General features: G+C 49.3%; 47 protein-coding genes and 3 tRNA genes (1 of these 50 running past the window's edge). 39 read left to right on the top strand and 11 right to left on the bottom strand.

Annotated elements, in window-relative coordinates; genetic code table 11:
- Nucleotides 1–692: 692 nt before the first annotated feature.
- The gene (locus BUB38_RS05925; protein WP_073158483.1) at nt 693–1034 is read right to left on the bottom strand and encodes a type II toxin-antitoxin system RelB/DinJ family antitoxin; all 342 of its coding nucleotides are present in this window, start codon (nt 1032–1034) and stop codon (nt 693–695) included.
- Nucleotides 1035–1725: 691 nt separating this feature from the next.
- Between BUB38_RS05925 and BUB38_RS05930 the strand changes: the two genes are divergently transcribed.
- Entirely contained in the window at nt 1726–8781 is a 7056-nt protein-coding gene (locus BUB38_RS05930; protein ID WP_073158486.1) for an RHS repeat-associated core domain-containing protein, read from the top strand.
- A gap of 182 nt (nt 8782–8963) precedes the next feature.
- Here BUB38_RS05930 and BUB38_RS05935 read toward each other — a convergent pair whose 3' ends face one another.
- Complete coding sequence (locus tag BUB38_RS05935; RefSeq protein WP_073158489.1) at nt 8964–9860, bottom strand: LysR family transcriptional regulator; 897 nt, start codon at nt 9858–9860, stop codon at nt 8964–8966.
- A 283-nt stretch (nt 9861–10143) separates the two neighbouring features.
- On the opposite strand from BUB38_RS05935, the gene BUB38_RS05940 reads away from it, so the two are divergent.
- From BUB38_RS05940 to BUB38_RS05975, 8 genes are all read left to right on the top strand, one after another.
- The gene (locus tag BUB38_RS05940; protein WP_073158492.1) at nt 10144–12225 is read left to right on the top strand and encodes a fibrobacter succinogenes major paralogous domain-containing protein; all 2082 of its coding nucleotides are present in this window, start codon (nt 10144–10146) and stop codon (nt 12223–12225) included.
- Nucleotides 12226–12479: 254 nt separating this feature from the next.
- Nucleotides 12480–12824 (top strand): fibrobacter succinogenes major paralogous domain-containing protein, encoded by a 345-nt coding sequence (locus tag BUB38_RS05945; RefSeq protein ID WP_073158495.1) that lies wholly within the window; start codon nt 12480–12482, stop codon nt 12822–12824.
- Between the two features lie 237 nt (nt 12825–13061).
- Nucleotides 13062–14012 (top strand): PD-(D/E)XK nuclease family transposase, encoded by a 951-nt coding sequence (locus BUB38_RS05950; protein ID WP_083541973.1) that lies wholly within the window; start codon nt 13062–13064, stop codon nt 14010–14012.
- A gap of 122 nt (nt 14013–14134) precedes the next feature.
- On the top strand, nt 14135–15412 hold the full coding sequence (gene purD / locus BUB38_RS05955; protein WP_073158498.1) for a phosphoribosylamine--glycine ligase: 1278 nt from the start codon (nt 14135–14137) through the stop codon (nt 15410–15412).
- Entirely contained in the window at nt 15406–15876 is a 471-nt protein-coding gene (purE, locus tag BUB38_RS05960; RefSeq protein ID WP_073158501.1) for a 5-(carboxyamino)imidazole ribonucleotide mutase, read from the top strand. Before purD ends, purE begins: the two co-directional genes overlap by 7 nt.
- A gap of 69 nt (nt 15877–15945) precedes the next feature.
- The gene (locus tag BUB38_RS05965) at nt 15946–16719 is read left to right on the top strand and encodes a DUF3108 domain-containing protein (protein ID WP_249269425.1); all 774 of its coding nucleotides are present in this window, start codon (nt 15946–15948) and stop codon (nt 16717–16719) included.
- Nucleotides 16720–16854: 135 nt separating this feature from the next.
- Nucleotides 16855–17874 carry an autotransporter outer membrane beta-barrel domain-containing protein gene (locus BUB38_RS05970; protein WP_073158504.1) on the top strand — a complete coding sequence of 340 codons (1020 nt, stop codon included), beginning with the start codon at nt 16855–16857 and terminating at the stop codon, nt 17872–17874.
- Nucleotides 17875–17989: 115 nt separating this feature from the next.
- Nucleotides 17990–18064, top strand: a tRNA-Arg gene (locus tag BUB38_RS05975).
- A gap of 252 nt (nt 18065–18316) precedes the next feature.
- Here the strand turns inward: BUB38_RS05975 and rimO are convergent.
- Nucleotides 18317–19633, bottom strand: a complete 1317-nt coding sequence (gene rimO, locus BUB38_RS05980) for a 30S ribosomal protein S12 methylthiotransferase RimO (RefSeq protein WP_073158507.1) — start codon at nt 19631–19633, stop codon at nt 18317–18319.
- Between the two features lie 87 nt (nt 19634–19720).
- On the opposite strand from rimO, the gene BUB38_RS05985 reads away from it, so the two are divergent.
- On the top strand, nt 19721–20161 hold the full coding sequence (locus tag BUB38_RS05985) for a hypothetical protein (protein WP_073158509.1): 441 nt from the start codon (nt 19721–19723) through the stop codon (nt 20159–20161).
- Nucleotides 20162–20235: 74 nt separating this feature from the next.
- Here the strand turns inward: BUB38_RS05985 and BUB38_RS15780 are convergent, their stop codons facing one another.
- Complete coding sequence (locus tag BUB38_RS15780; RefSeq protein ID WP_073158512.1) at nt 20236–21024, bottom strand: SPOR domain-containing protein; 789 nt, start codon at nt 21022–21024, stop codon at nt 20236–20238.
- A gap of 197 nt (nt 21025–21221) precedes the next feature.
- On the opposite strand from BUB38_RS15780, the gene rpsU reads away from it, so the two are divergent.
- From rpsU to BUB38_RS06005, 3 genes are all read left to right on the top strand, one after another.
- Nucleotides 21222–21431 (top strand): 30S ribosomal protein S21, encoded by a 210-nt coding sequence (gene rpsU / locus BUB38_RS05995; RefSeq protein ID WP_014546541.1) that lies wholly within the window; start codon nt 21222–21224, stop codon nt 21429–21431.
- Between the two features lie 159 nt (nt 21432–21590).
- Complete coding sequence (locus tag BUB38_RS06000; RefSeq protein WP_073158515.1) at nt 21591–22061, top strand: GatB/YqeY domain-containing protein; 471 nt, start codon at nt 21591–21593, stop codon at nt 22059–22061.
- A 74-nt stretch (nt 22062–22135) separates the two neighbouring features.
- Nucleotides 22136–23668, top strand: coding sequence for a sigma-54 interaction domain-containing protein (locus tag BUB38_RS06005; protein ID WP_073158517.1), 1533 nt, complete (start codon nt 22136–22138; stop codon nt 23666–23668).
- Nucleotides 23669–23715: 47 nt separating this feature from the next.
- Here BUB38_RS06005 and BUB38_RS06010 read toward each other — a convergent pair whose 3' ends face one another.
- Complete coding sequence (locus BUB38_RS06010) at nt 23716–24345, bottom strand: outer membrane beta-barrel protein (RefSeq protein WP_158535463.1); 630 nt, start codon at nt 24343–24345, stop codon at nt 23716–23718.
- Between the two features lie 260 nt (nt 24346–24605).
- Here BUB38_RS06010 and tyrS point away from each other — a divergent pair, with 260 nt between their 5' ends.
- The 20 genes from tyrS to BUB38_RS06110 all read left to right on the top strand — a co-directional run bounded on the left by tyrS (nt 24606) and on the right by BUB38_RS06110 (nt 48100).
- Nucleotides 24606–25823: a tyrosine--tRNA ligase gene (gene tyrS / locus BUB38_RS06015; RefSeq protein ID WP_073158523.1), complete on the top strand. Its 1218-nt coding sequence runs from the start codon at nt 24606–24608 to the stop codon at nt 25821–25823.
- A 21-nt stretch (nt 25824–25844) separates the two neighbouring features.
- Entirely contained in the window at nt 25845–26801 is a 957-nt protein-coding gene (locus BUB38_RS06020; protein ID WP_073158526.1) for a 1-phosphofructokinase family hexose kinase, read from the top strand.
- Nucleotides 26802–26803: 2 nt separating this feature from the next.
- Nucleotides 26804–27487 (top strand): phosphorylase family protein, encoded by a 684-nt coding sequence (locus BUB38_RS06025; RefSeq protein WP_073158528.1) that lies wholly within the window; start codon nt 26804–26806, stop codon nt 27485–27487.
- Between the two features lie 108 nt (nt 27488–27595).
- Nucleotides 27596–28390, top strand: a complete 795-nt coding sequence (locus BUB38_RS06030) for a 1,4-dihydroxy-6-naphthoate synthase (protein ID WP_073158921.1) — start codon at nt 27596–27598, stop codon at nt 28388–28390.
- Nucleotides 28391–28514: 124 nt separating this feature from the next.
- Nucleotides 28515–28715, top strand: coding sequence for a hypothetical protein (locus BUB38_RS06035; RefSeq protein WP_073158531.1), 201 nt, complete (start codon nt 28515–28517; stop codon nt 28713–28715).
- A gap of 187 nt (nt 28716–28902) precedes the next feature.
- The gene (locus tag BUB38_RS06040) at nt 28903–30420 is read left to right on the top strand and encodes an OmpA family protein (protein WP_249269423.1); all 1518 of its coding nucleotides are present in this window, start codon (nt 28903–28905) and stop codon (nt 30418–30420) included.
- Between the two features lie 11 nt (nt 30421–30431).
- Nucleotides 30432–32672, top strand: a complete 2241-nt coding sequence (locus tag BUB38_RS06045; RefSeq protein ID WP_249269422.1) for a tetratricopeptide repeat protein — start codon at nt 30432–30434, stop codon at nt 32670–32672.
- 50 nt (nt 32673–32722) lie between these two features.
- Nucleotides 32723–36544: a tetratricopeptide repeat protein gene (locus BUB38_RS06050; protein ID WP_249269421.1), complete on the top strand. Its 3822-nt coding sequence runs from the start codon at nt 32723–32725 to the stop codon at nt 36542–36544.
- A gap of 185 nt (nt 36545–36729) precedes the next feature.
- Entirely contained in the window at nt 36730–37350 is a 621-nt protein-coding gene (locus tag BUB38_RS06055) for a MotA/TolQ/ExbB proton channel family protein (RefSeq protein WP_073158584.1), read from the top strand.
- A 35-nt stretch (nt 37351–37385) separates the two neighbouring features.
- Entirely contained in the window at nt 37386–38282 is an 897-nt protein-coding gene (locus tag BUB38_RS06060) for an ExbD/TolR family protein (RefSeq protein ID WP_073158587.1), read from the top strand.
- Between the two features lie 2 nt (nt 38283–38284).
- Nucleotides 38285–38779, top strand: coding sequence for an ExbD/TolR family protein (locus BUB38_RS06065; RefSeq protein WP_073158597.1), 495 nt, complete (start codon nt 38285–38287; stop codon nt 38777–38779).
- Nucleotides 38780–38782: 3 nt separating this feature from the next.
- Nucleotides 38783–39727: an AgmX/PglI C-terminal domain-containing protein gene (locus tag BUB38_RS06070; protein ID WP_073158600.1), complete on the top strand. Its 945-nt coding sequence runs from the start codon at nt 38783–38785 to the stop codon at nt 39725–39727.
- A gap of 191 nt (nt 39728–39918) precedes the next feature.
- On the top strand, nt 39919–41214 hold the full coding sequence (locus tag BUB38_RS06075) for a S1 domain-containing protein (RefSeq protein WP_073158603.1): 1296 nt from the start codon (nt 39919–39921) through the stop codon (nt 41212–41214).
- A 160-nt stretch (nt 41215–41374) separates the two neighbouring features.
- Nucleotides 41375–41749 carry a hypothetical protein gene (locus tag BUB38_RS06080; protein WP_073158605.1) on the top strand — a complete coding sequence of 125 codons (375 nt, stop codon included), beginning with the start codon at nt 41375–41377 and terminating at the stop codon, nt 41747–41749.
- Nucleotides 41750–41818: 69 nt separating this feature from the next.
- Nucleotides 41819–42841, top strand: a complete 1023-nt coding sequence (locus BUB38_RS06085) for a rod shape-determining protein (RefSeq protein ID WP_073158607.1) — start codon at nt 41819–41821, stop codon at nt 42839–42841.
- Nucleotides 42842–42858: 17 nt separating this feature from the next.
- On the top strand, nt 42859–43692 hold the full coding sequence (gene mreC, locus BUB38_RS06090) for a rod shape-determining protein MreC (RefSeq protein WP_073158609.1): 834 nt from the start codon (nt 42859–42861) through the stop codon (nt 43690–43692).
- Nucleotides 43679–44167: a rod shape-determining protein MreD gene (gene mreD / locus BUB38_RS06095; RefSeq protein ID WP_073158611.1), complete on the top strand. Its 489-nt coding sequence runs from the start codon at nt 43679–43681 to the stop codon at nt 44165–44167. The genes mreC and mreD overlap by 14 nt, the downstream gene beginning before the upstream one ends.
- Nucleotides 44160–46028, top strand: a complete 1869-nt coding sequence (gene mrdA, locus BUB38_RS06100; protein ID WP_073158614.1) for a penicillin-binding protein 2 — start codon at nt 44160–44162, stop codon at nt 46026–46028. The genes mreD and mrdA overlap by 8 nt, the downstream gene beginning before the upstream one ends.
- A complete protein-coding gene (rodA, locus tag BUB38_RS06105) occupies nt 46025–47278 on the top strand; it encodes a rod shape-determining protein RodA (RefSeq protein WP_073158617.1) in 1254 nt (417 codons plus the stop codon). Before mrdA ends, rodA begins: the two co-directional genes overlap by 4 nt.
- A gap of 105 nt (nt 47279–47383) precedes the next feature.
- The gene (locus tag BUB38_RS06110) at nt 47384–48100 is read left to right on the top strand and encodes a phosphoribosyltransferase family protein (RefSeq protein ID WP_073158923.1); all 717 of its coding nucleotides are present in this window, start codon (nt 47384–47386) and stop codon (nt 48098–48100) included.
- A 67-nt stretch (nt 48101–48167) separates the two neighbouring features.
- On the opposite strand, the gene BUB38_RS06115 is transcribed toward BUB38_RS06110, so the two are convergent.
- Nucleotides 48168–48248: transfer RNA gene (locus BUB38_RS06115), tRNA-Ser, on the bottom strand.
- Nucleotides 48249–48335: 87 nt separating this feature from the next.
- Here BUB38_RS06115 and BUB38_RS06120 point away from each other — a divergent pair.
- Complete coding sequence (locus BUB38_RS06120; protein ID WP_073158620.1) at nt 48336–49493, top strand: HD domain-containing phosphohydrolase; 1158 nt, start codon at nt 48336–48338, stop codon at nt 49491–49493.
- Nucleotides 49494–49624: 131 nt separating this feature from the next.
- On the opposite strand, the gene BUB38_RS06125 is transcribed toward BUB38_RS06120, so the two are convergent.
- Nucleotides 49625–49697, bottom strand: a tRNA-Phe gene (locus tag BUB38_RS06125).
- A gap of 234 nt (nt 49698–49931) precedes the next feature.
- On the opposite strand from BUB38_RS06125, the gene BUB38_RS06130 reads away from it, so the two are divergent.
- From BUB38_RS06130 to BUB38_RS06150, 5 genes are all read left to right on the top strand, one after another.
- A complete protein-coding gene (locus BUB38_RS06130) occupies nt 49932–52361 on the top strand; it encodes a CotH kinase family protein (RefSeq protein WP_073158622.1) in 2430 nt (809 codons plus the stop codon).
- 90 nt (nt 52362–52451) lie between these two features.
- The gene (locus BUB38_RS06135) at nt 52452–53177 is read left to right on the top strand and encodes a ubiquinone/menaquinone biosynthesis methyltransferase (protein WP_073158627.1); all 726 of its coding nucleotides are present in this window, start codon (nt 52452–52454) and stop codon (nt 53175–53177) included.
- Nucleotides 53174–53734 (top strand): UbiX family flavin prenyltransferase, encoded by a 561-nt coding sequence (locus tag BUB38_RS06140; protein WP_073158629.1) that lies wholly within the window; start codon nt 53174–53176, stop codon nt 53732–53734. Before BUB38_RS06135 ends, BUB38_RS06140 begins: the two co-directional genes overlap by 4 nt.
- The gene (locus tag BUB38_RS06145) at nt 53724–54617 is read left to right on the top strand and encodes a UbiA-like polyprenyltransferase (RefSeq protein ID WP_073158631.1); all 894 of its coding nucleotides are present in this window, start codon (nt 53724–53726) and stop codon (nt 54615–54617) included. The genes BUB38_RS06140 and BUB38_RS06145 overlap by 11 nt, the downstream gene beginning before the upstream one ends.
- Nucleotides 54604–54837 (top strand): hypothetical protein, encoded by a 234-nt coding sequence (locus BUB38_RS06150; RefSeq protein WP_073158633.1) that lies wholly within the window; start codon nt 54604–54606, stop codon nt 54835–54837. The genes BUB38_RS06145 and BUB38_RS06150 overlap by 14 nt, the downstream gene beginning before the upstream one ends.
- 1 nt (nt 54838) lies before the next feature.
- Here the strand turns inward: BUB38_RS06150 and BUB38_RS06155 are convergent, their stop codons facing one another.
- From BUB38_RS06155 to BUB38_RS06170, 4 genes are all read right to left on the bottom strand, one after another.
- Nucleotides 54839–55618 carry a biotin--[acetyl-CoA-carboxylase] ligase gene (locus tag BUB38_RS06155; RefSeq protein WP_254794885.1) on the bottom strand — a complete coding sequence of 260 codons (780 nt, stop codon included), beginning with the start codon at nt 55616–55618 and terminating at the stop codon, nt 54839–54841.
- A gap of 101 nt (nt 55619–55719) precedes the next feature.
- Complete coding sequence (locus BUB38_RS06160; protein ID WP_254793659.1) at nt 55720–56199, bottom strand: hypothetical protein; 480 nt, start codon at nt 56197–56199, stop codon at nt 55720–55722.
- A gap of 144 nt (nt 56200–56343) precedes the next feature.
- The gene (gene tsaD, locus BUB38_RS06165; protein WP_073158652.1) at nt 56344–57351 is read right to left on the bottom strand and encodes a tRNA (adenosine(37)-N6)-threonylcarbamoyltransferase complex transferase subunit TsaD; all 1008 of its coding nucleotides are present in this window, start codon (nt 57349–57351) and stop codon (nt 56344–56346) included.
- Nucleotides 57348–57671, bottom strand: partial view of a CdaR family protein gene (locus tag BUB38_RS06170; protein WP_073158655.1) — the end only. 693 nt of this gene lie beyond the right edge of the window; 324 of the gene's 1017 nt are visible here — the last part of the coding sequence; its start codon lies off the right edge, out of view; it ends in the stop codon at nt 57348–57350. The genes tsaD and BUB38_RS06170 overlap by 4 nt, the downstream gene beginning before the upstream one ends.

Here is a 57671-nt window from a genome sequence, read left to right on the forward strand (position 1 = left end):
TGATACCGAGGGAAAGGTGTAAACCATATCAGTGAAACTGTCAACTCGGTCAGTAAAAACACCCCAAAAGTGTCAACCTTTTTTAGGGAAGGTCACTATGAAATAGATCATAAAGAATTTCGAACAATAAATAAGAACAAACTGTATCATCTGTATTAAAAAATGCACATTTTTGCTGTTTTTAGAGTGAAATCGCCTAAGTTAAAAGACGGTCAAAACCTGGCCTACAATAAAAAATCCAGGTAGTTGTCGAATTTTTGGATTATAATCCAAAAATTCTATAGAAAATTATGCATTACGTGGGGGTTATAGCAATAAAGTGTGCTAAAATGTAATTTTTCGGGCTTGATAATGTGCTAAAAGAGGTGAGTGTTTTTTTTCTCCGGGTTCAAAAAGAGCAATGGATTGAGAAAAAGAAGAAATCTACTTTTTTAGTATTTCCAAAAAATTTCGTGGAGTGACGACAATAGGTGCCGAAGGGAAATGCCTTATATTTCCTGTAACAAGATGTGTCTCGGTTGTCTTCCCGTGAGCTAAAGCAACGGAATAAAAGACGACATCCTTTGGGTCGGGTATGGTTTCTACGATTTCTACCAAATCCTTTTCAGCGACACCTAGAATTTCTATCTGATTCAATGTTGCTTCAAGCACATCTTTGGAAAATGAAATTTCTCTCGATTTAGTACAGCGTACTAAACACCGTTCCTTGCGGCGTCGATTTCGGCATTGATTTCATCAAGACTCATATCTGCAACACCGGCCTCTTGTGCTTCTGCAGAAAGAGCTTGCATAATTCGAAGCATCTGGCTGGCGGAACGCTTTGGAGTGACGTTGTATGATCCTCGTACATCGGCAGCCATCATAGGCGCCGTTTTGTGAGATGAAACCTCGAAGGGAATGCGCCCTTCGCGAACCACTGTGCGGGCGAATATGTTAATGGCAGTAGCCATAGACATACCGAATTCTTCGCAAAGAGAATCGAACTCCTGCTTCAGATCACTATCCATTCTAACGCTAAAGGCTACTTGCGACATATTTAGCTCCTATTTTGTGTTAAATATACAAAAATGTAACCAAAATGGTATCATAATGGTGAGGTTTTGACGAAATTTACGCTAGTCTCCTTAATCAAGGATTTGCGCCAAAGAACTGCGGCTTCTTCAAGTTTTCCCTGTGTTCAAAAAGAGCCCCTATAAGATGACAACAAACTTACAAGCAATACCCTGCCACATATTCTTCATAATAACCCTGTACTCCTAGATTATATAGGAAAATTACAAAAAGAGGGGAGATTTCAAGGAAAGGTGGGGTGAAAATGGGGCGAAAAGAGGAAATTTTCAAGACAAAAAGAAGAAAATTTCATCCATTAACACGGAAGACCGCCAACATTATGCAAATATTAAAAATTATTGTTGTCTGGGGAAAATCTCAAAAACGTTTGGATAGTGGTTAGGGGCTAGGGGAAAGTGTGGTGGCTGCATCGCTATTCTTTAACCTCAAAGCGAGCAACACAAACGACCTCATACCTATTATGGCTGTATTTTTACCGGACACTAAAAATTAAAAATATTTGTCATCATAATTTTATTTATGTTATTTCTTTCATTTCATGATGTCAAGTCAATTTATTTTTACATATAAAATAAAACTTTTCATATACATCCCCCAAAACCAATATTATCATTATTTCCATATCATTCTTAAACAACAAAGAAAGGAACCATCATGGCAAAAAAAGCAATGAAATCCAAGGATTTATTGGCAATTACAGCAAAAAAGAAGAAAGAAAGCGTAAAATCCGTAAAGAAAGAATTGAAAATCGCACAAGCCAAGGCAACAACCTCAAAAAAATTTGAAAAAGTCGCAACCGTCACGAAAACTATTTTGGAGGAAATTTACGAACGTCCATCCCTAAAACACGTCGCTTTTGAAGATATATCCCTAAAAACATCGAACAGCCGTTTTTTCAAATTCAACAACGGAACGGGTCTCGCCCTTTTTTCAAACACATCTAAAGAAACGGAAAACGCCCTCCCTCAGGAAACCGGTAGTTTGATTGAAGTCAAGCGCCCAAACTTCCGCATAAAATTCAACAAACTTGAAAAAGAAACTGATGTATTGGAACTTGCAGCAACCAATTCAAAAATAAAGCTTGAATTCAAGGACTTGACGCCAAACAAGAAAAGACCTGTTCACCGACCTCTCTCCATCAAGGACAGCAACACCATCTTTTGGAAAAATGTAGATGAAAAAACAAACATCACATTTGATGTCCATCCCAATCGTCTCGTCCAAAACATCATCGTCACCAAAAAGGCTAACAAATATGAATACGCCTATCTTCTGAATACCGAGAATCTCTCACTAGTCCAAGGGGAAAAGAGGGATGCCATCCAATTGACTGATGGTGGTGCAGACCTTTTCACCCTCGCCGCTCCCGTCCTTAAGGATTTTTCCGGGAAGAAAATTGCACCGCAGTACTTTGACGTAAAGGAAACAAATCCGCACCAAGTACAAGTTTCCTTCACCTTCAATGCCGAGGAAGTCAACGCAAACAGTCGTTTCCCGATTGAAATATCTCCGGAAATCATTTCCGAAAAAGCGCCGATAGTTAAATACCAGCAATTCAGCAGAACGAGCGAAACCGAAAAGTGGAAAGCAGGGTTGACGGCATCCACAGCAAAATTCTCCGACAGGAAGGCTCTTGAAAAAAACGTCGTCACTATAAGCAAAGATCTTGTTGATTCCCTTCAAGGGAAGAAAATATCAAAGGTAAGCATCAAACTGCAATCGGATTCGCGCGAGGCCATTTTGGCAGGAGATCGTCCCGTTAGAATACCAGAAGGTGGCGGTTTTTTGGATATCACGAAGGAATTCTTGAATGCAAATGGGAAAGACATTGAGATAGACTTAAAACCCTTCCCAGTCCAAGACCGTCCCTCTCTTGGATACATTGACGAACACCTTGAAATTCCGTTTTTGCCAGCCAATCCACCAGACATCAACCATATAGAAATCCCCGGGGCATTCACTCCACTTCCAGGCTCAATATCCATTCCAGACGAAACTGATTCTTCTGACATTGTCGTCGAATACTTCATTGACGATGAAATGATGCCCGCAAGCGAAAGCTACACCTTCGCCGGTGGCGTCGAAGGCTGCGTTACTCTAGATAGCGGCGACATGACGGCATCCTTCAGCGATATTTCATTTATAAAGACCTCCTTGCCGCTCAAAATATCACACACCTACAAATGGAGTAGCGAAAATTTTGACTGCGGCAGGAACTGGCGATTAAACCTGCACCAATCCCTCGTCAAAGGAAGTGTCGAAAACAACGGTTCCGATTACATCTACACCGACGGAAACGGATTCAAGCACGGCTTTATTGAAACATACTATTACTTCAATGCCGCCGGAGAAAAAGTCCCTGTAGAAAAGGAGAACGTTAATTTTGACATAGTCACAGAAACCATGTGGACCGATGTTTCCGGAAAGAAGTGCGAAGTTTTCAAGGAACAGAGCACATCCAGTGGTATGAAACTTACCACAAGACTTGACGGATTCAACGGAATCAAATATTACGAACAACGTCAAAAAGAAGAAAAACAGCTAGAAGAAACATTGGCGACGTACAAGCGGAATCTTCGAGAATTCGTCATCGTCCAATCGAATTCCGGTACAGAAATTCAAAGTCTCTCGGCACTCTTTAAAGACGAGAAGCTTTCTGCAGGGCAATTTGACAGTTTCATGAATTCTGCAGCCGGGTACCTGGTCATGCAAAAGCAAGAAGCGATGCAGTTGAGCTCTCTTTATACTCAAAAGAATTATTATAACACACAACTAAAAAACAACGAAATTCAGCGCCGCCTTTACGATAAGGATTCAACCACATCATCCAAGCACAACCTGATGATGCAAAACCGGTCATTGAATTTACAATACAATAGCCTTACGACGCAACTTGATGATTTGCTAAATGTTTGGAAAGAAGATAAAAACGCCGATTTATCTTATAATGAAAGCAAAGGTCCTAGCGAAAGCTATATCATGTACAAGAAAATGACGGACCTTTATTGGCAATTCAAAAATCTGAACAAGGAAAGCCCCAATACATTCAAGATGCCGTATGTATTCAGTAGATTTTTCCTATCCAAGGACAAAAAACAGGTATTCTACTATTACGGCGACAAATACAACAATGAGCGTAGCCCCTTTGACTTCAGCACCGCCGCAAAATTAGCCGACAATTGCCTGCTTGACAAAGACCTTGTCTATCTCAATTTTAAGACAACCCCCTCTTTTGACTACAAGCAAATTTCTTTATTAAGCGAACAAGTCAAAAATATTAACCAACAAGAAGAAGATCAAGCCACACAAAAATCACTTATTGACGACAAACCCATCCAGGAGCAGCTGGATCAGATCATCAAGCAAATTGATTATCTTGTTGAAAAGAACAGCATCCGAATCGCTGAGCTACAAAGGATTTACAAGGAATACTTCAATTATGAAGCAGACCTTGTCAAATTGAAGAAAACTATGGCCGTAGCCTGCCTATCGAGTGAAGGGCAATCCCTTTGCTTCAACGAATACGGTCAATTATGCGCTCTGACTGATTCCTACGACAACAGCATCAATATTGAATACGACATCAACAACAGAATTTCGTGTCTTAGCGACGGCAAAAATTCCATCAATTTCAATTACGACTTTTATGGATTGCTGACATCCATCGTTGATTACAACGGAAACAGGGTAGAATACACCTATTCCGGCAACGGTACAGGTTCAACACTGCAAAGCGTCAAATTGGCAAACGGAGACACAGTTACCTTCAACTATACAAACAACAAACTTACCGCAATTTCTTCTGACCACGACAAGACAAAGACAAAATTAGAATATGGGGCGGCAACTTCCGAAAATGCAAGTGCTCCATTGCAAACCATTACAAACTATTCTCTCGTCAGTCAAATAAAAGACGATGATGTCGTGACCACATCTGATTCCGTAGCCTTCAAAAACAATGTATTCGCAAAAGTACTCTTTGAATACGGGATTCACGAATGCACCATCACCAACGACAATAAAAAGAAGCGTTACTTTATGGATGACCACGGATGCGCCATTGGCGGCTATGGTCAAAAGGAAGACGGATCCTTCGGAGCTTATTCCTACGCCTATGCCGACCGAGAAAACAACGAAATGTTTTCCATCCATGAAATTGACGATTCCATCATCGTATCTCAAAACGAGGCTCAATTCACCATACAGGCAAGCACACTTCCCTCACACCAGAAGGAATTCATGTTCACCGCCCTTATTAGCGCGAAAAAGGGGTTCCAGGCAAGCACGAATCTTGTGCAAGAAAACAATACAGTTGCAATTGAGGGATCCCTATGGCAGAAACCTCATTTAGTCGGCCATCTAGAAAACCACTTCACTGGTGAATTCAAATACAACAATTTAACAGGGAATACCATTTTCACAAGGTCAAAAACAGATGTGTTTATAGGGCTTAAGGCGACTGTCACCTACAAAGACAAGTCAACATGTTCCTTCCAAACGCCAATCATTGATCGTCAAAGCGGCGTTCAACTTTGCGCCGTCCCTGTTTCCCTAGATATCAGCAAGGACGTTTCAAAAATAGAACTGGCCATGGTCAACCCATCCACTACAATTTACCAGTGCCAGGAATTCCGATTCGCACCCGCAGAAATTGAATACAAAAAATTTGACGCCTTTAAAAAATTAGTTTCTTCAGAAACAGGCAATGAATTTGTTTGCACCATTCCTAACGGGAACCATTATAGGAAAACAGAAACGACCTACAAATATAACGAGTTGCACCTGCCCATAGAAAAAAGAGCCGTTTGCACCGATAACATGACCAACGGAGCAAGCCCCACTAAAGTCACTCTTGTTTCCAAGTACGCATATGACGGCAAGGGGGCACAGATTCGTGAAGAATCCTATATTGAAGGCAATCAAGCAACGCAAGGAAGCATGGTCGATGAAAACCTCTACGACGACAAGGGGCGTATCTTAAAGAACCAAGTGTACAATTCCCTAGAATCATCTAGCAGAAAGTTCGTAGAAAAAGGTTACCACGAAAAAGACAGTTCCGTTGAATACGAAATGGACGCACTTGGAGAAGTCAAAGTCACCTATGAATACGACCCAACAACAAACGAGGTTCTTTCGACAACCGCACCGAACGGCAGCAAGTTCACTTATTCCAGAGATTGCAATTCTCATGCAGTCACCGGAATTTCTCAAAGTACCGAAGAGGGCGAATCCAACTTTGTTGAAACCCATTACAACTGCGGGCTTGTAACAAAACTTACCAGCGGTACACATTCCATTACATACGAATACAACGCCAAACGAGAAAAAACCGCTGTTTTCTTTGACGGATTAAAGAAAGCTGACTATAAATATGACAAAACTTCAAAGCCGTTGAAAGCTCAAAAAATCAGAGACGTCAACTTTGAAGAAGTTTATACAGAAACAACTACAACAACACTTTGGGACAGTCAAAACAAAAAATCAACAACAGAGGCATTTACCGATTCCAAGAAAAATCTCATTCAAATAGCTCTTGACGGGAACATCCTCTTTAGGAATAGTTATTCCAAGACAAACGACCTTATTTGTAGTGCAGATTTCATCACAGGGACAATCACTTCCGCAGATTACGACAGCAACAACAACCGGTTAAATTCCATTGCGAAATCAAAAGCCGAGAAAGAGGAATTTGGTTATCTAAAATCCGTCCAGGAAACATACAAATACGACGACAATGGGAAAATGACTGAACACGCCGCACTTGTAAACGGAAAGGAAATTCAAAAGTATAAATTCGAATACAACACGAACGTCGCAAAAACGTTAAAAGCTATCAAGCTTCCTAACGGCCTCACTTACATACCACAAAAAGACCTTTTAGGCCGCGACATTGGAAAAACGCTACTCAATGCCAATGGCGAAAAAATCCTTGGCGAATACATCAGCTTCCGTAAAGTAGGGAACCACACATCAGACATGGTCTCTTCCGTCCGTTATGGCGAAATACATAATGGCACATTCGGTATCTCCGAAGGTATCCGTTACAAATATGACTCTTGCGGCAACATCACCGAAAAATGGGTAAACGGCAAGTTCGCCGCAGCATACGCCTACGACCACCTGAATAGAATAATCCGCGAAGACAACGCCACATTCAAGAAAACCTGGCTATTCTCCTACGACAATGGTGGCAACCGCACCTCAAAAATTGAGTTGCCTCTAACCCGCAAAAATACAGGGGAACTCATTGATTACACAGAAGCAAATGTGGAAAATTATTCGTATGATGGCGATAAGTTAATATCGTGCAACGACAACGCATTCGCTTACGATGGCTTCGGGGATCCGACCTTATTCAAGAACAAAAAACTCGTTTGGAAAGAAGGCAAACTGAAGCAATTCGGCAGTCTCACATACGATTACGATGGTTACGGCAAACGCATCCGGAAAGGTTCAACCTATTTCACATACGATACAAACAAGGACTTGCTCCAAATGGAAACAAAAGAAAAGGTCCTTGAATTCATCTATGACGACAAGGGCCTATCGGGATTAAAATACCAGGGGCTTCAATACGTATTGCGTCAAAACCCACAGGGCGACATAACACATATTTTTACCCTAAACGGGAAATTGGAAGCACGCTATGAATACGACGCGTGGGGCAACCATAAAATCCTTGACGAAGACGGCAACGAAATAACCGACCAGGACCATATAGGGAATGTCAACCCGTTCCGCTACCGCGGATACTTCTACGATATAGAAACAAATCTATACTATTTGATAAATCGCTACTACGATCCTGAAACGGGAAGATTTATCTCCCAAGACCAAATAAGTTATCTACAACCCGAAGTTATCAACGGTTTGAACTTGTTCGCTTATTGCGGGAACAATCCGGTCATGCGCATTGACGACGACGGACGTAGCTGGAAAAGTTTTTGGAATGGGGTCAAGAAATTCTTCAAAGGAGTCGGAAACTTTTTCAAAAAAGTCGGACTATACATTGCCGGACGCATTATTGCCGGTATAGGATTCTTGATCGTGGCGATAGCTGCCGTATTGTCTCTAGGTTGCACTCTCGGGCAATTGGCAGGCATCAATCTATTCTCAACCATTGGCAACTTATGTACAGGCGTTTTGTATCAAATCGGGATGACAATAGGAATGTATGGAGGCTTCATGATGGCATCAGCATTCTCGGACGACATCTTCAGCGACATGGAATCCATCAATTGGAACCCATTCAACACCGATGAAGAAAAGGCACTGGATTCTACGAAAGTATCCTTCTTCAAAGGCATACCCATCATCCGAAGCGATGCCGGACGATCCGGAAATGTCGGATTTATTCTGCTCAAGCATATGGACGCCAAGAACCCAGACGGTTCTACTTGGATAGATGGCCACGGTATGACGCGCAACGACGTTTTAAGGCATGAATTCGGGCATCACTTCCAATTGGCAATTCTCGGGCCGATAAATTACTTTATATCCGTCGGCATTCCTTCGGCAGGAAAATGGGGAAGCGGCAATTACTACGACAACCCTTGGGAAAACATGGCGAATGAAAAAGGCGGTGCTCAGTCTTATGACATAAACAACCTAAACAACCTCATTCCCATCAACCATAACGGCAACTCCAAACACCTGCTAATGGCAACATTCCTAGGTCCGTATTCGCTTATCTACAGCGCCATACTTTAATCTAGGACTAAGAATAGCGCGTATTCTCTCTTCATCACGTAGAGGGAGTCTTAGACACCCTCTACGTGAATTCAGTTCCGTTTTTGCATATTCAAAAGGGCCTTCAATTCACTAATATGTAAAGAAGTTTTTTAGAGACAAACATTCTTAATCGCTTAAATTATGAGCAACGAATAAAATAACTATCTCTTGTGCAACCGTCCACGTTTCGAGGCTTCCTTTTTCAGAACGTTTGTCAGGAACGCGAAGAACTTTTCGGCGCGGGAGTTGTCCTGCTTGTTGCGTCTCAGCGTAACAATGATGTCGCGCTTGAATTCGGCGTCGGTAATGTCGAGGAGGCGGACCTTGCGGTGATCCATCTTGCCCCACGAGAATTCCGGCCAGAATCCTACGCCGATGCCTCCGGCGACAGCGTCCTTCACCACGTTTGAGTTATCGCTCACGAAGGTGACGTTCAAGTCGAAACCGACGCGCTTGCAAAATTCCTTGCAGATATATCCTAGTGCCTTCGTGCCATAAAGTCCGATGAAGTTCGTGTTCTTGAAATCCGCAAGCGACGCACTCGTCATCTTTTTATACTGGGCGCTATTCGGCACGGCGAGGTAAATCTTTTCGGGGCACACAAAGACTTCTTCGTCGGGAGCGGGCGTGGCATCGTAATTTTCACAGGTGCGCACCGAAACATCGTAAAGGGTGGTTTCCAAACTCTGGATTAGGTTGATTTGCAAATCCGGATCGATCTGCTTGTACTGAATCACTGCATCGGTCACGAACGCAGATGCGGCGAGGACATTCAGGTTGAGGGTCTTGTTTTCTTTGTTCGCCATGGCGCGGAGCCGCTTGGGCAGGGCCTCGATATCTTCGTAGAGCGGCTTGAGTGCCTTGTAGAAGAAGCTTCCGCATTCGGTAAGCTTGATGTTCCTGCCTTGCGTCTTGAAGAGCGGAACGCCTAGTTCATCTTCCAGCTTGTGAATGGCCTGCGTAAGGGCCGGCTGCACAATGCACAGGTTACGGGCACTCTTGGTGACGTGCTCGTTCTTCGCGACTTCCAGAAAATACTTCAGATGGGTCAGTTCCATGTCCGCCTCTATTGATAGGTTTTTCTTATCAATCCAATATAAACTATAATAGCAGAGCGAGGGGACGAAATAACGCTGGATAAAATTTTCTTTTTCTTTGACCATCTGCGCTGGATGAAAAATCATGGAATCATAGATATGGACAACAATATTCTTCTTTATTGGGAAAATCGAATTTTCAAAAACGAAACTGTAAAGTCCTATTGGGAATCACAGAATAATTTGTTAGGGGAAAATTTGCCCTATAAGAATTTGAAAGTTCTTGTTAATGGGAGAATGTAATATGAGAAAACTTGCTTATGCATTTCTTTCACTGCATTTGATTGCACTTATGGGCTGCGACGAAGACCTGTGCATGAAGGTTCACCATACAAGTGAAGCCGAAGGTGGCTGTAACTTTGTGTTTGATGATGGCTCCGTGGTTAAAATTAAAGGTGCTAGTTGTACAGATTCCTATGTCGTCAATGACAGTACTAAATGGGGCGTGAAAAGAAGTTCCTACCAGACCATTGAGCAATGCAAGGATTCAGTTATTGCCTATAAGCAATCCTTAAGGAACCTTAAGAACATAAAGGTTCCTAGCGAGGTGAAGACTGTAACTATTGGTAAACAGGTTTGGATGGCGGAAAACCTTAATGTGGAAACTGCTGAAGGTTCTTGGTGCTATGACAATAAACCTGAAAACTGTGAAAAGTATGGCCGTCTTTACACCTGGGCGGCAGCGATGCGCCTTGCTGCGGGTTGCAATGAGTATAGCTGTGAACAGGCATATCCCCATCAGGGCCTTTGTCCAAGTGGTTTTCATATTCCTACAGAGGAAGAATGGAAAACCTTGATTGCAACAGTCGGTGGGGGAGATGTTGCTGGAAAGAAACTGAAGTCTCGTTCGGGGTGGAGGGAAAGAGGTAACGGTTCCGATGCCGACGGCTTCTCCGCGCTCCCAGCAGGCTACAGATACTACGATGGCTATTTCAGCAATGCCGGCTACTACGCCTACTTCTGGTCTGCCTCTCAGGACGTGAACGGTAGCTACAGCGCCTACGGCATGTACTTGTACTACATCCTCGAGCTTGCCAGCATGTTCAACTACAATAAGCGCAGCGGTTACTCAGTGCGTTGTCTCCAGAACTCCAACGAGGAACGCGAAGCGTCACTCGTCCGCCCTAGCGAAGCCGGAGCGGCCAACAAACAAAATCAAGGGAGCGTGAAGGATTCCCGCGATGGCAAGACCTACAAGACTGTAAAAATTGGCAATCAGACCTGGATGGCTGAGAACCTGAATTACAAGACCAGTGGTAGCGTGTGCTACGATTACAAGGACGCTAATTGTAAAAAGTATGGTCGCTTGTACACCTGGGGTGGTGCTCAGAACGCTTGCCCAGCAGGTTGGCATTTGCCGACAGAGGAAGAATGGGGAACTCTGCTGAAAAATGTCGGCGGCAAAGAAACTGCTGACAGGGCCCTGAAGTCCCGCCACGGGTGGAATGACGATGGCGACGGTTTTGACAATTACGGCTTCTCCGCGCTCCCTGCAGGCTACAGACGCTACTATGGCAATTTCGACACTGCCGGCAGCAGCGCCTACTTCTGGTCTGCTAGCGAGTACGCTAGCTACTACGCCTATTACATGTACTTGATCTACCACTACGAGGATGCCGACGTGAGCTACTACAGTAAGTACCGCGGTTACTCCGTTCGTTGTCTCCAGAACTCCAACGAGGAACGCGATGCGTCACTCGTCCGCCCTAGCGAAGCCGGGGCGGCCAACAAACAAAATCAAGGGAGCGTGAAGGATTCACGCGATGGCAAGACCTACAAGACTGTAGAGATTGGTGACCTGGTGTGGATGGCTGAGAACCTTAATGTTAAAACCGATGAGGGCTCTTGGTGCTATGACAATAAACCTGAAAACTGTGAAAAGTATGGTCGTCTTTACACCTGGGCGGCAGCGATGCGCCTTGCTGCGGGTTGCAATGAGTATAGCTGTGAACAAGCATATCCCCATCAGGGCCTTTGTCCAAGTGGTTTTCATATTCCTACAGAGGAAGAATGGAAAACCTTGATTGCAACAGTCGGTGGGGGAGATGTTGCTGGAAAGAAACTGAAGTCTCGTTCGGGGTGGAGGGAAAGAGGTAACGGTTCCGATGCCTACGGCTTCTCCGCGCTCCCTGCAGGCCTCAGAGACTACCGTGGCTATTTCGGCAATGCCGGCTACAACGCCGTCTTCTGGTCTGCCTCTCAGGGCGAGGACGATAGCTACGACGCCTACAACATGAGCTTGCGCTACGGCGGCGAGAATGCCTACATGCGCAGCAACTATAAGTACGACGGTTACTCAGTGCGTTGTCTCCAGAAATCCAACTAGAGGCGCATAGCACCACTAGCAAGCCCCCTGCGCAGCGGGGGCTTCAACAAAGTTCTTCCCTAAGGCGCAGCCAAAGGGAAGAACAGAATTTTAAATTAACATGGAATATGAAGAAAATGAAAATTGACGATACAGACTATAATGTTGTAAAAATCGGCAACCAATACTGGTTAGCCGAAAACTACAAAAAGTCAATGAATGATTAGCTTCTGACATGGGACGAGGCTGTAGAAGTCGCTGAAAAGCATGATTACTTGCGCCTCCCCACGGATGCTGACTGGCAAGAATTAAAAAATTGGGTAAAGGGTAAGTTTCCTACGCAATCTGAAAGAGATGTTCTTTGTGATAATAAGTTTTTTTGTGCTACACTTGTTGGCTATAAATTCTCCTTTCAGGATAAAGTGATGGACGCTGGCAAATATGCTTTTTTCTGGAGTGCCGATGATTATGGACTTAAGAAACAAACACATTGCTGGTGCCTTGATGATGAGGAAGACGTACTTTATCAAGCAACCTTTCCAAAAACTGTGAAAATCGCCACTCGATATTTGGTAGACTCCACAAAAATCAATGATTCCAAAGAAAATAAAAATGTCTGAATTAGAAATGTCTTTGCTGAAATTTCTTCCCATACAATTTTAACGAATCTTGGAAGCTCACATATAAGATAAGTCTCGTGTTAACAGTTGTTTGCAAAATGCGTCAGTGGAAACCTGGTCCCTTGTTTTTCTCGTAGCCTCTTTCTAAATTCCATCACGTAACATAGTTTGTTAGATCGCTTTACTGCCTAGGGCTTGCGCCCGGACGCAGCGGCGGTCTTTTTTTATGGAGTGAAAATGAATCGCAAGGAATTTATCGCCATGGCGAAGGATATCAAAAAGAATCCCGACCGTCTGGCCCATTATCGCAAGATCTTCAAGAATGTCTATCCGTTCAGTGATGGAATGATCAAGATTTTATTGGCGAACGAAGCCAAACCGCTGCGAACCGTAATGTTCCTCAACGCAATGCTTGGCTTGGAGGGTGACAAGGCCATTTCGAAGTTTTCCCTAGGCGTGCAAGAAAACCCTGGCGTACTGAACGAGAAGACTGCAATCTTTGACATCTATGGTACTACCCAGGCGGGGGAACCTGTACTCATTGAAGTTCAGCAAAACTATAACCAGTTGTTTGTTGATCGTCTCATCTACTACACATCCCGTGTAATCAGTAGAACCGTGAAGAAATCCAAGTCCTACGACCTGCCGCACATCTACATTCTGAGTATCCTAACCGAGGACCAGTTCGTCCTGGACCGAGACCATTACTACCACACTTTGGAATTGGTTCGCAATAAAAAGTTTTACTATGACAAATTGGATATCAATCTGGTAGAATTGGAAAAGTTCTTTGCCATCGAAGACCGCACTCCGCTAGAACTGCGTGAACAGAGTCGCCGAGCCGACATGCTTCGTCTCTTCCGCGAAATTCTGGAGGATAAGGAAATCACGGAGGAAAAAGCTGAAGGTCTCCTTGACAGGGAGTTTGCAAATGATGTATCTTTTTCCTCGTACACTAATGATGTTTTTCTTCTGGAGGCCGACGGCATGACTGATCTCGCATACGAAAAAGAAGGCTCGTACCTGCAGGGTAAAGCTGATGGCGAAGATATTGGCCGCAAGGAAGAACGCCAAAAGGCTTTGTCTGAGAAGTTGCAGGCTGCTCGCGAGATGCTTCGCGACAATATTCCTTTGGAAAAGGTCATTAAGTACCAGAATCTCACCGAGGAACAGGTAAAAGCATTGTAGCCTTTGCGAGTCCCCTTCCACATTTCCTGACAGCTTTTTTTCTACTTTATATCCGAAAATTAGTTAGTGTCGTATTCATCCACTAACCACTAAACACTAACCACTAACCACCAAGGTCTAGTATGAACATTCTCGTAGTCGGTAGCGGCGGCCGTGAACACGCCATTGCCCTCGCTGTAAAGAAGTCTCCCATGTGCGACTCCCTCATTTGCGCACCGGGCAATCCTGGCATGGCAAACCTGGGCAAGTGCATCCCCGTAGATGTGGCTGACCCCAAGGCTATTGCCGACCTCGCTGTTGCCAACAACATTGACCTGGCCATCATTGGACCGGAAATTCCGCTGGTCGCTGGCGTGGTTGACGAATTCCGCGCCCGCGGTCTTCGCGCTTTCGGCCCCACTGCAGGCGCTGCAGCTCTTGAAGGCTCCAAGGCTTTCTCCAAGGACATCATGAAGAAGTACAATGTCCCCACCGCAGCATTCGAAACTTTCACTGACCTGGCTTCCGCAAAGAAGTTCCTGGCAGAACATCCCGCTCCCATCGTGGTGAAGGCTTCCGGCCTTGCTGCTGGTAAGGGCGCCATCGTCTGCATGACCGACAAGGAAGCTGACGACGCTGTTGAAGAAATGCTTGGCGAAAAGGCCGTGTTCGGCGAATCCGGCAAGACTGTCGTGATCGAAGAATTCATGGACGGCGAAGAAGCCTCCATCTTCGTGGTCTGCGATGGCAAGGACTACGTGATCCTCTCTTCCGCTCAGGACCATAAGCGCGTCTTCGACGACGACAAGGGCCCGAACACTGGTGGAATGGGTGCATATTCTCCGGCTCCGGTCGTTACCGACGCCCTGCTGGACGAAGTGAAGAAGACTATTGTCGAACCCACCCTCAAGGGTATGGCTGCCGAAGGCAAGCCTTACACTGGCGTGCTCTATGTGGGTATCATGGTGACCTCCAAGGGCCCCAAGGTTGTGGAATACAACTGCCGTCTGGGTGACCCGGAATGCCAGATTGTTCTGCCGCTTTACGATGGCGACGTGCTGGCTCTCTTTGACGCTGCCGAAAAGGGCGAACTGGCCAAGCTTGGCGCTCCCAAGGCTCCCAAGGGTTCCGCTGCAATCGTGGTTCTCGCAAGCGCTGGCTATCCTGGTTCCTACGAAAAGGGCAAGGTGGTTACCGGTATCGAAGAAGCCGAAAAGAACGGCGCACAGGTTCTCCACGCCGGTACCAAGATGGCCGACGGCAAGCTGGTCACCAACGGTGGTCGCGTGTTCGGCGTCGTAGGTCACGGTGCAACTCTTCGCGAAGCTCTGGACGTTGCATACGCCGCTTGCGAAAAGGTTGAATTCGAAGGTAAGTTCTATCGTAAGGACATTGGTAAGAAGGGTTTGGCAAGATGCTAGTAGAAAACGCTAAGGTTGGTATCGTCGCTGGTAGCAAGAGCGACCAGGAAGTTGTAGACAAGATCACCGCTGTGCTGGACAGCTTCGGCATCAAGTGGGAATTCAACATTTACTCTGCACACCGCACTCCCAACGCTACTGCAAAGTACGCCAAGGAAGCTGAAGGCCGTGGCCTCCAGGTCATCATCGGTGTTGCCGGTCTCGCCGCAGCTCTTCCGGGCGTGTTGGCCGCTCACACCATCCTTCCGGTGATCGGTCTGCCCTGCGCTGGCGGTCCCCTGAACGGTGTGGACGCTCTCCATTCCATCGTCCAGATGCCCGGTGGCATTCCTGTTGCAACTGTTGGTATCGGTAACGGCAAGAACGCCGGCTACCTGGCTGCCCACATCGTCGCTCTCACTGACCCTGCAGTCAAGGCAAAGCTTGTGGAATACCGCAAGGGTCTGGGCGACATCGAAGGCTAGTAGGTAGTAGGAAGTAGACGGTAGGAAGTGGTTAGGATCGTGGAAAAAATCAAGTGCAAATTTGGCTTTGTGTCTAAGTTGTTTTTTGCATTTGCGTTTCTAGGCCTGCTTTCTACTTCATCCTTTGCCGGTGAGCCGAACCTTCCCGAGGTCAAGGCTCCCTGGATGAAGGGTGAACGTCTGACTTTTAGTCTGGGCTGGGGTATCATTACTGCAGGCAAGGCCGTGCTGGAGGTCAAACCTTCCAAGGACGGCAAGACTGAATTCTACACCTTGGCTCATGACGAGGGGTCCCTCAAGAAAATCTATCCGGTGTCTGACACCATCTACACCCGCGTTCGTAACAAGGGTCTCATGACGGAAGTTTTCCGCAAGACCTTGAACGAGGGTAGCTACCATAACAAGTCCGTAATTCGGTTCGACCGCAAGGGCGAAAAAGCATGGCTTTCCGACACGGTCTTTACCGACGGAAAGGTTCGCAAGGTCAAGCGCTCCGCCGATACCGTCGTGGCCATCCAGGGTATCGAGCACAGCATCATGTCTGCCTTTTACCTGGTCCGAACTCTGCCGTTGACGGTAGGGGATACTTCTCGCTTTTCGGCAGTGAGCGGCAAGAAACGCTACGAACTGAAGGTCCTTGTCCATGGACGCGAAACCCTAAAGACCAAAATTGGCACGGTAAACACTATAAAAGTGGAACCCGTGCTGGATGGAGACGGCATTTTTGTGTCGAAGGGCCGCATTTTTATATGGCTGACCGATGATGAACGTCGTATTCCGGTCCTTATGGAGTGCGAAATTGCCCTCGGTTCCATAAAAGCTAAGTTGTTAAAAGTGGAATAGCGGGACCTTGGGTCGCACAAACCCGCTGTTTTTATAAAAATCGTCATTTTTAATCAACTTTTACATAAAGGCTTTTGCATTTGGCGGATTTAATAAGTTATATTCCAAAGGCGATTATATAATCAGAGGCTTTTGATGTTTAAAAAACTTTTGTTGACTACCTGTTTGACTCTCGGTTTGTCCGCTTTTGCGTCTGTATCTTGGGCTCAGGATGATGATGACGACGATTACGTCTCCGCTCCGTCTGTTGCTTCTGACGATGACGAAGACGATGATGGCTTTGTCTCTGCTCCGCCGAAGGCATCTAAGGGCAAGGCTGCCCGTGCTGCTGCCATGGACGACGATGACGAAGAAGGGGAAGATGAAGAATTTGCCAGCGGCGATCTGACTGTCGCTCAGCGCAAGGAACAGCTGGAACGCAAAAAGTTCGAAGAAGAACAGCGTCAGGATGAATACGCAAACTCCGAACGTCGTCGTGACTGGCTCCGTAACCGTCTCATTCTGCAGATGGGTATGGGTTCTCGCTATGCCTTCATGGGTGAAACCGGTATGGGTATGAGCTTCGGTATCGGTGCGGAATACGTCCTGCCGTTCCATCTGGCCGTATTCGGTTCTTTCGGTTTCCTGCCTAAGGGTACCGACACCGACTTCGAAGAATTTGAATTGGAAGGTGGCTCTGGTTGGAAGGCCGGTATTAACTACTACCTCTTCCCGAAGAATCCTCTCCATCTGGGTATTTCTGCTTCTTATGGTACTGTTTACTTCGACCATGACATCAAACCGGATAATAACGTTCGAGCCTTGATTTCTGTGGAAGGTTACCAGTTTGACGTTCTTATTGCCTATATGACCAATGAATGGTACTACCTGCAGTTCTCTATCGGTATGTACTATGCTCCCAAGCTGGCAAAGAAGCCTGCCCAGTGGGATGAATCCACCGACAACCCCAGCTGGGGCAAGCGTGAAGTGCTTGGCATGTGGCAGAATGGTCAGTGGGATTCCAAGGTGGTTAACCAGGACGGTATGAACAAGACTGGTATTGTCTTCGGTATCGCCATCGGTTATGCCCTGCCGGAACTCTTCCCGGATGACACCGAAAAGCGTCGTCGTGAACGTGAAAAGGCTCGTGCCCGTTCTAGCGCTGCTGGTCGATAACAGCTAACTTTTGGAACAAGTTTTAAAGAATGCCGCCCCAATCAAGATGGGCGGTTTTCTTTTTTACTATATTGCGAATCGCCTTGAAGAACGTTCAACGGTTCTAGAGGCTTTCGCTTTCGTAGCTCAGTTGGATTAGAGTGTCTCCCTCCGAAGGAGAAGGTCACGCGTTCGAGTCGCGTCGAGAGCATAAAAACGCCAAAGACCCATTGGGTCTTTGGTGTTTTATTTTACTAGGCGACGAGAACTAGTTCGACTCCTGCATAAGGCGAGTGCAGCGAACGAACTTGTTCGTTCATTGCCGAGCCGCGCAGGAGCTATCAAAACGAAGTTTTGATGAATCGCGTCGAGAGCATAAAACGCAAAAGACCCCCAGCGGGGGCCTTTTTTTATGTTCTTTTTATTGTTTGCGCTTGGGGTCGGCGGACCACCCCAAAATAATCTAGTCTAGCAACTTTACGATCAGTTCGTGGGGTTCCGCATCGACAACCAATGCCTGGCGGAACGTTCCAACTTCACCGTCGCCTTCCAGCACCTTCACGATGTCGTCGGTGTCCAGGGAGTTGCCTTCGGTGCGGCCGTAGAAGTGGTATTCGCTTTCTTCGGCTTCTTCGTCCAGGATGACGGTCACGGTCTTGCCGATCATTTCTTCGGCGCGCTGTGCTGCCAGTTCTTCCTGGAAGTCGGTGATGGCGTCCAGGCGGGCGCGGGCGTCGCTTTCGTCTACGGGGGCGAGCTTCTTCATGGTCATGACCGGAGTGCCTTCTTCGGGGCTGAACACGAATCCGCCCAAGTGCTCGAACTTGATTTCCTGGAGCAGGTCCATCAGGTCTTCGAAGTCTTCGTGGGTTTCGCCGGGGAAGCCTACCAGCACGGTGGTACGGAGGGTGACGTCGGGGAGCTTGGTGCGGATCTTGCGGAGGATGTCACGGAGTTCCTGACGGGTGTACTTGCGCAGCATGTTCTTCAGAACGGGGTCGCTGCTATGCTGGATAGGCATGTCGATGTACTTGACCAGGCGGGGTTCCTTGGCCATCAGGTCCAGCAGTTCATCGTCGATGAAGGCGGGGTACCAGTACAGCATACGGATCCAGGGAATGTTCGTCTCGGCGAGCAGCGCCTTCAGCAGGTCCGTGAGGGTTTCACCTTCCTTCTTCTTTTCGCGACCGAAGAAGGTAGTGTCCTGGGCGATGAGGGTGATTTCCTTGATGCCCTGGGCTTCCAGTTCCTTGGCTTCCTTCACCAGGTCGGCGATGGAGGTGGATTTTTGCAGGCCGCGGATATTGGGAATGGCGCAGTAGGCGCAGCGGCGGTTGCAGCCTTCCGCAATCTTCAGGTAGGCGTGGTGGGGGAGTCCGCCCAGATTCAGGCGGGGAAGCTTGGCAGGATTGCAGCCTGCCGGCTGGTCGATGCCCATCTTTGCCAGAAGTTCGCCGGGCTGATAGGTGCCTGCCCAGAAATCGACTTCGGGGATTTCCTTTTCCAGCTCTTCGCCGTAGCGCTTGCTGAGACATCCCGTCACGATCAGCTTTTGCTTCGCTTTCTTGCCCTTTACCTGGGCGAGGATGGCGTTGATGGATTCTTCCTTGGCGGCTTCGATAAATCCGCAGGTGTTTACCAGGATGTAATCGGCCTTGGAGGCTGTTTCCGTGGTTTCAAAACCGACGTTCAGCATTTCTCCAACGAGGCGTTCTGCGTCCACCTGATTTTTGGAACAACCGAGATGAACGACGAAAATCTTAGGCTTTCTTGTAGGCATGGACCAAATATAGATTTCGGTGGAATAGCTTTCAATGATTGGCAGAAAAAGAGTATATTTGAGCTTCCTTTCTTAAAAGGAGGAATTATGAACTTGAGTAAATTCGCATTTGTCGTGGCCGCTGGTGCCATGTTCTCTTTAACTGCCTGTGGTGATAGCAGCTCTAATGCCCAGGGTGCTCAATGTAGTGTTTCCAGGTCTGGAAACTCTGTGACTTTGAGCGAATACGTAATGGGTATTTCCTATACGTCCACTGCAACTGTGGTTAGCGACTCCAAGGTGACCTTCCATTCTGTTTATGGTTACTCGACTCAGGCAGATGCCGATGTGGCTTGTGCTGATCAGAAGGAAGAAGCTGCTTCATGGAGAGATGGCAGCTACCAGGTCGAATGCTCCGGCTTGCAGATAACTGTTGATGAATACAGCGAGTATTTATACGGCGCTGCAGAGGGCTTGGACGAAGTCGAAGAAAATTTTAACGACATATGCCAAAGTTTCAACGATTTCGTTAGCCGCGGCGAAATGTAGTTCGTTTTTTGAAGCAATTAAAAAAAGCCCCGTTCCTCTGGAACGGAGCTTTTTTTTGTAATCTCTTTTTTGGATTAGTCCCAGTCGTCGAAACCGTCTGCGGCCGGTGCTTCGGGAGCGGGAGCAGGCTCGGGTGCCGGTGCGGGCTCGGGTGCCGGAGCCGGTGCAGGGGCAGGTGCGGGAGCCGGAGTAGGAGCAGGAGCCGGTGCGGGCTTGGGTGCCGGAGCCGGAGTTTCTTCCTCTTCTTCTTCGTCGTCTTCTTCCATATCACTGGAGTAATCGCCTGCGGGATTGCCGACTTCGTCGTTCTTACGTTTGTCGACCCACCATGCAAAATTCAATGCCTTCAGGACTTGCTTACCGTATTCCTGGGCGTCGTTGCTGGTTTCAAAGAAACCGACGCGGATGCGGTAGTATGTGCCTTCCAGCTCGCCCGGATTTTCGACTTCGGCGATGTAGGCCTTAATATTCTGTTCTGCCAGTTTCTTTACGATACCGTCAGCGGCCTTCTTGGAAGACTGGATGCTGACCTGAATTACGAAGTCGCCCTTGCTGCCGGGCTGGTTGCTGCCTTCGGGGGCGGCAACTGCTGCGGGAGCATCATCCTTGTTGTCGTTGGAAAGGGACTGGATGGGAACCAGGACCGGTTCGTCTGCGCTCTTAGCTTCTTCGACGGGGGCGGGCTTGGGAGCCGGGGCAGGAGCTGCTGCTTTGGGAGCGGGTGCTGCCTGGGCGGCGGGCTTGGCGGGTTCCATCTGGGGAACGAGGTCTTCCTCTTCGTTGCAGGCAACGAACATCGAACATGCCGCGGCAAGAGAAATTATCGTTGCGATTTTCGCAGAAAAAACGGAAAGGGATTTCATCAAAATCTCCGAATTTTATTGAATATATCAAAAAAATAAGCTATATGATTTTCGGTTAAAATATACATAAGTCTTTGATATTCCGCAAGTTATAAAAAAATAAAAAGGGTCTTTTTTTATTACCCTTGACGGAACTATTGGGAATAAATATATTTGGCTATCCAATTTTGAATTTTAAACTTAACCAAAGGATTATCGTGATCGGCGTTATTGTTAAGTCCAACGAACCTTTCGAACGCGCTCTCAAGCGTTTCACCAAGTCTTGCGAAAAGAACGGCATCATTTCCGATGTCAAGAAGCGTCAGCGCTTCGAAAAGCCTTCTGAAGAAAAGAAGCGCATCGAAACTGCTGCTCGTCGCAAGCGCCTGAAGGAAATCGCTGACCAGAACCGCAAGCGTCTCTACTAGTCTGGTCGCCCTGTCTAGGGTACAGTCCAGATAGTGTCACGCCGGAGAATGTCTAGCTTACGCGTAGCCGGGCATTCCTAAAAAGCGAAACTTTCTACTTTGTGAGTCGCTAACCTGTGGTTGGTGGCTCATTAGGTGTTTATAGTCAAAGGGAAAAATATGGCAAGTGAATTGTTGACTCGCATTCTTGATGATATCAAGGCCTCTATGAAGGCTCATGATTCCGAAACTCTCAGCGTTCTTCGCACTCTTCATTCTGATATCAAGAATGAAGCCATGAAGGCCGGCGCTACTCCCGCCCAGATTACCGAAAGCATTACCGACGAAATGTGCGTCGATGCCCTGGCAAAGAGCGTGAAGCAGAAGCAGGAAGCCATTGAAATCCTCAAGAAGGGTGGCTTCATGGATAAGATTCCCGCTGAAGAAGCTGTCATCGCCATCTACAAGAAGTATATGCCTGCCGAACTTTCCGAAGAAGAAGTGAAGGCTCTCATCGCCGAAATCAAGGCTGCAACTGGCGCTTCCTCTCCCAAGGATATGGGCAAGATCATGAAGGAACTTCAGCCCAAGGTGAAGGGCCGTTTCGATGGCAAGCGCGTTAGCGCCCTGGTCCAGGAAGCCCTGAAGTAAGTAGACAGTGGTTAGTAGGAAGTAGACAGTGATGTCATCCTGAGCGAAGCGAAGGATCCAGCGAAAACTACTAGATGGAAAAACTACAACAAAGTAAGATTCAAGAACTGGAGCTGCTCTACAAGATCAGCTCCATTTTGAACCAGAGTCTGGACTTCGAGAATGTGGCTCATCCCATTCTTGAAGTGTTGGAGTCTACCATGGGTGTGCAGCATGCCACCCTTACTTTGTATAATCGCCATACCGGCGAAATCTCCATTGAAATTGCAGAAGGCCTTTCCAGCCGCCAGGCCCGTAAGGGTCGCTATAAGGTGGGTGAAGGCGTCACTGGCCGCGTGGTGGAAACTGGTAAGCCGGTCATCATTCCCTCTGTGGGTAAGGATCCCAACTTCCTTGACCGTACTGGTCGTGGTAAGGATGAAAACCGTGCTTTCCTTTGCGTTCCCGTGATCATGGAACATGAGGTCATTGGTGCCTTGAGTGCCGACGTCCAGGATCCTGTGGAAGAACAGCTTCCCGAAAAACTTCGCCTTCTGGAAATTATCGCCCAGATGTTGGCCGCGGCTGTTAAATTGCGTCGTCAGGCTCGCGAAGAAAACGAAATCCTGAAGGCGGAAAACGAACGTTTGACTATGGAGCTTAAGGACCGCTTCCAGCCCGACAATATCATCGGGCGCTCCAGCGAAATGCAGCGCGTCTATGCCCAGATCGACCAGGTTTCCAAGAACCCCCTTCCCGTATTGATCGTGGGGGAGGTGGGTACCGGCAAGGGCCTCGTGGCTGAAGCTATCCATTACCGCTCTGACCGCAACACTCATCCCTACATCCGCGTCCACTGCGCCTCCATGCCGGAGTCTGTGCTGGACCGTGAACTTTTCGGAAGCGAGCGTGGCGCCTTGGTTGGCGTGCTTACGGAAACTCCGGGCCGCGTGGAGCAGGCTGATGGTGGAACTCTCTTTCTGGATGAAGTGGCGGAGCTTTCTCCCAACCTTCAGGTGAAACTTTTGCGCCTTCTGCAGGACGGCGAAATGGAACGTGTGGGAGCCCGTTTTTCCAAGAAGGTGGATGTCCGCATTATTGCTGCTACCACCAAGAATCTCCAGCAGATGGTGGCCGACGGCACTTTCCGTTCAGACCTTTACTACCAGCTCCACATTTCGCCTATCTACGTTCCTGCTCTGCATAACCGCAAGACGGATATCGTCCTTCTGGCAGACCACTTTGTGGAACATTACTGCCGTATTGTAGGTAAGAACGTGCGCCGTCTGGCCCGCACTACCATCAATATGCTCATGAGCTACCCCTGGCCCGGAAACGTCCGTGAACTGGAAAACGCCATTGAACGCGCCGTCCTCGTGACTGATGAAGACGTTATCTACCCGCACCATTTTCCCACTACGCTGCAGACTGCGGAAACTTCCGGCACCCAGGTGTCCGGCAACCTGAAGCTGATGGTGGAAGCCTACGAACGCGATATTATTTGCGACGCCCTCAAGAGTTCCAAGGGCAAGATGGCCGCAGCCGCCCGCAGCCTCTCCACAACGCCCCGCATTCTTACATACAAAATAAAACAGCTGGGCATCGACCTAGCTGCATTTACCCGATAAAAAGACCTCCTTTGGGGAGGTCCTTGTAATTTTTTATCGTAGAAACATTAGTTCCAAGTTGCGGTAAGCCTTGCGGATATACCGATGGAAGATTCAGTTGCGTCGCCAAGATTAGTTTCTCTGCCGTACAGAATAGCGGCCGTTGCGCCGATACCCCAGTTTTCGCTGATCCACCATTCCTTGCCGCCGGCCAGCTGGAGAGCGAAGCCACTGCGGGAGTAATCGTCTGGATTCCCCTGGACATTGGCCTGGAATGTGGGAATGTCATCACATACGCGGAACTGTCCGACGCCGATAGACGCAGATGCTAAGTAGTTGCCCGGGAAATAGTATGTAGCACCGATGCCGAGGATGGAAAGGTTTGTCTTAAAATCCTTGAATTCGTCATCCTCGTTAAAATCTTCAAGATCGTAAATCGTGGATGTGGGGGTGTTGCCAGCAAGGGTCAAGTGAAGGGCGAGGTTGTTTGTTAAGGAAAAACCGATTTTTATATCAATGTCTGTTGCTAGCCCCGATTGACTGGTTGTTTCGTCATCATAATCACCAAGGACAAAATCAATGCTCTGGAAACCCAGTCCCATTGCAAAACTCAGAAAAAATCCGTCATGGGTGTGGGGTGCAGAAGCCGCAAAAGTGGACGCCGCAGCAAGAGCGAGTATAGACAAACTCTTTTTCAAGGTAATCCTCCTAAAATTGAACAACGTAAAAGATAAAAAAGAGTAATAGTAGATTGTTATTTTTTTGTAAACTTTTGTTAATCTTTGGTAAGGCGCCTTCCGTGGACCTTTCTCCTGTCTACTACCTACTACCTACTTCCTACTAATTTCTATCTTTCCTCGTAGAAAATGAAAATTCACTCTTTTTCCATGGGCTTTAGTTGATTGATGGCTAGCATTTCCTAACCACCAATCACTAACCACTAACCACTGAGAAAATTATGCAATTCCGTCCTGTTAAAGAACAGCTTGATATTTTGATGCGCGGCGTGATCGACATCGTCCCGCAGGATGAACTCGAAAAGAAACTCCAGAAGTCCTATGAAACTGGCGTTCCTCTCCGCATTAAGATGGGTGTTGACCCCACTGCACCGGACGTCCATTTCGGCCATACTGTCGTGATGCGCAAGCTCCGTCAGTTCCAGGACTTGGGCCATACCGTTGTTCTTATCGTTGGTGACTACACCGCTCAGATTGGTGACCCCAGCGGCCGTAACAAGGCCCGTCCCCGTCTCACTCACGAGCAGGTTCTTGAAAACGCCAAGGAATACCAGGAACAGTTCTTCAAGGTAGTGCGCCGCGACCAGGTGGAAATCCACTACAACGGCGAATGGTTCTCTAAGCTGGACTTCAGCAAGGTGACCGAACTCATGGGCCAGTTCACTGTAGCCCAGATGCTTGAACGCGAAGACTTCCACAACCGCTACACCGCAAACACCCCCATCAGCCTTCACGAATTCATGTACCCCATGATGCAGGGCTACGATTCCGTCGCCATCAAGTCCGACGTGGAACTGGGCGGTACCGACCAGAAGTTCAACGTACTTCGCGGTCGCGACCTTCAGATTTTCGAAGGCATGGAACCCCAGATCGGTCTCTTCATGCCCATCCTCCTTGGTACCGACGGCAAGGTCAAGATGTCCAAGTCCATCGGTAACTACGTGGGCCTCAACGAAGCCCCGGACGTTATGTACCACAAGATCTACAGCCTGGCCGACAGCATCGTTGAAAACTGGTTCGAACTCTTGACCGAAATCCCCATGGAAGAAATCAAGCAGATGATGGCAGACGTTGCTTCCGGCAAGATGAATCCTAACGAAGCAAAGCATCGCCTGGCTATTGACATCGTCACCCAGTACTACGGCGCCGAAGCCGCGGTCGCTGCCGCCGCCAAGGAAAAGGAAGTCCACAGCGGTAACGCCATTCCTAGCGACGCTGCAGAATGCTCTGTAGCAGCCGGTTCCTACGGCGCTCTCGACCTCCTCGTTGAAGTCAAGGCCTTTGCCTCCAAGGGTGAAGCCCGCCGCATGGTCCAGAACGGTGGCGTCAAGATTGGCGGTGAAAAACTTGCTGACCCCCAGGCCCAGATTGAAATCAAGGGCGGTGACCAGATGGTTATCCAGGTGGGTAAGCGTAAGTTCTACAAGGTGAACTTCTAAGGGTGTTTTAAGGGTTTGGGTATGGCTCAAGAAATTCTCATCCTCGGTTTGAATCCCGCCTGGCAGCGCTTGTTCTTCCTGGACAAGTTTACTCCTGGCGAGGTACATCGTATTTCCAAGGTAGAGGAATACGCCTCGGGCAAGGGCATCAACTGTGGCCGCGTCCTGCAGCTGCTGGGCGGTTCGGCTCTTCTGATGCATTTCCTTGGCGACCAGAACGGTTCGCACATCTTTGATGAACTTTCCGCTTGCGGTGTTCAGCAGGCCCCGGTGTGGATCAAGGAACCGACCCGAATCTGTACCACCATCGTCAGTGCTGGTGAATCTACGGAGCTGATTGAGCCCTCTCCCGTTCTGACCGAATCCGAGAACGATGATTTCCTGCAGAACCTGAACGACTACTGGGACTCCACCCAGCGTGTGGCCCTTTGTGGAACGTTCCCCAAGGGCTTTGATGTCAATAAGATCAATTCCCTGGATTTTACCGGCAAAAAAATTTTTGTGGATGCCGTAGAAGACATCGATGCCTGGCTTGCCAAGGGCGTGGAACTGCTGAAGATCAACATGCAGGAATACTGCAAGTTGTGCGAACGAATGGGAATTCCCCTGGTCATGTCCAGCCCCCAGTTCTGGAAGATGTCCGCCACGGCGGTTTTGGAACGTCTGCCGATCAAGAACCTTGTGGTTACGGATGAGGAATCTCCGGTACGAGCCTTCAGACTTTTAGAAGGAAAGTTCCAGGGAGTCCAGATCCAGCCGCCTACAATTCAGGTCAAGAACAGCGTTGGTGCAGGTGATTCCTTCTTTGCCGGTTGGCTGTACGCAGATACCCAGGGCATGTCTTTCGAAGACAGTCTGGTTCTTGCCACCGCAGTCGCCGCAGCCCGTTGCGAAACGGATCGTCCCTGGAATCTTAAGCTGGAACGTGTGTCGGAACTGCAGGCGTCCCTGGCCGAAGCCGTAGAAAAACTGGAGTGATTATGGAAAAGCCCGCCTTTGAAAATGTACCCTTGTTTGCCTTTGCTACAGCTATGGAATTTTCGGCGGTCTTCCCCAAGGCGTCCGCAGAATATCCCGACGCTGTCAATAAGCTGATCCCTATCGATGAATTTCCCGGCGGTGCCTACGCCTGCGTACTTGACGTCGGTGCCCTGGATTTTTCTGTTGGTCTGACAAGCATCCTCCTTGAGTGTAGACAAACTAACATTGCCATTTCTGCAGTAGTCAACGTCGGTATTTGTGGCGCATATCCGAACCGTTGTCTGAACCTTCTTGACGTGGTCCGTGTCGACGAAGACTTGCTGGGCGATTACGGCTGCGAGGAACAGGACGGTTCCTTTAGTTCCTGGGCGAAAGCTCGTCACGCCGCTTCTCCCAAACAGGCTCCGGAATCCATCCGCAACATTGTTTCCAGCCTGAAATCTGTCAGAGGCGCAACCGTAAATTGCTGCACCGGTACGGAATGTACCTCCATTTTGCGTTCCCAGAAACTGGATTGCGACGTAGAGTCCATGGAAGGCATCGCCTGTTTCGCGGTCTGCGAAAAATTCCAGATTCCCGCTTTCCAGATCCGCGCCGTTAGCAACTTTGCCACATCCCGTGACAAGAGCCAGTGGAAATCCAGGGAAGCCCTAGAAAAACTGCGCGCAACCATTTTAGCGTAAAGCGAAAAGGTTGAAGCGAAACGGCTAAAGGGGGTTCGCAGGATGGAAACGCTAGCTGTTTAATTAGTAATTCATATCTTGTATCTCGTCTCTCACCCCTCATCTCTTATGCGACTTTCTCTCGGAATTTCTTCCTGCCCCAATGACACCTACATTTACGAAGCCCTGGTAAAGGGCCTTGAAGGTTCCCCTTTTGACTGGGACGTCCATTTTGCCGATGTCCAGACCCTGAACGAAATGGTCCGCCGTGGCGAACTGGACGTGGCCAAGGTGAGCGCCCAGGTTTACCCCAAGGTGGAAAAGGATTATGTCTGCCTGGGCTGTGGCGGCGCTATCGGCTATGGATGCGGACCTCTGCTCCTTTCCGCAGTGGGGGAGTCCTTTGACGATTCCCTGCCGGTAACCTTGCCCGGTTGCGACACCACGGCCGCCTTGCTGTTCCGTTTCTGGCATTCCCGAACCCGGAACGTCCCCGCAGACCTGCGATACGCCCTATTCGACCAAGTCTATCGTTCCTTGCGCTCCAAGGAGGCTCCTCAGGGCGTTGTCATCCACGAACATCGTTTTACCTGGAAAAGGGACGGTCTGTTCCTGTTGCAGGATCTTGGTGCCTTCTGGGAACAGGAAACTGGAACCCCGATCCCCCTGGGAATTGCGCTGGCGCGAAGGGAACTCGGACCCGAGACCGTTAAACTGGTTGAAAGTGAAATCCGGAAGAGTCTGCAAATGGCCCGCTCCCGTGATACGCTCATCACCGATTTTATCAGCGAAAAGGCTCAGATCGAGGACGATTCTGTCATGGAAGCCCACATCAGGATGTTTGTCAATGACTTCTCCGAAAATGTCGGGGAACGCGGCCAGGCCGCCCTGGATCATTTGTGGACGTTGGTACGTGGTTTATAAGTTGTTGAAGGGTTTCGTTTTATTGTAATATTATGTTAATGTGAACTTAATTTTACAAAATGGCGAATTTTTAGAAAAAACTTTAATTATTTTCCCTACAGCATCTTTTTTTTGGAGTTTGCTTATGAGTTTAGTGAACGATCTTGAACAGGAAGTCGAGAACTTTAAGCGCGAGTACGAGAAGTTCCAGCGCGGCAATAAGTCCGCTGGTACAAGAGCTCGTAAAGTGTTGCAGGACATAAAGAAAACCTGCCAAGAGATTCGCGTCTCCATCCAGGGGGCGAAGAAGGACGGCGAAAAGGACGAACCGGAAGCCGACGATTGACCTGGGAAAACTTCAAATGCGACCACTATCACAATATTTTTACGATAATTTTGCCCATTTTTGCGAAAATCGTTTGACTAATGGCGTTTTTGAAGGTATATTCCCATTTGAATTTTATACTTGCCCCATTGGGGGTAGTATAGATGCATGAATTTTATGTGTTCTATGATTGGAGAAACGTAGCAGTATGACCCTAAAGAAACTGGTCTTGATCACGGCCGGGGCTATGCTCTTGACTGGAACCGCCATGGCAAAGAATATCAACGTGCCTGGCGACTACCAGAAGATTGCAGACGCACTCGGTAATGCAGATGCCGGGGATACCATCCTCGTCAAACGCGGTACTTACAACGAAAACATCACCTTGGTGATGGGCGTTGTGCTTAAGGGCGAGGACCCGCTCACTACCATCATCGATGGTGGCCGTCGCGGTCCGACCGTCATGGGTACTTCTGGCGCCGAAATGTCTCACTTCACTGTGAAGAACGGCCTCGAAGGTATTCTGTGCGAAAACGCAGCCCCCTACATTCATCACTGCTACGTGATGGATAACAAGGCAACCGGTATCGGTGCTTTCATTTCCCTCCCGCATCTTCGTAATAACGTGGTGTACGGCAACCGCTGGTCCGGCATTCTGGCCTGGGGTGCTAAGTCCCTCGACGCTTATATCGAACAGAACGTTGTGCTCCGTAACGGCTACTCCGGTCTCGCTCTCAAGGGCCCGACCAACGTGATTGCCCGCAACAACATCTTCATGGAAAACCACTACTACGGTGTGTTCGCCGACCCCGCTGCCGGCCAGACCAAGGTGGAATACAACAACATCTACAAGAACTACTATCCGTTCAACCAGTTCATCAAGGTGAACCGCACTAACGTTTCCTTGGATCCGAAGTTCATGAATCCTTCGCTCTCCAAGCCGAACTTCTACTGCCAGTCCACCTCTCCGATGCTGAAGCGCGGTAAGGGCAAGCTGGACATCGGTCTGACTGCTGCCGAACTGGTGAAGGAAGAAGAAGCTGTTGAAGAAACTCGTAATCCGGATACCGATGGCGATGGCCTCTGCGATCCGTGGGTTTCCGAAGAAGGCTTCTCCGACAAGTATGCTTCTGTCTGCACCGGCCTCGACAACTGCCCCGAAGAAGCTGAAGACTTCGACGGCTTCCAGGACGACGATGGCTGCCCGGATGCAGATAACGACCGCGACGGTCTCTGCGACCCGTGGGTAGAAGCTAAGGGTATGCTGGCCAACTTCGCTCACGTCTGTAAGGGCGTTGACCTCTGCCCCGAACAGGCTGAAACTCTCAACAGCTACAAGGACGAAGATGGTTGCCCGGATGAAGTTCCCCAGCCGCCTAAGAAGGTGTTCGTCCTTGAAGGTGTTAACTTCGAATCTGGTAAGGCTACGATTACTCCGGATTCCTACATCTCTCTGATGAAGGTTGTCGACATTATGGAAACCTTCACCGAAGCAACGTTTGAAATCGTCGGTCATACAGATAACGTTGGTAACAAAGACAAGAACAAGCAGCTTTCCGCAGATCGCGCTGCCGCCGTTAAGAACTTCCTTGTAGAAAAGGGTATTAACGAAAGCCGTATGGTCACCGACGGTATGGGTGACACCAAGCCTGTCGCATCCAACAAGACACCGGAAGGTCGTGCTCAGAACCGTCGTATCGAGTTCATCCGCACGGATATTAAGTAAAGGAGTAAGTGATGCGTTCTAGTTTTATTAAAACCGCAGTCCTCGGACTCACAGTAGCCAGCACTTCTCTGTTTGCAGAAGCCACTTATTCTCCGCATAAGTATCAGCAGAATGACTGGTTTGCAGAATTCGGTGGCAATACCGCCATGTACGTCAACCCGGCAGGAATTGCAGAAACTGAACAGCTGGAATTCAGCGCAGCTTTCTTCAGCTCCATCAGTGGTGAAGCTTCTCAGGAATACGTCAGCTTGACCTTCCCCATGGATTACAAGCACACTTTGGGCCTGTCTTTCTTCGAAAACGGTGCTTCCATTGATGGCGGTAAGTCCTATGGTGAATACTCCTGGTTGCTCGGCTATGCTTACAACCTGATGCAGTGTGTTGCTCTGGGTATCGACGTTTCCGTTCTTTACATCAACCAGTTCGACGATGTCAAGCACTTGACCGTCGGTGCTGACGTGGGTGTTAGCTGGAATCCCCTTGCTTCTTCTAAGTATGGCTACCTCTTGGTAGGTGTGGCCCTGCAGAACCTGGCTCAGCCGGGCATCAGCATGGAAGAAGATGGTGGCAGCTTCGTCGCTCCGGGTTTCTTCGGTGGCGATCGCGATGATGCCTACAACATCCCCAGCAACCTGAACCTTTCCTTCTTCTACCGCGGTCTCAACCGCTCTCTCGAAGCGAAGGCTGAAATTTCCCTCATCGACGTGTTCCACTCCGATACCGAAGGTGGTGACGGTGTGAACCCGGAAATGAGCTTCACCTTGACTTATTACCTGTCCTCTCATCTCGGTGTCCGCCTCCGCTTTACTAAGGAAGGCTACCCGGTTGCAGGTGCCACCGTTAACGTTAAGGATGTTAGCATCTTCCGTTACCTGGCTTTGGATCTGGAAATGTCTCACGATGACCTCTATGCCAAGAAGAATCGTGGTTTCATCTGGGCCGTGAAGATTACTTCTCGCTTCGGTGACACCCGCGAAGAAAAGATTGGTGAAGAACGTTATCGCCGCTTGAAGATCGAACCTGAAAACGACTACCGTGCAGCAATGCGTCTCTACTTGAACCGTCAGTTCCTCGAAGCTGCTTATGCTTTCGGTAAGGTTCAGACCAAGTACCCCGCATTCCACCTTGTTGACCAGGCTGCTTTCTACAAGGCAAAGTCCTTTGAAAACCTCCGTATGCACAAGGCTGCAAAGTCTGTGTACGAAGACGCTATCAAGCGCTATCCGCAGAGTGACCAACGCGCCAAGTACCACTTCCAGTTGATGAACATCGACTATAAGGAAGGCAAGTACACTGACGCTATGGCTAAGTATCAGGCAATTGCTCAGAAGTTCGGTGAAAGCGACGTTAAGGCTGACGCTGACTACGTTGCAGGCCAGATCAAGTTCGAACAGGGTCTCTATCAGGAATCTGTCGACCTGCTCGCTGCAATTCTTCCGGGTAACGCCAACTACTTCTATGCTCGCTATACCATGGGTATCGCATACAGCCGTCTCGGCAAGTTCGACGAAGCTGAAAACTGCTTCCGCGACATTACCGAACAGCCGGTTTCCAACCAGTCTGAACGCGACCTGCAGGATGCTGCTCGTGTGAAGCTCGGCCACTTGTTCTTCTCTGGCGAAAAGGCTGACATCGGTGCTGCTGCTCAGATGTATGGTCAGGTCCAGCCCGGTTCTCCGGTGTACGACGAAGCTATGCTCGGCATTGCATGGTCCTTCCTCAAGGTTAACAAGCCGAATGAAGCTATGAAGCCCGCTCAGTGGATCGTCAGCAACCTCCCGGAATCCTTCCTGGTTTCTGAAGCCTACCTCGTGATTGGTTACTGCCACTTCATGAAGAAGGACTACAACGGTGCTGTCAAGGCTCTCGAACAGGCTGAAAAGCGCACTGAACAGCCGGTTGTTTCTGTGGCTGCCCGTGATAGCGCTCGCCAGGCATACGAAGCTATGCAGGATGATTTCGACTCTGTGCAGGTTAAGGCTCTTGACCTCGCTCGCCAGCTGCCCACTCCCCGTGTGGAAAGCAAGCGTGAAGCTCTCAAGCCCAGCTTTGATAAGGCTAATGCAGCTATCGAAGACTACGCTGCATTCAACCAGAGAGCAATCCAGAGTGACCGCTTCGAATCCAACCGTAAGCGTATTCTTGATGATGCTGGCTTTACTTTGGCAACCGTTAAGACCAAGATGGGTCAGGGTGCTGGTGTATCTCAGGAAGCTCAGCAGGAACTTGATGAACTGGAGGACCTGGAGTAATCCGGGTTCTTCCCTTTTCTATGATGATATCATAGGTGGATAAGAGAACGATGAAAAAACTTTTGCTTGTTTCAGCAATTATTTGCTCCCTTGCTGGAAATTCCATTGCAGCATCTGATCCTTGTAAGGAAAAGACCGCCGAAGCAAAAAAGATGATGGCCAAGTGTAAGTCCATTGGTAAGGGCAACTCTGGCTACGAACAGTGTGCAAGTTCCTACAAGGTTATTAAGAACCAGGCAGCTCAGGCTTGCCGTTCTGGTGGCCTTGATGAAGACGGTATGCGTCAGGCTATCGCTCAGTGGGAAAAACAGGTTAATAACTGTAAGGGTAAGCAGAATGCCCGTTGCGCTTCTGCTCTCCAGCAGTTGGGTCATTACCAGTTCCAGTTGGAAGAAAAGCTCTTCCTGGACAAAAATGCCCAGTATGAAGAAGATGTTGCATGGTGCGCAGACCGCGATAACAAGCCGGCTAAGTGCGCTAACATCGATCAGCTCCCCAAGGCCGACCACCAGAAGTCCTTGGGTTACTTCCTGGAATACATCGACAAGTATCCCAACGAAAGCAAGACCCCGACCGTGATTTACCAGGCTGCTGCAGTGCAGGAAGCTTCTGGCGAAGACGACAAGGCTTACAAGCTTCGTATGCGTCTTGTTGAAAAGTTCCCGGATAACGGTCTCGTTCCGAAGGCTTGGCTCCGTATTGCGGAATACCACTTCATGAACCGTAAGTTCCGTGACGCTATCAATGCTTATAAGAAGGTGACTGGCTTCGACAACCTGACCGGTAAGGAAGCCGCACTTGCCATGTACCACTTGGCAGAATCTTACTATAACACTGCAGAATACGAAACTGCAGCTATCAAGTACTTTGAATACATCATTGGCGCTGACAAGGGTAAATACCCTGCTGACTTGCGCGCAGAAGCTATGGACTTCATGGCAGCCTCCTTCTCTGACTTGGAAGGTGGTGGTGTCCAGGAAGCTGAAGCTTTCTTGAAGGACAAGAAGGTTCCGTTCAAGGATTCCGTCTACTACCGTATCGGTATGAAGAATAAGGACCATGACCGTAACGAAGAAGCTGTCCAGTCCTTCAAGCGCTTGATGAGCATCAACCCCGACTATATCGACGCTCCTCTGGCTGACATCGCTATGATCGAAATCTTGATCATCCAGCAGAAGTTTGAAGAAGCTCAGAAGCATCGTTACACTGTCGTGAAGCGTTATGACCGTAACTCTTCCTGGTACAAGAAGAACCAGAAGTATCCGGAATCTGTGAAGAACGCTGAAACTGCAATCCGTGGCGCTATGCTCGACATTCCGCAGTACCACCACGCTCGCGCTGCTAAGCTCACTAAGGAAGGTGACTTGGAAGCCGGTAAGAAGCAGTATGCAGAAGCTATCAAGGCTTACGAAGCATTCTTGGCTCGCTACAAGAAGGAACCGACCTGGGATGAATACAAGGTCCACATCAACTTGGCCCTCGTTTACCAGGAAATGGCTCAGTATGCTAACGCTGCTAAGATGTTCAACTGGATCGTTGACACTGATACTACCCGTTATGGCCGTCGTCCCATGGGTTCTGAAGCTCTCCTGAAGAAGGAAGAAGCAGCCTATAACGCCGTGCTCATGATGGATCAGTCTCGCGAAACTGCCAAGAAGAACAAGTATGGCGATGACGCTGTCAAGGCTTACAAGTCCGAAGAAACCAAGGCTTACTTCGCTCAGGTGGATAAGTACATGGCTAAGTTCGGTCAGTACAAGGAAGCCGCAGAACTCGCTTACAACGCATCTATCGTTCATTATGATGCAAAGCAGTTCAAGACTGCAGTTGTGGTGCTCCGCGATCTGAAGCAGAAGTTCCCCAACCATCAGTACATCTTGCTCATCAGCCGTATGTTGGCTCAGTCCCTCCTGGAATCCAGCCAGCTGGATGACGCTCTGAAGGAATTCGAATGGCTCTTTGTTCAGTACACCAAGGTCAAGGAAACCAGAAATGACTCCATGGCCAAGGAAATCGAAAAGGCTATCGCTTACGTTCTCTTCCAGATGGCTGAACAGAGTGTAAAGCAGGGTCAGTTCGAAAAGGGTGCTCAGGCTTACCTGGCTCTCGTGAAGCGCTACCCGCTCATCGACATTGCTGATAAGGCTGTGTTCGAAGCTGCAGTTGCATATGAATCCGCAAAGCAGTTCACCAAGGCTTCTGAAACCTTCATGATGCTGCCCAAGCAGTATGCTTCTTCTCCGCTCACCATTAAGGGCATTGTCCGTGCTGGTGACGCTTACAAGAAGGAAGCTGCAACTAAGAAGAACGACAAGAAGTACTACGATCAGATGTACCGTAATGCCGCTCAGACCTATTTGTTCATCACCAACAACTTCCCGCAGGATTCCATGGCATTCATGGCTATCGGTTCTGCTGCTCAGGTCTATGACTCCATCGCTGATAAGAAGTCCGCTGCTGTCACCTACGAAATCGCCTACAAGCGTTATCCGAAGGATGAACGTACTCCGGGTTACCTCTATAGCGCATGCTTGAGCTATGACGAAGCCAAGATGGTTGATGAAGCTATCCGTTGTAACAAGGACCTGGTCCGTGATTACCCGAAGAGCTCCTACGCTCTGGATGCAGCATTCTCTATCCCCATGGCTTATGCTAACGCAAAGAAGTGGGATCTGGCTGCTAAGGAATACCACACCTTCATCAAGCTGTACACCGAAGACAAGGAAAAGCTGATTGCTGCTTACATCGGTGCCGCTCGTGCTTACATGGAACTGAAGGAAGAAGACAAGGCCATTGCTGACTACGATGCAACTTTGAAGAACTACGATAAGTTCGGTCTTCAGATCAAGAACGCTGATCCGGGTGTTCCTGCTGAAGCTGCCTACTACCTCGGTGAACATGAATACAAGAAGATGGAACCCATCGTCCTGAAGGGTAAGGATAAGGAAAAGGCTAAGATCATCAAGCAGCTGGTGGACATCCTCCAGAAGGCTATGGGTCACTACTCCAAGTCTGCAACCTACGCATCTGAACGCTGGACCTTCCGTGCTACCAACCGTATGGGTATGCTCTTCGTCACCATGGCTGCTAAGATCCGTGAACAGGAACTGAACGGCAAGAAGGAAGACGAACGCTTTGCAGAACGTATCGGTATTGTTCAGCAGCTGCCCAGCTACTACGAACAGGCACGTCCCATCTTCCAGAAGAACATCGACCTCGCTCGCGACCAGGGCTTCTACAACCAGGACGTGATCGAAGCTGAAGAAGGCTATATCGAAATGTACTACCAGGGTTGCGCAGTCTTCGTTGAAGTTGCCGATGCCTTTGCTAACTCTCCGCTCCCGGACTCCGCCTCCATCGTGAAGGAATACGTGGAATACGAAGGTATGGCTAAGGAAGACGCTGTTGAAGCTGTGCATGAAGACCTCGAAGCATACCGTGAAGAACTGAATACCCGTTCTGAAGGTGCTAAGGATCTTGCTAAGCCCCAGTGCGCTACCGGTATTAAGGCCTCTGCCCACTATGGTATCGACAACCAGTGGACTGCCAAGCTGTTCGAATTGCTCAAGAGCCTCGACGAAAACGACGAAGCTCTCAACACCAAGATCGAAAAGTTTGACCCGTCTACTCTGTTCTCTGATCCTGCCTACTTCAAGACCAAGGCTCGTATCGAACAGATTTCCAAGTCCGAAGTCATGACTCCGGAAGAACAGATTGCTACTTACCGCGATATCATCAAGGAAGCTAAGGCTGAAAGAGAAAAGCTGATGGCTGAACTTGCTGAATTGAAGAAGAAGCTTTCTCCGGTTCCGACGACTACCGGTGCTGGTGCTGCTGCAGGTGCTGCTGACGCTGACGAAGCCGGCTACTAGCGGTAAAAACAAATTTACGGGGAACCTTGTTCATAGGGTTCCCCCTATTTTATTTGAGAAAAATGGCGTTTTTTACTCGGTAAACTAAGTTTTACCCAATTATTGTCCCATATTTCTCAAAAAAAATTAAATATGAACAAAGATTTTTCAAAATAAACCAAAACACTCAATAAAGGAGTACTCTAATGTCTAAAATGCTTCAATCCTTCAGCCCTGAATCCGATGGTTGGCAGTTCATGTGGATCATCTTGGTCGTCTTCCTGATCGGCCTTGGTTTCTCCATCGAACGTTTTGTCTACGTCTTGCTCAAGAGCTCTAAGGGTCGTGCAAAGTTCCTCGCTGATTTCGGTAAGCTGATCTCTTCTCAGCAGTATGATCAGGCTCTGAGCCTCGCCAATGCTACCAAGCTCCCCATCGCTCGCGTTATGGCTGCAATCGTTTCTACCCGTAACGGTGGCCGCGAAACCATGACTGCTGCTTGCGATGCAGTGTTCCTGACCGAAGCTCCCCGTCTGACTCGCTACGTTTCCATCATCTCCGTTATGGCTTCCATCTCTACCTTGCTCGGACTTATGGGTACCATTTACGGTCTGATCTTCACCTTCGACGCTGTTGCTAACAAGCCGGCTTCTGAACGTGCTAAGGCTCTTTCTGACGGTATTGCTATCGCTATGGGTACCACTCTCCTGGGCCTTCTCTCTGCAGTGCCTCTTCTGGTCATCGTTGGCCTCCTGAACATGAACTCCGAACGCCTTATCCAGGAAATGGAAGAAAAGGGCCTCAAGATTATCAACTCCCTCGCTTAATCGCCTAGGATTAATAATTAACTGGAGTTTAAAATATGTCAAGACAACTTAAGAAACCAGCAAAGCCTGAAGAACCGGATCTGTTGCCGGCCATGGGCTTGTTCACGATTCTGATTCCTATGCTGTTGTCTATGGCTGCCTTCTCCAAGCTGGCTATCGTTGAAGTCAATCTGCCGGAACGTTCCATGATGCAGATGGACAACGATACACCTCCGGAACCGGACCAGCAGGCTTTGAACTTGTCTCTGGCTATTACCGACAAGTACCTCGTTATTGGTGCTCGCGGTGGTTTCCAGCCGAATGTCTACTTCAAGGAAATGTGGACGTTCCGTTGCAAGTCCGATGCTAAGCTGATTACCCATTCTCCGGATGATGTTAAGGCAGCTGTCGAAAGCGGTCATGGTCCTAAGTGTAAGGATGGATCCGAGATGAACGTAGAGAAGTATCTCTATGAAATCGAGAGCATCGAACTTTGGGCTATCAATAAGGAATCTGAAGAAGATCCCGGTAAGGTTATGTGGGCTGTTTACACCAACGGCGGTACTGCTGAAGAAGCCGTTGCTGACAGTGCATACGTAGATGGTAACAACAATTTCCTCATGGCTCCGGGTGAAGGCGCTCTTGGTCTGAATCCGCCGTCTACTCTGAGGAAGCCGGGCGCAGGTGCTGATCTTGCTACCCTCACTCCGAACTCTGCTCGTAAGCTGAAACCGGATGTGGCTGCAAAGAACATGATCTACCCGCTGTCTGCATATGATCTGATTGCTAAGGACCTTATCCAGATTCATACTCAGTTCATCGACCTTGATGACGTGGACAATATTATTATCGTTGCTAACGATGATACTCAGTTTGACAAGATCATTCAACTTATGGACCGTGCTAAAGAAGCCGGTTTCAGCAAGATCAATCTTGCTAAGTTGGGAGGTTAATCATGGCTAGAAAAAGTCGTAAATACGGTGAAGAAGTCCCGTTCTCAATTACGTCCATGATGGACATGATGACCATTATTCTGGTGTTCATGATTAAGAACATGGACGCAGAAGGTCAGCTCTTGACTCAGGCAGAAAACTTGATTCTTCCGGTTTCCACCTCTCGTGTGCAGCCGAAGGAAGTTTCTCTGACTGTCGTGGTTGACGCAAACTATGTGATCGTTGATAACGCTAAGATTATCCCGACCGACGACGTCTTGAAGCAGGAAGACCTCCTGGTTGCTCAGGTGGACTCTGTGCTGAAGGAACGCCGCGCTGTTGAACAGGAACATGCCCTCAAGCAGGGCCTGCCTGCCGACGAAGCCGGTCACATTGTTGTGCAGATTGACAAGAACATCCCTTACGATGCAATGTATAAGGTTATGGCTACTTGTGGCTTTGCCGGTTACACCAATATTGCATTCGCCGTGATGGAAAAGAACGGCGGGGAGGAATAACATATGGCAAAGACTAAAAAGGCAGCTCCTGCTATTGATCCGTTAGTAGCGTCCCTGATGCCGGAATCCGATAAGAAGATGGGTGCCATCGCAGGTATCTCTCTGGTTGTCGCTTTGGCAATATGCCTTTGGGCTTCCATGTACGAACAGGTTGTGGATGAAGTCGTGTTCGATGACTCCGCAGCTGCTGATCTTACTGCTTCTATGACCATCGAAGAAAAGAAGGAAGAGAAGAAGGAAGAGAAGAAGAAGGAAGAACCCAAGAAGCCTCGTAAGAAGGCTGGTGGCGGTGGTAAGCCCCGTGGTAAGGGTCAGCCCAACGCTCCCCAGACTCGTGGCGTGCTCAAGCTCCTCACTGCTCAGACCAAGAATGCAAGTGCTGGTGCCTACGACCTTATGAAGAACCAGAAGTTCTCTAAGGACATCGATAAGGTGCTGAAGGACGTTGCAGGTCTCCAGACTACTGGTAAGACTGTTCTCGGTGGCCGTCGCGGTAAGGCTGATGGTGGCTTTAACGAAGGTTACGCTGAAGGCGGTTCCGGTGGTATCGGTGACGGTCTTGCAGGCCTCCTTGGCGGTGGTGGCGGTGGTATCGCTACTAAGTCTAAGGGCTCTATCAAGACTCCGTCTGAACGTGATATCGATATGGGCGCTGGTGGTGGTTCCCGTTCTGCTGCAGACATCATGAAGGTTGTCCGTCAGCGTACTCCGGGTCTCCGTCACATCTATAACAAGTTCCTGAAGAAGAAACCGGGATTCCAGGGTAAGGTTACCTTGAAGTTCACGATCGCTCCGGGCGGCGAAGTTATCAGCATCTCCATTGCTTCTTCTACCACTGGTTTCGGCGAATTTGATGGTGAAATCAAGACCGCTGTTAGCCGTTGGAAGTTCAGCAAGGTTAAGTCCGGTAACACCACTGTGACGATTCCGTTCACCTTCTCTGAATAATTCTTTTTCTGAAGATATTTCAGTAGAGATTGAAAAAGGTCCAGACTGCAAGGTCTGGGCCTTTTTTCCTTTATGCTATTGGGCGAAAAAGACTTAAAGGGGGCAAAAAAAACGCAATTGTTTAAATTTTTATTGCGTTTTACGTTTAATAAAACTAACTTTATTGCAGAAATTTCAAGAGGAGTTTTATAATGAACTTAAGAACTGCTGCTGTTGTTGGCGCCGCTGTTGGTGTCTTTGGCGTTGGTTCCGCCTTTGCAACTTATGCTCGTGTAGAATCCATGGGTAAGAATACCACTTACATTATGGATGATGTGAGCATTTTTGATAATGCTGCTAATGCAAATCTTTATTCCAACTATTTGATCGGTGGCTTCGGTGCCTATACCGACATGAACGTTACCGCAGGTGGCAATCATGATCCTCAGCACCCGACCTTCGGTGGCATCTTCGCGGTTTCTTTCGGCGATGACAACAATCCGGATCCGAAGTTCACGATCGGTGGCCTTTTTGGCCGTATCAACACTGACTTGGCTATGTACCTGCCTGCTTATGTGCAGGAAGGCGACAATGCTTTCTACAAGGTTCCTGAAACCGTGACCAACTTTGACGGTTTCCTTGGCGGCACCTTCTCTAGCGGTGATGCATGGGGCTTGCACATTTACATCGCTCACCAGGATGGTGGCGATCTGGATGAAAGCGGTACTTATCAGCCGGATACTGAAGCTCATGCTTCTGTCGTTCAGGCTGACGGTGGCTTGAATATCCAGACTTCCGGTGGTACTTCTTACGAAGCTTCTTTCGGTTTGGCTCGTGTTCAGTATGGCCCGGGTCACTATGACTTCTTCGAAAATGGTGACTTTACCTTCTTGGCTAAGGCTCGTGCATTCTTCACTCTCGAAGCAATTGACGGCGAACTGGTTCCTGCAGTCTCTATGAAACTTGCTCAGGCTCCGGGTATCGATGACAAGCGTGCTCAGGGCGGTCTCGGTATTAACGTCGCTATGGACCGCGGTTTCTTCTGGATGGGTGTTGACTTCATCTGGAATCAGCTGAAGGCTCATGACTACTATTACAGCAACGACAAGAAGGCTTGGGTCTATGACTCTCGCTACGAAGACGATCCTGAATGGGACAAGCGTTCTGATATCGGCGGCAAGATCAGCTTCGGTATTGAACGTAACATCTGGTGGGATTGGTTCGTGATCCGCGTTGGCGGTCAGAAGTCTATCCTGTACACCGAATGCGAAGTTGCTGAAAAGGGCAAGCACAAGGGTAACGGCGTTTGCAAGGACGATGGTTCCTTCTTCACCACCAATCCTCTTGCTGATGGCTCCAATGACGACCATGTTGGCTTCGGCTTCGGTATCAACATCGAAGAAAAGCTGAAGATCGACGTTACTGTCGCAGAAGACCTGCTGTTCCGCAACCCGTTCCAGGGTGAAGGTCGCATCTTCTCTCGTCTGGACGCTACCTACTCCTTCTGATGAGATGCAAAGGGAGGGCCTGCCCTCCCTCTGGACTCCCACCCGTCATTCGGGTGTGAAGAGCTTGCCATTTGGCGGCTCTTTTTTTGTTTGTTTGATGTTTCTTTTTTTGAGGGGCTTTTCTATTTTAGGGGTGTAACTTCTTACGTTTTTTAATTTTATGAAAAAGTTAGCGATTTCCTTTTTGACGTCCCTCCTATTCCTGGTGCTGGGTTGCTCTGAGCCTACAGACCGTATTGAAAATAAATTAACTCCGTACTTGCAGGAGGACCTGAAGTTCATGGTGGCCGAAACGATCCGGTCGTCGGGTGATAAGTCGGCCTTGATGGAAGAGCCGTACTATCGCGTCAAGGATTTTCGTTTGTTCGAAGGGGCCGAGTCCCGCATTTATGCGGCTTATGCCGAAGTGGATTTTTTCATCTACAAGGATATTGCCATGCATGAAAAGCGCAAATACAGGTATGATGTACATACCCGCAAGTGGGATCGCTATCTGAAAGTGCTGAAATTCGGTAGGGATACGATTCCCGATTGACACGCACTGTTTTTCTCTTAATTATATTTGCTGCGTTAAGTTTCATTTTTTTATAAGAAGGGCACAACTTTGTTCGGTCTTTTTTCTTGCGATATCGGTATTGACCTGGGTACAGCAAATACATTGGTCCATGTAGCTGGCCAGGGCATCGTCATTAATGAACCTACGGTTATTGCGGTGGACAGCAAGAATAACCGTGTTTCCGCCATCGGTTCCGAAGCAAAGAAGATGCTCGGTAGAACTCCGGGCGAAAGCCGCGCCGTACGCCCCATGCGCGATGGCGTGATTGCAGACTTTGAACTGGTGGAAAGCCTTCTCCAGACTTTCATCAAGCGTGTTCAGAAGTATCCGCTGTGGATGGTTAAGCCCCGCGTTGTGGTTGGTGTTCCTTCCGGCATTACCGAAGTGGAAAAGCGTGCCGTGATCGACGCTGCCAAGCAGGCTGGTGCCAAGGAAGTGCATCTGGTTCACGAACCTATGGCTGCCGCCGTGGGTATGGGTATTCCTGTTGAAGATCCCGTGGGTAACATGATCGTGGATATTGGCGGTGGTACTTCCGATATCGCTGTTATCGCCTTGAATGGTACTGTCTGTAACGCTTCTGTTCGCGTTGGCGGCGATGAAATGGACGAAGCCATTGTCCGTTACCTGCGCACCATGTACAACCTTTGCGTTGGCGAAAGCACTGCCGAACAGATCAAGATGCAGATCGGCTCTGCAAGCCCCCTGGAAGAAGAACTGACCATGGAAGTGAAGGGTCACGACTTTATCGCCGGTATGCCTCGCACCATGACCATCAACAGTGCTGAAATCCGCGAAGCCCTGAACGAACCTGTGACTGCTATCGTTGAAGCTGTCAAGCAGGCTCTGAGCATTACTCCGCCGGAACTTTCTGCTGATATCTACGACAAGGGCATTATCATGACTGGTGGCGGTTCTCAGCTTCGCGGCTTTGACGAACGCATCCGTCAGGAAACAGGCCTTTCTGTGAATGTGATCGACGAAGCTCTCATTTGCGTTTGCAAGGGTGCCGCCCGCATTCTGGAAGACCTGGACAAGTATCGTCCGGTCCTGATTGCCTCTTCTACCTAATAACAGAATCTTGATCGATGCTTAGGGCTTTTCGCTTTATTATCGACTTGTTCACTCAAAGGCATGGCGTTGTCGCCTTTGCCTTTTTTCTCGCTTTGGGGCTGCTGATGAGGCAGTCTCCCAATTCGGTGCGTCAGAGTGTCGTTTCGTCTGCTTTAGGTTCTGTATTCTATCCGGCTCAGCTGGCTGTGTCTTCTGTGAACGCCTATCGTTCCCTGGCAGACGAAAATGCCCAGCTGAAATCGGAAAATGCAAGGCTCCGTCAGGAGACCTACCATGCCCGCGAAGGCCTGCAGGAGTTGGCCCGACTGCATACGCTGGTTCGGTTTGACGACAAGTGGGATTTCCCGATCGTGACATCCCGCGTGGTGGGGCATAATCCGGGGCGTTTCCTTACGACTCTGGTGGTGAACCGTGGAAGCAAGCATGGCGTAAAGGAGAACATGCCTGTGTTCTCTATGAATGGACTTGTGGGTAAGATAACCAAGGCTTCGATTACGCATTCAAGAGTTCAGTTGCTTGTAGATCCAAACCTTAAGTTGTCTGTAATGGAGCGCCGCACCCGCGTCGTGGGCTTCCTGGAATCCATGGATGGCCATGTGCTTACGGCCATGGTGCCTGCCCATGCTGGCGTCAGTGTTGGCGATACTTTGGTCACATCGGGCCTTGGCGGTATCTTTCCTAAGGGGATTCCCGTGGGGACGGTTAAGCAGGTTAGAAAGTCTGACCTGGATGTAATGCGTCAGATGGATGTGGAACCGTTCCAGGAGTTCTCTACTCTGGAAGAAGTTTTTGTGATGGAAAAAGATCCGGACTGGGAAATAAAGGAGTTGCTCGATGAAGAACCTTAGGTGGTTTAGTCTCCTGATCCTTTTCGTGGTTACGTTCGCTTTCCAGATTACGGTGGCGGACTGGCTTTCCATTTTTGACGTGGGTCCGGATTTTGTCATCATCTTTATTGTGGCTGTGGCTATTAAGTGCGGTCCCGCTGCAGGTTGTTTCTGGGGATTCCTTGCCGGTTTCACTCAGGATGTGTACGCTCCCATTGAATGGCTTGGTGCTCATACCATTTCAATGACGGTTATCGGCTTTGTGGTTGGACAGCTGGAAGAACGATTCCTGTCTTTGAACATGCCTGCAAAGATTGGCGTGCTTGGACTTTCGTGCTTGATTTGTGACGGCATTTATTTTGCCATTACCGGACTCTCAAAGGAAATCGTTACAAATTTGTTCTTGACGTTCTCCTTGCCGGGTTGCGCTTATACCATGCTGATTGGTAGCATTTTGTTCTACCTGGATGTAGGCAAGAAGAAAAAGCATGCTTAATGGTGCTTCGGAAAATGAGGTTGTGCAGAACAGGAACCTCCATGTATTGATTTACATGGCTGGTGTGGTATTGCTGTTCTCGGTTTTGCTTTTCCGACTGTTTTCGTTGCAGTATACCCACTACGATGAAAATTTGCAGCGTTCCGATAACAACCGTATCCGTAAGGTGGAACTGGTTGCGGAACGCGGTTACATTTACGACCGCAACGGTGAAGTTCTTGTTAGAAATCGTCCGTCGTATCAGATTTCGTTGCAGGCGGTGCAGATGCCCCGCAAGAAGGATCAGCGCGATTCTGTCTTGAATCGTCTGCTGAGAATTCGAGACAAGTCAGGCGAACGTCTTTTCGACTCCCTTTCGCTGGATACGGCGTTTATGAGGTCCCGCTGGATTAAGACCCGCCCCATCCGTTTGCTGGAAGACGCCTCGCCGGAACAGGTTTCTGTGATTGAGGAGCATGCGTCGGAATTGCCTGGCGTGGTGACCTTGATTGAATCCCGCCGTGAATACCCCTATGGAACGCTGGCTTCCCATGTGCTGGGGTATACCAACGAAATTTCTGAAGATCAGCTGAAGTTGCCTGAATACGCCGATTATTCCCAGGGTGACCGTATTGGTCAGAAAGGGCTTGAACAGGGGTATGATAAGGAATTCCGTGGAAAGAACGGTGTAAAGCTTGTTGAGGTGAACGCTTCTGGTCGAGAGGTGGGCGTTGTGTCTAGTGGTGGTGAGCTGGCTCCCGTACCTGGACTGCACCTGGTTTCTACCATTGACTTGCGTTTGCAGAAGGTGGCCGAAGCCGCCATTCCCGATAGCGCCAAGGGGGCCCTGGTTGCCCTTGATCCCAGAACTGGCGAAATTCTTGCCATGGTCAGTTCTCCGCGACTGGACCCGAACATTTTCTCGTTGAAGCGTCGCGAACGTAACAAGGGCTGGGCTCATGTGGCTCTGGACTCTATGCGACCCTTGACTAATCGTGCCATTTCTGGTACGTATCCGCCGGCTTCTGTCTTTAAGCTGGTGACGGCTGGGGCGGGGCTTGAACATGGTGTTTTGACAGAGAACAAGTATTACCCGAAATCCTGTACGGGTGGGTATCAGTATGGCGTCCGCTATCAGAAGTGCTGGGGAACTCATGGTGGCCTGAATGTGGTTCATGCCATCCGTCTTTCCTGTGACGTATTCTTCTACCAGGCTGGTTTGGAAATCGACATGGAGCGTATTAACGAATTTGGCCGACGTTTTGGTTATGGTGAAAAGCTGCTGGGTATTGATATTCCCGGAGAACGTGCTGGCTGGCTTCCGGATTCGGCTTCCTTCAACGTTCGTAACAAGAGGGCTGGCTGGCGTTGGGCTCGCGGCTTGATTTTGAACTTGTCTATCGGTCAGGGCCAGATTGTGACTCCGCTTCAGCAGGCTGTTTTTGTGGGCTCCCTGGCTACGGGAAAGGGCGTCTATAGGCCTCACTTTATGAAGGAACTGCGGGACGACAAGGGTAACGTGGTGCGCCGTTATGAGCCTGAGGTTGTTCGCCCGGGCAACATGAAGCCTTACACTCATCGCATTTTGATGAACGCCATGGATTCTGTGGTGAACCATCCCGGTGGAACGGGTAAGCGAGGCGCTCTTCCTAATGTTCGCGTGGGTGCGAAGACTGGCTCTGGCGAATGGAAGAAGGGCGAGAAGACTCATGCCTGGTATGCGGCGGTTGCCCCTCTGGATGCCCCGGAAATTGCTGTGGCTGTCATTATGGAAGCTGCAGGCGGCGGTGGTTCCGTTTCTGGACCTATAGCCAAGAAGGTCTTGGAAGCTTACTTTGAAAACAAGAAGCTCGATGAAGGAATTGTGGAGGAGGAACCATGATTTCAAAGCGTTTTGTAGATCATTCCCTTAAGTTTGACTGGCTTTTCATCGTGCTGGTGCTGGCCCTGATGGGTTGCGGCATTACTTTGGTGTATTCTGCGACAGTGTTTGAAGAAGTCCCCCTGAAGGATGCTTTCTGGTTTAAGCAGATTGTTTATTTCTTCTGCGGAATTATTATGGCGGGAGCGTTGGTCTTTGTCCGTATTGACTGGCTGAAGCGTGCGGCGGTTCCGTTGTATGTTGTTTCGCTGATCCTCCTGGCGGTGGTTCTCTTTTTTGCTGGCGATGTGGTGAAGGGTGCGGGTCGCTGGATTGACCTTGGTGTCTTTAAGCTTCAGCCTTCCGAGTTTGCGAAGATTGCCTACCTTCTGACAATTTCCTATTGGCTTTCTAGACATCCCGTCAGCTTGCACAAGGTGAAGACTTTTGCGGTCCCCTTTGCCTTGTTCATTGTGCCTTTTGGCCTTGTGTTGAAGCAGCCGGACTTGAGTACCGCCCTCGTTTTTATTGCGGTGACTATGGTCGGTTTCTTTTTTGCCGGGCTTTCCTTTGCAGATGTTTTCTTGATTGTGAGCCCGCTGCTGTCGGTGTTGTTTTCCCATTCCCAGTCTATACAGTTTGAGGTTCTGTGGGGGCTTCTGATTTGTGCGGTCGTGTTTACCTTGGTTCGTCGGAAATTGCCCAAGATTTTGACGGGGTTGTTCCTTTTTGCAAATATTCTGGCTGGGTATGCAAGTACCATGGCGTGGAATATGCTGGAGCCTCATCAGCAGAAGCGTGTGAATACCTTCCTGGATCCAATGAGTGATCCTCTGGGGGATGGTTATCAGGTGCTGCAGTCCTTGACCGCCATCGGTTCCGGAGGCGTATCCGGTAAGGGTTTTGGTAACGGAACTCAAACCAATTTGGCGTTCCTGCCCGAAGAACATACCGATTTTATTTTTAGTGTTCTTGGGGAACAATTTGGTTTCGTGGGTTGCGCCTTTGTCCTGGTTCTTTATGGTTTGTTCCTGTGGCGTGCCACGTCTATTTGTAAGCGTTCGGCGGATCCGTTCGTGACTTTGATGGTGATGGGAGCTTCTACGATTTTCCTGTTCCATATTCTTGTGAACATCGCCATGACCATAGGCCTTATGCCTGTGACCGGGCTTCCCCTGCCGTTCCTTTCTTATGGTGGGTCTTTTGCCTTGACTTGCATGGTGCTGGTGGGATTTTTGCTTTGCCTGCGTTACCAGGGGAGCCGCCGATAGTTTGACTGAAATTTTTTGTAAATAAAGTTTTTCGTCATCTCGACTTGTTTCAAACGTGTTAATAAGAGAGGCCTCGTGTGGGTCTCTCTTTTTTTAGAGGTTGATATGAGTATTGCAAGTCAGGTGAGCGGTTTTATTTTCGGTTCGGAATGTCTGGGGTGCGGCAAGGCGTCGGGGGGTCTAGACCCCTGGCTTTGTCCGGAGTGTGTGGATGAACTGGCTAGGGAGATGAAATCCTATTCCAGCCCGAAGGAGGGGGTGTACTGTCTTTTCCCGATGCGGTCGTTGACCCGTAATTTGGTGCATGCCCTGAAGTACAAGAGCATTCATGGGATGGCGGCCTATCTTGTGCGGCGCTCGGCGGCGGTGCGGGACGGCGCTGTGGGACAGGAGTTTGCGCTCTTGCCCCATCCGCTGTATTTTGTGCCGGTGCCTCTTCACAGGGCTCGTATGCGGGAACGCGGGTATAACCAGGCGGAGCAGATTGCCGCGGCTCTTGCCTTGGTGACCGGAGGCCAGGTGTGCCGCTGGCTGAAGAGGCGGACCTTCGTGATGTCGCAGACGAAACTTTCTAGGGAGGCTCGCGAACGTAACGTGATGGGGGCATTTGTGGCCCGTTTGCCAGAACGGCTGCCTGAGGGTGGAACCGTTATTATTGTGGATGATGTCTACACGACCGGGTCGACGACTTCGGCCTGTGTGGATGCGCTGGGAGTGGATTTCCCGCTGCCCCTTAAGGTGTGTACGCTGCTGTACGATGAACCGATCACGGCCGTGGCTGATTTCGTGGCGGATAATCGAATGGACTGGAATTACCGATAGGGGCGGTCAGCCGGCTTCGGGGTCAAAAAAAGACCGTCGAGGTCTTCTCGAACGGTCTTCTTTGGAGCGGAGGAAGAGGGACTCGAACCCCCAAGCCTTACGGCGGCGGTTTTCAAGACCGCTGACTTACCAATTAGCCTATTCCTCCAGGGGTGGGCAAAGGATAGAAAAATTTGGGTGTTTCCGTCAACAATTCCTGTGATTATTTGAAAATCTTTAGCTATTTTTACATCGTATGACGGAGTTTGATTCAAAACAGGCGATAGAATCTCAGAGAATTCTGGACTTGCTGTTCTCTTACATGCCGAAGATCGCGGCTGAACGTAAGATGGACAATTTGCTTGTATTGATGGCCGATCTTGGCCGTTCCATTGTTTCGGCTGACCGTTGCTCCCTTTGGCTTGTGGATGATGAAAGAGACGAACTTTGGACGAAGGTGGCCCATGGTGTCAGCGAACTCCGGATTCCCAAGACTGCAGGCTTTGTAGGCTGTTCCGTAACTACCGGCGAAGCTCTGCTCATTAAGGACGCCTACCTGGACTCCAGGTTTGATAGTCGTACTGACCAGAAAACTCACTACCATACCAAGTCAGTGATGACTGTACCCCTGAAGGATTCTACGGGGCAGGTGATGGGAGTGTTCCAGGCGATTAACAAGCAGGGCGGGACTGTGGATGAATTTTCTGAACAGGACCTGGAACGTCTGAGGCTGACTGCTGTATATTCCGCGAAGACTGTGGAGTCTGCCATGCTGACAGCGGAACTGGAAGCGACCCAGCGTGAAATTATTCATACCTTGGGTGAGGCTTCTGAATACCGTAGCCAGGAAACGGGTGACCACATTTTGCGTGTGGCTGAGATTTCCCGTAAGTTGGCCGAGTATCTCGGACTGCCGCCGGATGAGGTTGAACGAATCCGTCTGACGGCTCCCCTCCATGACTTGGGTAAGATTGCCGTGCCTGACGCTGTGCTGAATAAGCCTGGCCGCCTTACGGATGAAGAATACGCCGTCATGAAGACTCATGTGGATCTCGGCTACAGGATGCTCTGTAATTCTAAGAGAAAGCTGCTGCGCTATGCGGCCGATGTGGCTCGCTCCCATCATGAACGTTGGGACGGACAGGGCTATCCTCTTGGTTTGAAGGGGGAGAGTATTCCTCTGGCTGCTCGTATTTGTGCCGTGGCGGATGTGCTGGATGCCTTGTCATGCTACCGCTGCTATAAGGCCCCGTGGCCTGAAGAAAAGGTGAAGACCGAATTTGCGAAGATGAAGGGTTCCCAGTTCCAGCCGGAAATTGTTGATGCTCTGCTTGAACATTGGGACGATATCTATTCTTGTTACCGTTCCCAGAATGCAACTATTGACGTCGACGCCATTGACTATCGCAGATAATCGGGCTGGGCGTTAACGGATTCTTTGAATAAATTATTTATGAATGGGTGGACCTCTGGCAGGTCCGTCTAATTTTTTTAGTATATGGGGAAAATGAAAAAGACCTCAGCTTTCGCTAAGGTCTTTTTTCGTGGCACCGGTCAGAGTTGAACTGACGACACGCGGATTTTCAGTCCGCTGCTCTACCAACTGAGCTACAGCGCCGTTTTGATGTGCCCAAATATAACTCAATCTGTGAGTCTTGTCAAGGGTAAATAAGATATTACCGACATTTTTTCCTTTTTTTTTAAGAAACTTCTAAATTTAATGCCAGGTGTTGAATGTAGGGGCCGAATTTTTGGGATTATTTCGGCTTTTGTTAAAGAATTAAAAGGTAGCGATGTGTTTCTGGGAAAATCGTTAAAAGGTTTTGCAGCATTTTGCTGTTTTGGTCTGGTATTGAATGGAGTTATCGCTTGCTCCGACGATAGTGCTTCTGCAGAAGATGATAAGAAAGGTAATACTACCGTAATCGTAACCCCTGATGGTGATACTACGACTGTTGTTATTGGCCCCAGCGGCGATACCAGCGTGGTGGGGATTGATTCTATCCGTGTAGTTACTCCCGAAGGCGATACGATCATTAAGCTAGACACGGCTTACTATCCGGCTGACACGACTCTTCGCTGGGTTGGCAATTCTGCCCTGGTGATTACGGAAATTGCTCCGGTGAACTTGGACTGGCTTGACGAAGAAGGTGGCGACCCGGGTTGGGTTGAAATCTATAACGCTGGCGGAACCGAAGCAAACCTGAAGGGTTATACCCTTGTAGAAAACAGGAAGAATGCCCGTAAGTGGTTCTTTGGTAACGTAGTGTTGAAGCCCAAGCAGTTTACCACCGTATTCTGCGACAAGAAAAACCTGAATGAAGTGGCTGGAACTGATACCCTCAACAGGCATTATCGTGTCCATACCAACTGGAAGTTGGAAAAGGATGGCGGTACCGTATACCTGATTGACCCTTACTATGGAATTCGTGACTCGGTAACTTATCCGGCATTGACGGGTAACGTAAGCTGGGGTATCGTGGATGGTGGCGCCTGGAAGATGTTTGATGTTCCCACTCCGGAACAGCCCAACAACCAGTCTACTGCCTACGATGGCTATGCACCTACATTCTCTTTTGATGGCGCTCAGGGTGGTTTCTATAACGATCCTGTGACATTGAATCCGCCCTCTGTTAGCGGTGGACTTTCTGTGCGCTGCACCCAGGATGGTTCTATTCCCACGAAGAGTTCCCAGGAATTTAATAGCCCCATCGTAATTGACAAGAATACAGTCTTGCGTTGTGCCGCCTTTAAGGATGGTTTGTTGACCAGACAGGTTGTTACCAATACTTACTTTATTGGTGAACAGGTGAAGATGCCTGTGGTGTCTGTGTCCGTAGCCCCGGAATTCTTTACGAAGTACTATAAGAAGACTAACGGTGGCGAACCTGACATGAAGCATGATCAGATGTATGCACCTAATGAATCTTATCCCCATGATTCTGGTGAACTTCCTGTTCATGTGGAATTCTACGCCGAAGGAAGCAAGTCTAGCAAGAAGGCCTGGGAAATTGATGGTGGTATTTCTCTGATGGGTGGCTGGAGCCGCATGGAACGAAAGAAGTCTGTGGCCATTGTCATGCGTGAAGAATATGAAGCTGGCTGGCTTGAATATCCTTTGTTTGAAACCCGTAAGGATAAGAATAGCAAGTTCAAGGGCTTTAACCTCCGTAACAACGGTAACCGCTTTGTGGCTGACTATTTTGCCGATGCTGCTGGCGGTGCCATCCTTGAAGGCAGTGGCGTTGATTACCAGCGCAGCCGCCAGGTGGTGGTGTTCTACAATGGTACATACTATGGCATTCACGATATGCGTGAACGCTACAACAAGAACTATGTAGAAACAAACTATGGCATCGATGCCGGCTCCGTGAACTTTATTAAGCACCTGAATAAGACTGTAACTGCAAGCAACGGCACCGAAACTGATTACCTGGCCATGCTGGCCTTTATCGGTGGAAACGACATGACCGTTCCTGAAAATTATGAAGCGGCCAAGACTCTCATCGATATTGGAAACTTTGCCGATTATATGATTGCAGAAATGTACATTCATAATGGTGACTGGCCCGACAATAACGTTCGCGCCTGGAAGTCTCCGGAACAGCCCTGGAAGTTTATGGTCTATGACCTTGACCATGGTTTTGAATGGGATTGGTCTGTTTCTGGTTTCAGCCAGTCTACAAATATGTTCTCCTGGGTAAAGAAGGGTGGCAAGAATGGTTGCGCTTCGGCTGCAAATAATTGCTTCGCCTCTCTGTACAACAGCCTGATCAAGAATGCTGACTTTAAGCGTCTGTTCGTTAACCATGCCTCTGTGATGTTCGGTACCTACCTGAATGGAAGCAATGTGACGGAAAAGGCTAAGTTCCTGGCCAACATGCTTGATGCATCTGACGTTGAAAGGGATATGTCTGTTGAAGCCTATAAGGAAAGAAGAAACAGCTATGCTCACTCCTTCGACCCCTATGGCGAAAAGCTTGGCCCCTGGGCTTCAGAACGTGACGCTACTGTAAGGAGCGAATATACAAGTGAATTTGGTCTTTCTGGAGACATTTCCCTGACTATTTCTGCAAATGGTAGCGGTACTGTGTTGATGGAAGGTATGAAACTTCCGGGCAACGGTTCCTATAAGGGCAAGTTCTTTGGTGGTATGAATATGGAATTGACAGCCGTCGCGACGGGAGGCGCTGTGTTCAGCGGCTGGAGCGACGGTTCTACCGACAATCCCCATATCATTACACCTACCGATGGCATGACCATTACGGCTAACTTCAAGTAATTGCCGGCGGGCGATCCCGTGGCTTACATTTGAAAGGAGTGCGGCTCACGTTTGTGAGTCGCACTCTTTTTTAATTTCTAAATTTGAAGTATGAGAAATCCTGAAGACAAGAGCTACGTTCGCAAGATGTTTGACGAAATTTCGGGGCGTTATGATTTTTTGAATCATACCCTCAGCTGTTTTCAGGATATCCGTTGGCGCAGGGCCTGCTGTAAGGAACTAAAAAAGTTGCGTCCGGGCAGGCGGTTGCTGGACCTGTGCGGTGGTACCGGCGATTTTGCTGTCACCTACGAAAAGTTTAATGGCGTGCAGGACGTGGCGATTCTCGGGGACTTTTCTTACGGAATGCTCCGTGGTGCAGAAGGCAAGAATACGACCGCGGTTCCTGTCCAGCTGGATGCCATGAAGATGCCCTTTGGCGATGCTTCCTTCGATGTGGTGCTGAATGGCTTTGGTATGCGAAACTTGCCTAATGCCGATGCCGGCTTGAAGGAATCGGCCCGCGTGCTGAGCCACGGAGGCTACCTGCAGGTGCTTGAGTTTTTCGCTCCGCGGAATGCGTTCAACAAGTTCTTCTATAAAGTTTTGGCGCCTATGTTCATTCCTGTAATGGGGGCGCTGTTCAGCAAGCATGATGCCTATGAATATCTGGTGAATTCCGTGCTGCACTTTTTGCCGGTAGACGAATTTGTGAAGCTGGCCGAAAAGAACGGGTTTGAACTGGTCCATGTGAAGCCCTGCTTTTGGGGCGTTGCCTATCGCGTTCTTCTGAAGAAAGTTTCTGCGGATGGATCTGCGGCGGGGGCGGTCAAGTGAACCGTTATATTCTGGGCGTGACGGGTGCCAGCGGCGCTATCTATGCGACCCGCACTGCAATGCATCTCAAGAAACTGGGGCATCATGTGACGGCCCTGGTGACTTCCCCGGGTCGCGAAGTGGTGGCCTACGAGGGGCAGGAATCTCTGTACGATTACTGCGATGAACTTCCTGACGTGAATGATTTTTTTGCGGAATGTGCCAGCGGTAGCGCCGATTATGCAGGCATGGTAGTGGTGCCCTGTTCCATGGGAACTTTGGGGAGAATGGCGGCAGGTACATCTGACAATTTGTTGGTCCGTTCGGCGGATGTATGCCTGAAGGAACGCCGCCCTTTGATTGTGGTTCCGCGGGAGATGCCCTATAATTTAATCCACCTGGAAAATATGGAACGTCTGACTCGCGCGGGAGCGGTTGTGATTGCCGCGAGCCCCCAGTTCTACAGCAAGCCTACGACGATGGAGGAACTGGTGGATACGGTGGTGGCGAAAATTTTGAAACACCTGGGAGAAGAAACGAAAATTGTAGAACCATGGAAGAAAGTTGATGTTAAATAAGATTCTTGAATTCGGTCACCTGGTTCGTTTGAGTCATTCGCTGTTCGCCATGCCTTTTGCGCTGGGATCCATGTGGGTGGCTGCAAATGGTTTCCGTGATATGAGTTGGCAGGAGACTGCCCGCATCGTGGTGCTTATTGTGCTTTGCATGGTGACGGCCCGTAACAGCGCCATGAGTTTTAACCGCATTGCCGATGCAGATATCGATGCCAAGAATCCTCGCACGGCCAAGCGCCACCTGCCCGATGGACGCTTGAGCAAGAAATCGGTGATTGCCTTTTTGGCGGTAAACGGCGTTCTGTTCGTTCTGTTTGCGGCGCTGTTGCAGCCTCTGGCCGGTTTGTTGGCCTTGCCTGTGTGGCTATTGCTGTTGTCCTATTCCTACTGGAAACGCTTTAGCTGGCTTTGCCATTGGTTCCTGGGATTTGCCATCGGCATGAGCCCCCTGGGTGCCTGGATTGCTATCCGAGGCGAATTCGCGCTGTTCCCCATTTTCTTGCTGATGATTCTGATGCTCTGGATGGGTGGCTTCGACATTATCTACGCCACACAGGATGAAGAGATTGACCGCCAGATGGGATTGCATTCCGTGCCGGCAAGATTTGGCCGTAAGCGTTCCTTGCAGATTGCCTTCTGGAGTCATATGGCCATGCTTGCCCTTTGTGTGGCTTTCGGCTTTATTTGGCAGATGGGTGTAGCCTGGTGGGCTGTAACGGCCCTGATGGCTGCCGCGGTATTTTATATTCACTTGTTTAGAAAGTCTGACGATCTGGATGCGATGAACCGTGATTTCTTCTTGGCCAATGTCACCATCAGTGTGTTGGTCATGGTGGGTCTCTTCGTCTGGATTTTAATGGGAGGCGATGTCAATGTCCTTTATTAGTGGTAACGGTCCGAAGAAGTTTGATAACGAAGACAAGATCAAGATGTTTGAACGTCTGGGTTCCCTGGGAGCCGTCCTTGCACTGATTATCATCCTGATGATCGAGAGTGGAAAGTTCGAGGCTTACCAGAATTTGCTGGACATGGGGCTCACTGCCATGATCGTGGTGCTGGCAGTGGCGCTGGTCGGTAGCGTATTCTTTAAGACAAAGAGAAAATAAGTCAAATTTCAAGGTCGGCGGAGTAGACCGTTTCTACGGTGCCGTCGTCGGTTTCGAATAGTAGACTTCCGTCGGGTTGCATGTCGAGAATGCGGCCCGATTTTTTGATGGAGCCTGCGCCGCTGTCGCGGTTTTCGTCGGTGCAGTTGTTGTTGACCACGATGGTGCCCCGGGCGCCGATGAACTGGTCCATCTTGCGCCAGGCTTCAATCCAGGGAGAAAGTCCGAAGGCGCGGAACTGGCCTATGGCACGCTCCAGGTTACCTACGAGGGCCTGCAGTAATTTTTCGCGGTTGATCTGGCGGCCGCCTGCGATTTCTTTTAGGGTGGTGACGGGGCGGTTTAGAAAGGCGTAGTTTGCGGGATCGCTGTTGACGTTGATGCCTACGCCCATGTTGACTGCGGGTCTGGGCGGTTGGCGCTTGCCGTCTACGGTTTCGCCGGGTACAAAGACGATTTCTGCCAGGATGCCGCAGAACTTGCTCTTGCCGCAGAGGATGTCGTTGGGCCACTTGACGGTGACGCGTCCCAGCTGCGGTGCGGTGCCGGATTCGTCCTGGAGGTCGCGGAATGTTTCTGCGAAGGTGAGGGCGGCGACCTGAGTGATTTGCGGTGCCTTGGAGAGGGCGATTCCCTCTAGCGGAATCAGGATGTTGAAATAGAGGTTCTCGTTGGCGGGGGAGGCCCATGTGCGTTCGTGGCGGCCTCGGCCTGCGGTTTGCTGGTTGGCGACAACGAGGGCGCCAGGCTGTATTTTGCCCGTGGCTGCCTGCTGTTTCATAAGAGAGTGTGTACTCTCGACTGTCTCCAAAAGGTATGCGTTCTGGCCGGCGAAGCCGGTCAGTTTCCAGCGGTCAAAATTTGGTTCCGTAGAAAACATTCTTACTGAGCCTTGGGCTCGTCTTTCTTGGAATCGAGTTCTGCCTCGACCAGGTCATCCTTTTTCTGGTCTTCCAGCATCTTCAGGGCCTCTTCGGGGAAGATGGCGAAGTATTCACGCTTCTTGTCTTCGAAGAGCTGCAGCAGTCGTTCCTGTTCGAATTGTTCGCGGTCGATGTTCTGCATAAAGAATTCGTCGCGGGCGAAATCGCGGGTGGTCATCATCTTCTTGATGTCTTCGGAAAGGTCCACCTCATCCCACAGGATGTAGTAGGAGCCTACCATGCCATCGGCAAAGATGTCCACGTTCAGCGTCACGGCGTTGTTCTTGGTGGAGTCGACCAATTGCACCTGGGTTTCGCGCTTTTCGGGGCGGAACACATCTACGTCGTTTACAGGTTTAGAAAGATCCTGGGCCCAGAGGAGGCTTGCCAGGGTCACTGTAAACAGAGAAATTTTGAAAGCAGGGCAATTCATGTTCATAATATACTTACAAACGCAATCGAAAAGAGGGGTGTGCAAAAGTTTGTGCGAAAAAATACACGAAGACGTTGCCAGGATACGAAAAATCCTCCTGATTGGAACAGGAGGATCCGATTTTTTGGGTAAAACCGCAGGTATCTAGGGCTACTGGGCTAGAGGCATCCAGGGCTTGACTACGTCAATGGAGGTCAGCATATTCTGGCGGACTCGGCGGATGGCTGCAGCGGCGATCATGGCGCCGTTGTCGGTACTGAGGCTGCGGTCGGGAACTAGGAACTTGATGCCGTGTTTGCCGCAATAGTCTTGCAGTCGGGTGCGGAGCCAGGCGTTGGCACTGACACCACCGCCCATGACCAAAGTCTTCATCTTGGTCTTCTTGAGGGCGTTGATGGTCTTGGTCACCAGGCTATCCACGATGGCGTCTTCCAGGGAGGCGCAGATGTCGCCCAGGTTCTGCTGGATGTATTCCGGATCGTGAGTTTCGGTATAGCGCAGCACGGCGGTCTTCAGGCCGCTAAAGGAAAATTCGCAGTTGTCGTGGGAGCGGAGGGCTCGGGGAAATTCGACGAACTTGCGGTTGCCATTGGCACCCAGCTTGCTGATGGTGGCGCCTGCAGGGTACTTGAGACCCAGAAGCTTTCCGCACTTGTCGAAGGCTTCGCCGGCAGCGTCGTCGCGGGTGCGTCCGATGCTTGTGTACTTGAATCCCGGTTCTTCCAACACCAGTTCCGTGTGGCCGCCGGATACCGTAAGTGTCAGGAAGGGCGGCTCGATTTCGGGGTGGCTCAACCAGGCGGCAGCCAGGTGGCCTTCCAGGTGGTTGATGCCGTAGGCGGGAATCTGCAAGTCGCGGGCAAGACCCTTGGCGAAGCTTGCGCCCACAAGGAGAGGTCCCATAAGGCCCGGGCCTGTGGTGTAGGCGATGGCGTCAATGTCTTCCATCTTGATGCCTGCTTCCTTGACGGCGGCTTCGGCGACGGGAACAATTTTCTGCAGGTGGGCGCGGGCTGCGATTTCGGGAACCACGCCGCCATAGAGGGCGTGTTCGTCGATCTGGCTGTACAGCGGGTTGGAAAGCACTTTCAGCGGGTCATCCTGCAAGATGGCGCAGGCTGTTTCGTCGCAGCTGGATTCAATTCCAAGCCAAATCATGGTGTGGCCTCCTGGACTGTTTCTTCGGGATTCTCGGTGACGGCCGGCTTGACTTCTACCTTGTTCAGGCGAACCTTTTCGGGCTTGATCTGGATAGCCTTGATGGACATTTCGCGGTTTACGCTGGGGGGCAGCGTAAGCTTGACGGTGGGGGCCAGGCTGTCGGCGTCTTCAATTGCAAATCGGTTGAATTCCAGTATCAGTTCGATGTCCTTTGACGAGATGGAATCCAGTACCTGTTCGCCGCCGGTAATTTCTACGGATACGGTGTCGGGGTTCAGGGAGTAGATCTTCTTGTCGAAGAAACCAATCAGGCTGAC

It is taken from the genome of Fibrobacter sp. UWH5 (assembly GCF_900142505.1).
Taxonomy (GTDB): Bacteria; Fibrobacterota; Fibrobacteria; order Fibrobacterales; family Fibrobacteraceae; genus Fibrobacter.

Coding starts and splice junctions, on each gene's coding strand:
- BUB38_RS05925 (WP_073158483.1), bottom strand. CDS start 1,034: ATGTCGCAAGTAGCCTTTAGCGTTAGAATGGATAGTGATCTGAAGCAG.
- BUB38_RS05930 (WP_073158486.1), top strand. CDS start 1,726: ATGGCAAAAAAAGCAATGAAATCCAAGGATTTATTGGCAATTACAGCA.
- BUB38_RS05935 (WP_073158489.1), bottom strand. CDS start 9,860: ATGGAACTGACCCATCTGAAGTATTTTCTGGAAGTCGCGAAGAACGAG.
- BUB38_RS05940 (WP_073158492.1), top strand. CDS start 10,144: ATGAGAAAACTTGCTTATGCATTTCTTTCACTGCATTTGATTGCACTT.
- BUB38_RS05950 (WP_083541973.1), top strand. CDS start 13,062: ATGAATCGCAAGGAATTTATCGCCATGGCGAAGGATATCAAAAAGAAT.
- purD (WP_073158498.1), top strand. CDS start 14,135: ATGAACATTCTCGTAGTCGGTAGCGGCGGCCGTGAACACGCCATTGCC.
- purE (WP_073158501.1), top strand. CDS start 15,406: ATGCTAGTAGAAAACGCTAAGGTTGGTATCGTCGCTGGTAGCAAGAGC.
- BUB38_RS05970 (WP_073158504.1), top strand. CDS start 16,855: ATGTTTAAAAAACTTTTGTTGACTACCTGTTTGACTCTCGGTTTGTCC.
- rimO (WP_073158507.1), bottom strand. CDS start 19,633: ATGCCTACAAGAAAGCCTAAGATTTTCGTCGTTCATCTCGGTTGTTCC.
- BUB38_RS05985 (WP_073158509.1), top strand. CDS start 19,721: ATGAACTTGAGTAAATTCGCATTTGTCGTGGCCGCTGGTGCCATGTTC.
- BUB38_RS15780 (WP_073158512.1), bottom strand. CDS start 21,024: ATGAAATCCCTTTCCGTTTTTTCTGCGAAAATCGCAACGATAATTTCT.
- BUB38_RS06000 (WP_073158515.1), top strand. CDS start 21,591: ATGGCAAGTGAATTGTTGACTCGCATTCTTGATGATATCAAGGCCTCT.
- BUB38_RS06005 (WP_073158517.1), top strand. CDS start 22,136: ATGGAAAAACTACAACAAAGTAAGATTCAAGAACTGGAGCTGCTCTAC.
- tyrS (WP_073158523.1), top strand. CDS start 24,606: ATGCAATTCCGTCCTGTTAAAGAACAGCTTGATATTTTGATGCGCGGC.
- BUB38_RS06020 (WP_073158526.1), top strand. CDS start 25,845: ATGGCTCAAGAAATTCTCATCCTCGGTTTGAATCCCGCCTGGCAGCGC.
- BUB38_RS06025 (WP_073158528.1), top strand. CDS start 26,804: ATGGAAAAGCCCGCCTTTGAAAATGTACCCTTGTTTGCCTTTGCTACA.
- BUB38_RS06030 (WP_073158921.1), top strand. CDS start 27,596: ATGCGACTTTCTCTCGGAATTTCTTCCTGCCCCAATGACACCTACATT.
- BUB38_RS06035 (WP_073158531.1), top strand. CDS start 28,515: ATGAGTTTAGTGAACGATCTTGAACAGGAAGTCGAGAACTTTAAGCGC.
- BUB38_RS06040 (WP_249269423.1), top strand. CDS start 28,903: ATGACCCTAAAGAAACTGGTCTTGATCACGGCCGGGGCTATGCTCTTG.
- BUB38_RS06045 (WP_249269422.1), top strand. CDS start 30,432: ATGCGTTCTAGTTTTATTAAAACCGCAGTCCTCGGACTCACAGTAGCC.
- BUB38_RS06050 (WP_249269421.1), top strand. CDS start 32,723: ATGAAAAAACTTTTGCTTGTTTCAGCAATTATTTGCTCCCTTGCTGGA.
- BUB38_RS06055 (WP_073158584.1), top strand. CDS start 36,730: ATGTCTAAAATGCTTCAATCCTTCAGCCCTGAATCCGATGGTTGGCAG.
- BUB38_RS06060 (WP_073158587.1), top strand. CDS start 37,386: ATGTCAAGACAACTTAAGAAACCAGCAAAGCCTGAAGAACCGGATCTG.
- BUB38_RS06065 (WP_073158597.1), top strand. CDS start 38,285: ATGGCTAGAAAAAGTCGTAAATACGGTGAAGAAGTCCCGTTCTCAATT.
- BUB38_RS06070 (WP_073158600.1), top strand. CDS start 38,783: ATGGCAAAGACTAAAAAGGCAGCTCCTGCTATTGATCCGTTAGTAGCG.
- BUB38_RS06075 (WP_073158603.1), top strand. CDS start 39,919: ATGAACTTAAGAACTGCTGCTGTTGTTGGCGCCGCTGTTGGTGTCTTT.
- BUB38_RS06080 (WP_073158605.1), top strand. CDS start 41,375: ATGAAAAAGTTAGCGATTTCCTTTTTGACGTCCCTCCTATTCCTGGTG.
- mreC (WP_073158609.1), top strand. CDS start 42,859: ATGCTTAGGGCTTTTCGCTTTATTATCGACTTGTTCACTCAAAGGCAT.
- mreD (WP_073158611.1), top strand. CDS start 43,679: ATGAAGAACCTTAGGTGGTTTAGTCTCCTGATCCTTTTCGTGGTTACG.
- mrdA (WP_073158614.1), top strand. CDS start 44,160: ATGCTTAATGGTGCTTCGGAAAATGAGGTTGTGCAGAACAGGAACCTC.
- rodA (WP_073158617.1), top strand. CDS start 46,025: ATGATTTCAAAGCGTTTTGTAGATCATTCCCTTAAGTTTGACTGGCTT.
- BUB38_RS06110 (WP_073158923.1), top strand. CDS start 47,384: ATGAGTATTGCAAGTCAGGTGAGCGGTTTTATTTTCGGTTCGGAATGT.
- BUB38_RS06120 (WP_073158620.1), top strand. CDS start 48,336: ATGACGGAGTTTGATTCAAAACAGGCGATAGAATCTCAGAGAATTCTG.
- BUB38_RS06135 (WP_073158627.1), top strand. CDS start 52,452: ATGAGAAATCCTGAAGACAAGAGCTACGTTCGCAAGATGTTTGACGAA.
- BUB38_RS06145 (WP_073158631.1), top strand. CDS start 53,724: ATGTTAAATAAGATTCTTGAATTCGGTCACCTGGTTCGTTTGAGTCAT.
- BUB38_RS06150 (WP_073158633.1), top strand. CDS start 54,604: ATGTCCTTTATTAGTGGTAACGGTCCGAAGAAGTTTGATAACGAAGAC.
- BUB38_RS06155 (WP_254794885.1), bottom strand. CDS start 55,618: ATGAAACAGCAGGCAGCCACGGGCAAAATACAGCCTGGCGCCCTCGTT.
- BUB38_RS06160 (WP_254793659.1), bottom strand. CDS start 56,199: ATGAACATGAATTGCCCTGCTTTCAAAATTTCTCTGTTTACAGTGACC.
- tsaD (WP_073158652.1), bottom strand. CDS start 57,351: ATGATTTGGCTTGGAATTGAATCCAGCTGCGACGAAACAGCCTGCGCC.